This is a genomic window from Buttiauxella agrestis (assembly GCF_900446255.1).
GTDB classification, from domain to species: domain Bacteria; phylum Pseudomonadota; class Gammaproteobacteria; order Enterobacterales; family Enterobacteriaceae; genus Buttiauxella; species Buttiauxella agrestis.
On the sequence record NZ_UIGI01000001.1, the window covers coordinates 3618358 to 3676028 of the forward strand.

General features: G+C 52.5%; 52 protein-coding genes and 2 pseudogenes (2 of these 54 only partly in view). 26 read left to right on the forward strand and 28 right to left on the reverse strand.

Annotated features, from left to right (window positions below):
• Positions 1-25: the 5' end (the start) of a LacI family DNA-binding transcriptional regulator gene (locus DY231_RS17155; RefSeq protein ID WP_115630237.1), read on the reverse strand. It extends 980 nt beyond the left edge of the window; only the first 25 of its 1005 coding nucleotides appear in the window; it begins with the start codon at positions 23-25; its stop codon lies off the left edge, out of view.
• 155 nt (positions 26-180) lie between these two features.
• Here DY231_RS17155 and DY231_RS17160 point away from each other — a divergent pair, with 155 nt between their 5' ends.
• On the forward strand, positions 181-588 hold the full coding sequence (locus tag DY231_RS17160) for a dTDP-glucose pyrophosphorylase (protein ID WP_115630239.1): 408 nt from the start codon (positions 181-183) through the stop codon (positions 586-588).
• 41 nt (positions 589-629) lie between these two features.
• On the opposite strand, the gene DY231_RS17165 is transcribed toward DY231_RS17160, so the two are convergent.
• Both DY231_RS17165 and DY231_RS17170 read right to left on the reverse strand, forming a co-directional pair.
• Positions 630-2345 carry a flotillin family protein gene (locus DY231_RS17165; protein ID WP_115631875.1) on the reverse strand — a complete coding sequence of 572 codons (1716 nt, stop codon included), beginning with the start codon at positions 2343-2345 and terminating at the stop codon, positions 630-632.
• Positions 2346-2403: 58 nt separating this feature from the next.
• The gene (locus DY231_RS17170; protein ID WP_115630241.1) at positions 2404-3036 is read right to left on the reverse strand and encodes an OB-fold-containig protein; all 633 of its coding nucleotides are present in this window, start codon (positions 3034-3036) and stop codon (positions 2404-2406) included.
• Positions 3037-3342: 306 nt separating this feature from the next.
• On the opposite strand from DY231_RS17170, the gene DY231_RS17175 reads away from it, so the two are divergent.
• Entirely contained in the window at positions 3343-4206 is an 864-nt protein-coding gene (locus DY231_RS17175; RefSeq protein WP_115630243.1) for a MurR/RpiR family transcriptional regulator, read from the forward strand.
• A 1-nt stretch (position 4207) separates the two neighbouring features.
• Here DY231_RS17175 and DY231_RS17180 read toward each other — a convergent pair whose 3' ends face one another.
• The 5 genes from DY231_RS17180 to DY231_RS17200 form a co-directional block, all read right to left on the reverse strand.
• Positions 4208-4810, reverse strand: a complete 603-nt coding sequence (locus DY231_RS17180; protein WP_115630245.1) for a 2-dehydro-3-deoxy-6-phosphogalactonate aldolase — start codon at positions 4808-4810, stop codon at positions 4208-4210.
• The gene (locus tag DY231_RS17185; protein ID WP_115630247.1) at positions 4797-5660 is read right to left on the reverse strand and encodes a 2-dehydro-3-deoxygalactonokinase; all 864 of its coding nucleotides are present in this window, start codon (positions 5658-5660) and stop codon (positions 4797-4799) included. The genes DY231_RS17180 and DY231_RS17185 overlap by 14 nt, the downstream gene beginning before the upstream one ends.
• Complete coding sequence (locus DY231_RS17190; protein ID WP_115630249.1) at positions 5657-7147, reverse strand: sodium:solute symporter family protein; 1491 nt, start codon at positions 7145-7147, stop codon at positions 5657-5659. The genes DY231_RS17185 and DY231_RS17190 overlap by 4 nt, the downstream gene beginning before the upstream one ends.
• A 175-nt stretch (positions 7148-7322) precedes the next feature.
• Positions 7323-7712: a RidA family protein gene (locus tag DY231_RS17195; RefSeq protein WP_034493914.1), complete on the reverse strand. Its 390-nt coding sequence runs from the start codon at positions 7710-7712 to the stop codon at positions 7323-7325.
• Positions 7713-7729: 17 nt separating this feature from the next.
• Positions 7730-9160 (reverse strand): N-acyl-D-amino-acid deacylase family protein, encoded by a 1431-nt coding sequence (locus DY231_RS17200; protein ID WP_115630251.1) that lies wholly within the window; start codon positions 9158-9160, stop codon positions 7730-7732.
• Between the two features lie 31 nt (positions 9161-9191).
• Between DY231_RS17200 and DY231_RS25430 the strand changes: the two are divergent.
• Both DY231_RS25430 and DY231_RS17205 read left to right on the forward strand, forming a co-directional pair.
• Positions 9192-9299: pseudogene (locus DY231_RS25430) on the forward strand (hypothetical protein); the annotation flags it as partial.
• A 63-nt stretch (positions 9300-9362) separates the two neighbouring features.
• Complete coding sequence (locus DY231_RS17205; protein WP_115630253.1) at positions 9363-10583, forward strand: amino acid deaminase; 1221 nt, start codon at positions 9363-9365, stop codon at positions 10581-10583.
• Positions 10584-10666: 83 nt separating this feature from the next.
• Here the strand turns inward: DY231_RS17205 and DY231_RS17210 are convergent, their stop codons facing one another.
• A complete protein-coding gene (locus DY231_RS17210; protein ID WP_115630255.1) occupies positions 10667-11752 on the reverse strand; it encodes a MurR/RpiR family transcriptional regulator in 1086 nt (361 codons plus the stop codon).
• Between the two features lie 273 nt (positions 11753-12025).
• Here DY231_RS17210 and DY231_RS17215 point away from each other — a divergent pair, with 273 nt between their 5' ends.
• The 3 genes from DY231_RS17215 to celB all read left to right on the forward strand — a co-directional run bounded on the left by DY231_RS17215 (position 12026) and on the right by celB (position 15079).
• Positions 12026-12331 carry a PTS sugar transporter subunit IIB gene (locus DY231_RS17215; protein ID WP_034493908.1) on the forward strand — a complete coding sequence of 102 codons (306 nt, stop codon included), beginning with the start codon at positions 12026-12028 and terminating at the stop codon, positions 12329-12331.
• A gap of 17 nt (positions 12332-12348) precedes the next feature.
• Positions 12349-13650: a 6-phospho-beta-glucosidase gene (locus DY231_RS17220; RefSeq protein WP_115630257.1), complete on the forward strand. Its 1302-nt coding sequence runs from the start codon at positions 12349-12351 to the stop codon at positions 13648-13650.
• 70 nt (positions 13651-13720) lie between these two features.
• On the forward strand, positions 13721-15079 hold the full coding sequence (gene celB, locus DY231_RS17225) for a PTS cellobiose transporter subunit IIC (RefSeq protein ID WP_115631876.1): 1359 nt from the start codon (positions 13721-13723) through the stop codon (positions 15077-15079).
• Positions 15080-15131: 52 nt separating this feature from the next.
• On the opposite strand, the gene DY231_RS17230 is transcribed toward celB, so the two are convergent.
• The 9 genes from DY231_RS17230 to DY231_RS17270 form a co-directional block, all read right to left on the reverse strand.
• Positions 15132-15491, reverse strand: a complete 360-nt coding sequence (locus DY231_RS17230; protein ID WP_115630259.1) for an HVO_A0114 family putative DNA-binding protein — start codon at positions 15489-15491, stop codon at positions 15132-15134.
• A gap of 2 nt (positions 15492-15493) precedes the next feature.
• Positions 15494-15775 carry a toxin-antitoxin system TumE family protein gene (locus tag DY231_RS17235; protein WP_115630261.1) on the reverse strand — a complete coding sequence of 94 codons (282 nt, stop codon included), beginning with the start codon at positions 15773-15775 and terminating at the stop codon, positions 15494-15496.
• 100 nt (positions 15776-15875) lie between these two features.
• On the reverse strand, positions 15876-17468 hold the full coding sequence (locus tag DY231_RS17240) for an FAD-NAD(P)-binding protein (RefSeq protein WP_115630263.1): 1593 nt from the start codon (positions 17466-17468) through the stop codon (positions 15876-15878).
• Between the two features lie 40 nt (positions 17469-17508).
• The gene (locus DY231_RS17245; RefSeq protein WP_115630265.1) at positions 17509-18096 is read right to left on the reverse strand and encodes a sugar O-acetyltransferase; all 588 of its coding nucleotides are present in this window, start codon (positions 18094-18096) and stop codon (positions 17509-17511) included.
• A gap of 128 nt (positions 18097-18224) precedes the next feature.
• On the reverse strand, positions 18225-18650 hold the full coding sequence (locus tag DY231_RS17250) for an ion channel (protein WP_034493902.1): 426 nt from the start codon (positions 18648-18650) through the stop codon (positions 18225-18227).
• Between the two features lies 1 nt (position 18651).
• Positions 18652-19674, reverse strand: a complete 1023-nt coding sequence (locus tag DY231_RS17255; protein WP_115630267.1) for a DUF2955 domain-containing protein — start codon at positions 19672-19674, stop codon at positions 18652-18654.
• A gap of 8 nt (positions 19675-19682) precedes the next feature.
• Entirely contained in the window at positions 19683-20777 is a 1095-nt protein-coding gene (locus DY231_RS17260; protein ID WP_115630269.1) for an HlyD family secretion protein, read from the reverse strand.
• Positions 20774-22327, reverse strand: a complete 1554-nt coding sequence (locus DY231_RS17265; RefSeq protein WP_115630271.1) for an efflux transporter outer membrane subunit — start codon at positions 22325-22327, stop codon at positions 20774-20776. The genes DY231_RS17260 and DY231_RS17265 overlap by 4 nt, the downstream gene beginning before the upstream one ends.
• The gene (locus DY231_RS17270) at positions 22317-23429 is read right to left on the reverse strand and encodes an AI-2E family transporter (protein ID WP_115630273.1); all 1113 of its coding nucleotides are present in this window, start codon (positions 23427-23429) and stop codon (positions 22317-22319) included. The genes DY231_RS17265 and DY231_RS17270 overlap by 11 nt, the downstream gene beginning before the upstream one ends.
• 495 nt (positions 23430-23924) lie before the next feature.
• Between DY231_RS17270 and yahO the strand changes: the two genes are divergently transcribed.
• The 5 genes from yahO (at position 23925) to DY231_RS17295 (ending at position 30816) form a co-directional block, all read left to right on the forward strand.
• The gene (gene yahO, locus DY231_RS17275; protein WP_034494561.1) at positions 23925-24203 is read left to right on the forward strand and encodes a DUF1471 family periplasmic protein YahO; all 279 of its coding nucleotides are present in this window, start codon (positions 23925-23927) and stop codon (positions 24201-24203) included.
• A gap of 154 nt (positions 24204-24357) precedes the next feature.
• The gene (locus DY231_RS17280) at positions 24358-25818 is read left to right on the forward strand and encodes a TrkH family potassium uptake protein (RefSeq protein WP_115630275.1); all 1461 of its coding nucleotides are present in this window, start codon (positions 24358-24360) and stop codon (positions 25816-25818) included.
• Between the two features lie 200 nt (positions 25819-26018).
• On the forward strand, positions 26019-27383 hold the full coding sequence (locus DY231_RS17285) for an MFS transporter (RefSeq protein ID WP_115630277.1): 1365 nt from the start codon (positions 26019-26021) through the stop codon (positions 27381-27383).
• Positions 27384-27400: 17 nt separating this feature from the next.
• Positions 27401-29749 (forward strand): beta-glucosidase family protein, encoded by a 2349-nt coding sequence (locus tag DY231_RS17290; RefSeq protein ID WP_115630279.1) that lies wholly within the window; start codon positions 27401-27403, stop codon positions 29747-29749.
• A gap of 77 nt (positions 29750-29826) precedes the next feature.
• Complete coding sequence (locus tag DY231_RS17295) at positions 29827-30816, forward strand: helix-turn-helix transcriptional regulator (protein WP_115630281.1); 990 nt, start codon at positions 29827-29829, stop codon at positions 30814-30816.
• Here DY231_RS17295 and DY231_RS17300 read toward each other — a convergent pair.
• The 7 genes from DY231_RS17300 to DY231_RS17330 all read right to left on the reverse strand — a co-directional run bounded on the left by DY231_RS17300 (position 30806) and on the right by DY231_RS17330 (position 39287).
• Positions 30806-32194 carry an amidohydrolase family protein gene (locus tag DY231_RS17300; RefSeq protein ID WP_115630283.1) on the reverse strand — a complete coding sequence of 463 codons (1389 nt, stop codon included), beginning with the start codon at positions 32192-32194 and terminating at the stop codon, positions 30806-30808. The two genes, DY231_RS17295 and DY231_RS17300, sit on opposite strands and share 11 nt — an antisense overlap.
• A gap of 15 nt (positions 32195-32209) precedes the next feature.
• Positions 32210-33160 (reverse strand): carbamate kinase family protein, encoded by a 951-nt coding sequence (locus DY231_RS17305; RefSeq protein WP_115630285.1) that lies wholly within the window; start codon positions 33158-33160, stop codon positions 32210-32212.
• Positions 33161-33256: 96 nt separating this feature from the next.
• Positions 33257-34795, reverse strand: a complete 1539-nt coding sequence (locus tag DY231_RS17310; RefSeq protein ID WP_115630287.1) for a xanthine permease — start codon at positions 34793-34795, stop codon at positions 33257-33259.
• A gap of 11 nt (positions 34796-34806) precedes the next feature.
• Positions 34807-36219 (reverse strand): YlbE family protein, encoded by a 1413-nt coding sequence (locus DY231_RS17315; RefSeq protein ID WP_115630289.1) that lies wholly within the window; start codon positions 36217-36219, stop codon positions 34807-34809.
• Positions 36216-37766 (reverse strand): acyl-CoA synthetase FdrA, encoded by a 1551-nt coding sequence (gene fdrA / locus DY231_RS17320; RefSeq protein WP_115630291.1) that lies wholly within the window; start codon positions 37764-37766, stop codon positions 36216-36218. Before fdrA ends, DY231_RS17315 begins: the two co-directional genes overlap by 4 nt.
• Positions 37744-38664 (reverse strand): oxamate carbamoyltransferase subunit AllH family protein, encoded by a 921-nt coding sequence (locus tag DY231_RS17325; protein ID WP_502305912.1) that lies wholly within the window; start codon positions 38662-38664, stop codon positions 37744-37746. The genes fdrA and DY231_RS17325 overlap by 23 nt, the downstream gene beginning before the upstream one ends.
• Positions 38665-38681: 17 nt before the next feature.
• Entirely contained in the window at positions 38682-39287 is a 606-nt protein-coding gene (locus DY231_RS17330) for an ankyrin repeat domain-containing protein (RefSeq protein WP_034493879.1), read from the reverse strand.
• A 385-nt stretch (positions 39288-39672) separates the two neighbouring features.
• Here DY231_RS17330 and DY231_RS17335 point away from each other — a divergent pair, with 385 nt between their 5' ends.
• Positions 39673-40602, forward strand: a complete 930-nt coding sequence (locus DY231_RS17335) for a LysR substrate-binding domain-containing protein (RefSeq protein WP_115630295.1) — start codon at positions 39673-39675, stop codon at positions 40600-40602.
• Here the strand turns inward: DY231_RS17335 and DY231_RS17340 are convergent.
• The gene (locus DY231_RS17340; protein ID WP_115630297.1) at positions 40599-41249 is read right to left on the reverse strand and encodes a DsbA family protein; all 651 of its coding nucleotides are present in this window, start codon (positions 41247-41249) and stop codon (positions 40599-40601) included. The genes DY231_RS17335 and DY231_RS17340 overlap by 4 nt on opposite strands.
• Positions 41250-41261: 12 nt before the next feature.
• Complete coding sequence (locus tag DY231_RS17345; RefSeq protein ID WP_115630299.1) at positions 41262-42128, reverse strand: MBL fold metallo-hydrolase; 867 nt, start codon at positions 42126-42128, stop codon at positions 41262-41264.
• Positions 42129-42233: 105 nt separating this feature from the next.
• Here DY231_RS17345 and DY231_RS17350 point away from each other — a divergent pair, with 105 nt between their 5' ends.
• The 5 genes from DY231_RS17350 to DY231_RS17375 all read left to right on the forward strand — a co-directional run bounded on the left by DY231_RS17350 (position 42234) and on the right by DY231_RS17375 (position 48264).
• Positions 42234-43142, forward strand: coding sequence for a LysR family transcriptional regulator (locus DY231_RS17350; protein ID WP_115630301.1), 909 nt, complete (start codon positions 42234-42236; stop codon positions 43140-43142).
• A gap of 164 nt (positions 43143-43306) precedes the next feature.
• Complete coding sequence (gene fdnG, locus DY231_RS17360; RefSeq protein ID WP_147295651.1) at positions 43307-46354, forward strand: formate dehydrogenase-N subunit alpha; 3048 nt, start codon at positions 43307-43309, stop codon at positions 46352-46354.
• 11 nt (positions 46355-46365) lie between these two features.
• Positions 46366-47250: a formate dehydrogenase subunit beta gene (gene fdxH, locus DY231_RS17365; protein ID WP_115630306.1), complete on the forward strand. Its 885-nt coding sequence runs from the start codon at positions 46366-46368 to the stop codon at positions 47248-47250.
• Positions 47243-47899: a formate dehydrogenase-N subunit gamma gene (fdnI, locus tag DY231_RS17370; RefSeq protein ID WP_370511335.1), complete on the forward strand. Its 657-nt coding sequence runs from the start codon at positions 47243-47245 to the stop codon at positions 47897-47899. The genes fdxH and fdnI overlap by 8 nt, the downstream gene beginning before the upstream one ends.
• Positions 47900-48012: 113 nt before the next feature.
• Positions 48013-48264 carry a DUF1158 domain-containing protein gene (locus DY231_RS17375; protein WP_115630310.1) on the forward strand — a complete coding sequence of 84 codons (252 nt, stop codon included), beginning with the start codon at positions 48013-48015 and terminating at the stop codon, positions 48262-48264.
• Between the two features lie 39 nt (positions 48265-48303).
• Here the strand turns inward: DY231_RS17375 and DY231_RS17380 are convergent, their stop codons facing one another.
• Positions 48304-49551 (reverse strand): mechanosensitive ion channel family protein, encoded by a 1248-nt coding sequence (locus tag DY231_RS17380; protein ID WP_115630312.1) that lies wholly within the window; start codon positions 49549-49551, stop codon positions 48304-48306.
• A 226-nt stretch (positions 49552-49777) separates the two neighbouring features.
• Here DY231_RS17380 and DY231_RS17385 point away from each other — a divergent pair, with 226 nt between their 5' ends.
• The 8 genes and pseudogenes from DY231_RS17385 to lldR form a co-directional block, all read left to right on the forward strand.
• Positions 49778-50896, forward strand: coding sequence for a YbdK family carboxylate-amine ligase (locus DY231_RS17385; RefSeq protein ID WP_115630314.1), 1119 nt, complete (start codon positions 49778-49780; stop codon positions 50894-50896).
• 227 nt (positions 50897-51123) lie between these two features.
• Positions 51124-51681: a helix-turn-helix transcriptional regulator gene (locus tag DY231_RS17390; RefSeq protein ID WP_172588705.1), complete on the forward strand. Its 558-nt coding sequence runs from the start codon at positions 51124-51126 to the stop codon at positions 51679-51681.
• A gap of 227 nt (positions 51682-51908) precedes the next feature.
• Positions 51909-52331, forward strand: coding sequence for a (R)-mandelonitrile lyase (locus DY231_RS17395; RefSeq protein WP_034493866.1), 423 nt, complete (start codon positions 51909-51911; stop codon positions 52329-52331).
• A 132-nt stretch (positions 52332-52463) separates the two neighbouring features.
• On the forward strand, positions 52464-53519 hold the full coding sequence (locus tag DY231_RS17400) for an NAD(P)-dependent alcohol dehydrogenase (RefSeq protein ID WP_115630318.1): 1056 nt from the start codon (positions 52464-52466) through the stop codon (positions 53517-53519).
• Between the two features lie 97 nt (positions 53520-53616).
• The gene (locus DY231_RS17405; RefSeq protein WP_256682676.1) at positions 53617-54042 is read left to right on the forward strand and encodes a DUF2946 domain-containing protein; all 426 of its coding nucleotides are present in this window, start codon (positions 53617-53619) and stop codon (positions 54040-54042) included.
• A gap of 31 nt (positions 54043-54073) precedes the next feature.
• A pseudogene (locus DY231_RS17410) lies at positions 54074-55426 on the forward strand (PepSY-associated TM helix domain-containing protein); the annotation flags it as partial.
• 306 nt (positions 55427-55732) lie between these two features.
• Positions 55733-57388, forward strand: coding sequence for an L-lactate permease (gene lldP / locus DY231_RS17415; protein WP_115630322.1), 1656 nt, complete (start codon positions 55733-55735; stop codon positions 57386-57388).
• Positions 57388-57671, forward strand: partial view of a transcriptional regulator LldR gene (gene lldR / locus DY231_RS17420; protein WP_115630324.1) — the 5' portion only. It continues 502 nt past the right edge of the window; the window shows 284 of its 786 coding nt (coding positions 1-284); its start codon is at positions 57388-57390; its stop codon lies beyond the right edge, outside the window. Before lldP ends, lldR begins: the two co-directional genes overlap by 1 nt.

Here is a 57671-nt window from a genome sequence, read left to right on the forward strand (position 1 = left end):
GCGCCACCTCTTTCATTGTCGCCATATATTCACTGTATTGAGATGAGGAACGTAAATTCTTCGTGAACAACAACCCAGAACCACGCCGAGCATATCACTAAACTGGACTACCTTTATCAGATGTACCAGGGCAGAACGTGGGCGATTTCGCTGAGTTTCCCTTTTAATGGATGATGAAAAATGACTGATTCACTCCACCTTCCTCAAACATTCCCGATGCCTGAGATCCCAGGCGTGACCGTCCCACATGGTGGACTGCATTTTCTGCAACCTGAGTTACTGCTGGATTTTATCAGCGTCTCTGATAAGCCACTGGCCTCCGTTACGCCGGTCGCGGTGCTCTACTCAACTGTTGGCGTGCGTCAGTGCATTGAGCTGAGAAAAATCCCTATCGCTATCAAAGGACGCACGGTTTATCCCATCAGTTCTTTGACTCTGCCGAGCCTGCGCGCACGGCTGATTATTAACGGGCCATTTAAGAAGCTGAAATTCCAGGGAACGTTGATTGCGGCAACTGGAGAACCTTCGGTGCAAAATATGACGTTATTGGGTTTGTCACTGGAATTCACGACGGTACAGAAAGGATAAATCCCGGAATACGGCCAAACCGCATCCGGGATAGTTGCAGATTAAACTGCGGACTCAATGGTGGATTGAGAGGTTTCTTTAGCAATGAACGTCGTATTTTCCGGCTTTGCCATTTCAATGCCATTTGCCATGTGTTCCGGCAATGCTGCGGTCAATGCATTTAACGAGCCGCCGGAAAGTCCCACTTCCTGCAATAATGAATCAAGAATCGGGGCATGAGTGCGGTAAGAAAGCGCTGCCGATAAAGCCTGTTCGGCAAGATTGCCACCCGTAGCTGCACTGCCTGCACCAGTGGAATTACCCGCGCCACCACGGTTCAAGCCATCTATCTGAACAATTTTAATCCCTTCGATGGCCTTCATAGGTTCCACTGATTTTTCAATAATGGCTGGCAAGGCCTGAAGTAGTGCCAGTTTGAACTTAAGGCTGGTTTGATCGCTGGAGAGCATATTGACCGCGTCATTAAACGCGCGCTGAGCTTCCGCTTCGGCAAGGCCTTTTTTGCGAGTTGCCTCGGCTAATTCAATAATGGCTGCCGCCTGAAGTTCTGCGGCATCCTTTTCCGCCTGCGCGTTCAACGTCAGCTGGACCGCTTTAGTCTCCGCTTCCTGGCTTGCCACAATCAACGCAACTTGCTTTGCACGATCCGCTTCAGCTGTTTCACGCGTGGTCACCACATTTTGCTCGGCTTTAACCGCTTCTGACAAAGCGATGTTGGCCTGAGCTTGCGCATGGGATTGCTGCTCAGATTTTGCCGCAATCGCAATCGCTTTATCCTGCTGAGCAATTTCCGTCACACGGGTTTGCTCGATTTCTTTAACCTGAATCTCGCGGCTGGCTTCTACTTCGCAAGTTTTCAGTACCAGCTTACTTTCTATCTCGGCTTCCTGAATCTGGCGTTCCGCCATAATTCGACTTTCCTCAGCTTCACGGCGGCGCTCGGCTTCAAAAGTCGCAATTTTGGAATTTTGCTCGGCGGTGCGCGTCTTGATTTGCTGCTCTTGCTCTAAAGACATGAAGGATTCTTGCTGTTCGATTTCCAGCTTACGCGAAAGAGCATCACGGTTCTTTTCACGAACAGCCACTTCAACATCTTGCTCAACTTCATTACGTTCGCGACGACGGCGCTCTGTTTCCTGCGTCAGCTTGGTTAAACCTTCGGCATCAAACGCGTTGTTAGGGTCGAAATACTCTTTTGATGTCTGGTTAAAGTTAGTTAATGAAACACTTTCCAGCTCGAGTCCGTTCTTGGTCAGATCTTCGGCTACCGTATTTTGCACACCCTGCACAAACTTCTCGCGGGTATCCTGCAAATCTTGCATCGTCATTTGAGAAGCCGTTGAGCGCAGCGCATCGACAAACTTATCTTCCACCAGAATGCGCAAATCTTCCGGGGATAACGTGCGTTGCCCCAGGGTCTGCGCCGCAGTAGAAATCCCTTCAACCGTGGGTTTTACTCGCACAAAAAAAGCCACCACAACATCAACGCGCATGCGGTCTTTGGTAATCAAACTGTCTTTTGAAGAACGGCTGACTTCCAGCTTTAAGGTATTCATGTTGATAAGGATAATTTCATGAAATACCGGGAGCACCAACGAACCACCACTTAATACGACCTTTAACCCCCCAAGCCCCGTTCGAACAAAAGATTGTTCAGCCGATGCTTTTTGATAAAGCCTTGAGAATATAAGTCCGATAATGAACAAAACAATTAAGGTCGCCCCTGCTATTACGCCCCAAAAATACAAACCATCCATTTCATTAAAAACGTTCACTATTCAGTCCTTGTAATAAATTATGCTAAGTAATATTTCGCTATAGATGCGCGGGCCACGGATTATGCACCGCGATAAATACGCTTGAAGAAACGCGTGTTGTTATCAGGACTTTATCTCCTGGATTAAAAACTTCATCAGCACTTTCTGGTTGAACGAGTAAGTAATGCGTTTGGTTATACTTATCCACGAATCTGCATTGCGCAGGTGAATTAACCCGTCCTTCACCGCCGGTAATAATGGCCATGCAGCCTATAAATTCTCCTTCGGAAATAGCGCTGCTTTCATGCTGCGGTATGACCTTCGCAATAAAAAGGGTGCAACGCTTAACCAGGAACACTGTGAAAATCAATACTGGAACCGCAATTACTGCCGAAGGAAAAGGGGATTTCACCAGGACCACAACAAGCCATTGAATAACAAACCCCGAGAGTGAAAAGCACGACAAAAATAAAACCAGCAGAATAAGAAAAGGAACCTTCCCTCTGTTTAACCAATCAAGACCTTGTGCAAAAAGAGAATCACCGCCATCAATATGCGAAGATAAAAAATCATCTGCATGAATGAATAAACTCATACCAAAAATCATCGCTAATAATTCAATCAAACCAATAGCCACAACCAGAAAAAAACTCACAAGGAAAATAATATTTTCCGGAATAAAGAAAAACATGGGTTATTTCCTATTTCGATTTTTGAGGTTTTATTTGCAGCGGATAGTATTTCAAGGTTCTGACAGGACAATACCAATCATGTAAACGAATGTAACCAACCCTGTAAAATAGTCCGCAAACCCTTCTTAAATCAGGCTATCCTCCTTTTTCCGAAAATGAACTCTCTACTTCTATTCCCACCCGACATCATTATGAAAAATAAACAATGACAAATCATTCACTCAAAAAATAATTCAGAACCTCACAAACCCAGGTTTTTATGGTACAAAGTACCAGCTATTTTTTATCATTTTCAGGGACGCGCTATGGCTGTTTCCATCGACATTATTTCCTGTATCACTGACCGTTTTGTGGAGCTGACCGCCACAGAAAAACGTATCGCGCAGTTTATTCTCGATGATGTGCAATCCGCCGCGACGCTGCCGATTGCAGAAATGGCGCGGCTTACCGATACCAGCCAGGCATCAATCACCCGCTTTGCACGCGCGATTGGCTGTAAAGATGTGCGCGAGCTGAAGGTGAAACTTGCCCAGTCATTAGCGGTTGGGCAACGCTTTATTCTTGATGTGCCAGACCTCGAAGGCGTGCAGGGAATTTACGAAACTATCATTAATGTGCTGGATATTAATCGCCGCGCACTCAATCCTGAATCGTTGAAAAAAGCGGTGGAATGGTTGAGCAACTCCCGGCAAATCCTCGCTATTGGCATGGGCGGTGGGTCAACGATTTGCGCCCAGGAAGTCCAGTATCGCCTGTTCCGCCTCGGCCTGCCGGTAGTCAGTCAGAGCGATGGGTTGTTGGTCAGAATGATGTGTTCGTCAGTCGCACCGGGTGACGTGGTACTGGCGCTGTCGTTAGGCGGGTTTACCCCGGAGATCATCGAAAGTGCGGCCATTGCCCATCAATACGGCGCGAAAGTTATCGCCATCACGCCTGATGAAACGCCGCTCGCACAAATCGCCGACATCGTGCTGCCGCTGATTGTGCGGGAAAATGACTACATCTTTAAGCCGAGCACTTCACGCTACGCCATGTTAGCGATGATTGATGTGCTGGCGACTGAGCTGGCAATGGCGAATAAAAGCCAGGCAAAAGACCGCCTGCGTCGTATCAAGCTGGCACTTGATAGCCACCGGGGTGGCGCTGACAGGCAACCTTTAGGTGATTAAGTTACAGCATAAACGCCGCCATAAATCGTTTCGCCTGAACGCGTGTGGTTTCAACACTTTGCCCGGCGCGGTATAAATCTCCGCCCAGCCCTGCCCCAGCGCAACCGGCCTGTAAATATTCCCCAATATTTTCTGGCGTCACGCCGCCAACCGCCAGCACCGGCACGGTTGGCGGCAACACGGCTTTTAACGCCGAAATATAAGCGGGGCCAAATGCCGATGACGGGAATATTTTCAGGCACTGAGCGCCCGCGTCCAGCGCGCTAAACGCTTCACTTGCCGTGGCGCAACCAGCGCACACCAGCATTCCGGTATCGACTGCCCGGCGTATCACCGTCGGGTTGGTATTCGGCGTAACCACCAGTTTGGCTCCCGCTTGCGCCAGGAAATCGACCTGCTCCACATTCAGCACCGTTCCCGCGCCGATACAGGCTTGTTCGCCATAAAGGCTGACCATTTGCGGAATGCTCTGTTGCCAGTCGGGTGAGTTAAGTGGGATTTCGATATAGCAAAACCCTTCTTCAATCAGCGCGCCAACGTGGGCGCTGGCTTCATACGGGTGAATTCCCCGTAAAATGGCGACCAAAAGTTTAGCGTCTTGCATCGATAATGCTCCTTATTCCTTGCTGGAAGGCGGCATCGCCCGCAATTTCCTGGCTGGCAATATTTGCTTTTGCCAGCGCCTGGCGATAACGGCGACACAGCGATTCGTTGCCGACCAACGTGACATGTTTAACGGCGAGTTCATGGCTCATCGCGGCGACTTCCGCGCCGATCAGCAAACCCGAAAGCCATTCACTCACGCACTCTGGCGGCAAATCGCCCAGGACGCGCGACGCGCGGGCCTCGAATAAACGACTCACCAGCGATGGCGAATCCAGCCCGCTTTGCAGGCCAGTATTAAACGCAGCGTCATTATCATGCTGTTCTGGCAGGCCTTTGCCGATAAGCGAATGATTCATCAGCAGATGATGTAATTCCCCGGTCATCGCCGTGGTAAAACCGCTCACTGAACCTTCGTGAATCTGCACCCATTTGCTGTGCGTGCCAGGCATCACGTAACAATCAGCGGGAGCGAGTTGCATGGCTCCGATAAGCTGCGTCTCCTCGCCGCGCATCACGCTGCGCGCCGTTTTCAGCCCCGGCACAATCCACACCTGCGGTGCGATTTCAAAGAGTTGAGCGCCAATCTCATGCAGCGTGACCGGGCAAGGCAGGTATGGCACGGTATGCCACCCCGCATCGCTGCCAATCATTCCCGCCATAATCACAGGAATATCCTGCGCATCGCGCCACGGCTGAATGTACTTTTCAAACACCTGGCGCGGCGTTTGCTCGGTTAACCGGCTCACACCAAGCGGCTGTTGCAGGCTGTCCACGCATTGCCCATCGCGATACAACCAGGCGCGCAAATGCGTGGAGCCCCAATCAATAGCGATATAACCGGCATTCATCGTGCGTTCCCCGTTGCACGTTTGCCCAACGGAACAGGTACGGCTTCCGGTTGGTTTTCGCGTTCACGCGTGATCATCTCCAGTGCTTCTTCGCGGCTCATTTTGCTGGCGGGAGTCAGCAGCGTCACCACTACGGAAAGCACCAGACTGGTCAACACTGACGGCACACAAGGGTTGCCCCAGTAGGCCATCCAGCTGTCATTGGTCAGCAGCACCATCGAGGTTCCCGCACCGCCTAGCAGCGCTGCCAGCGCACCTTGCCAGTTAAAGCGCGTCCAGAAGCGGCCCAGAATCGAGCAGATAAACATGCCGGACATGATCATGGAGATCATTTTGGTGATGTAGCTAATGATGTCGTTCGAGGTCAGTGCGAACAGCAGCGCCAGGCCAATCACCAGCACCAGGAAAATACGTGACATACGAATCGCTTTTTCAGGCGCAGGCATATGGCCGGTAATTAAGGTGTACAAATCGCGCAGCACGATGGACACCGCAGCAATCGCATCCGAGCTGCCCGAGGACATGTTCGCCGACATCCCGGCAATCAATACCAGCATCGCCAGCATGGGCGGCAGGACTTGCGTCGCAAACAAGAAAGCAAAACCGCTGTTCTCAAGCGCCGGGTTCATGGTGTACGCCGCCATGCCAATGATCGCGGGCAGGAAAGAGAAACCAAGATACAACAGGCCAGTAATGACAAACGATTTACGCACCGTGCCGACCGATTTAGCGGAGTAAATCCGCTGGCGATAAGAAGGCGTTGCCAGCACGCCGACACCAATCACCATCGCCAACGAGAACGCAGGTAATACACCTAATTTATCCACGGCAAACAGACTTTGCGCCGCCGGGTCTACAGCCTCCTGAATATGGCTCCAGCCCCCGACATGGTGAACCGCCAATACTGCCATCAGGATAAACCCGCCAAAAAGAATCAATGACTGAACGGTATCAATCCACACCACAGCGGAATATCCACCGATGCCGACATAAACAATAAAGGCCGCAGCAATAATAATTTTCGCCGTATTAATATCTATGCCACTGGCCCAGGCGAGATATAAACCGCCACCCAGAATATGCGCACCGAGCCAGCCGATAGAAGCGATGAATATTAATATCGCCACCACGTTCTTAATAATTTTACTACCACCGGTATAATAAGATATTTCTTCGCTCATGGTCATAAAGCGCATTTTACGCACCGGCGCAAATAACCAGGCAACCAGCAAAATACCCACTGCGCCACCAAGGCCATATAGCATACCCGCCCAACCGTTGGTGTAGCCAAAACCCACCGCACCCACGCTTGAACCGGTGCCTACCATGGTGCCAACGGTTGAACCCAGCGTTAAAATCAATGGCATTGAACGGCCACCTAATAAAAAGTCATCGCCATTTTTTTGGTGGCGGGAGACATACCAGCCGAGAACAATCATCGCGCAGGCATATATCGCAAACCAAATCAGAAAAGACATATTATTCATGGCTCACTTCCAGGTTAATTATAAAGATGAAATTAGCCGCCTGAAAAAAGATACAGGAAACCCGTTGGCACGTTCCTGAGAAGTGCCGCATTATTTTTAATTTAATTTTTGTCGAGGAATTATCGCCCTCACCCTAACCCTCTACCTGAAGGAGAGGGCCGGGTTGAGGGTTGTTTTAGCGATCCGCCCGATAACAGGTCAAATCCACTTCCACTTTGCAGTCCACCACCAAATCCGCCACGCAGCACACACGTGCTGGCGGATGGTCAGAAAAGAATTCAGCGAACACTTTGTTAAACGACTGGAAGTAACGCGCATCGGTGAGGAAAACTTTTACGTGCACCACATCAGCCAGGGTGTAACCCGCGTCCTGCATGATGTCCACACAGTTCTGAATCGCCAGACGCGACTGCTCGATAATCCCGCCTTCGACAACCTCGCCATCTTTCATCGGCGTCTGGCCGGAAACATACAGCCACCCGCCCGCCTCTACAGCCTTCGCGAAAGGCAGTTTCTGCCCGCCCGTCCCGGTGCTGCCGCCGACGCCATAACGTTTAATGCTCATTGTTGCTCCTTAATTGTTTACCGACGTAAAAAACGCCCGGCACGCCCAATCACTTTCTTATCCCGACCATAGCTCATGACACCGTTAACCATCACGGCTTCAATACCGGCTGCTGGCTGCTGCGGATGGCTAAAGCTCGCCACATCACGCACTGTTTCAGGGTCAAACATCACCAAATCAGCATAATAGCCGCATTTTACCAGGCCGCGCTCGGCAAGCTGGAAACGTGCCGCCGACATGCCCGTCATCTTATGCACCGCCACCGTCAATGGGAATAATTTCTCGTCACGGCTGTAATGGCCGAGCACGCGAGGGAATGCACCCCACAAGCGCGGATGCGGCATCGGATCGTTTGGCAATCCGTCGGAGCCGACCATTGTCACCGGGTAACTCAACACGCGTCGCACGTCCTGCTCGTCCATGTTGTAGTAAATCGCCCCGGCGGGCATCAGCCGCTTTCCTGCCTCAACCAGCGTCATCGCCCAGCTTTCCGCAATTTGCTTAAGCGACTGTCCGGCGACTTCGGGATGCGGCTGCGACCAGGTAATGATGATGTCGAAATCTTCGGTAATTTGTTTCACATCCAGCGTCGAAGAGCTGGCGGAATACGGGTAACAATCGCAGGAAACATCCTGCTGCTGGCGAACTTTATCGAATAATTTCAGCGTTTCGACAGTCCGTCCCCAGTTCTTCGCCCCGGCACATTTATGGTGCGAAACCACCACTGGCACTTTCCCGTGGCGGCCAATGCGGAATGCCTCATCAAGCGCCTCGAGAATCGGTTCAAATTCAGAGCGCAAGTGAGTGGTGTAGATGCCGTTGCCCGCGGCCAGTTCTTCCGCCAGCGCCATCACTTCTTCGGTGGTGGAATGGAATGCGCTGGCGTAGGCAAGCCCGGTACTCAACCCAAGGCCGCCTTGTTGCAAGGCCAGACGGAGCTGTTCTCGCATCGCGCTAATTTCCTCACGCGTGGCTTCGCGGAACAAATCGTCCATATGATTATTGCGCAGTGCGGTATGACCAATCAGCGTGCCGACGTTCACAGCGGGTTTCGCCTGCTCCACCGCCTCGGCGTAGGCGGCAACCGTGGGGTAAATAAACTGTTCCGCGTCACCGAGTAAGTTCATCGGGTCCGGCACGTTGCCTTTCATGGTCGCCGTCGCCGCGCTGATTCCGCAGTTGCCGACAATCACCGTGGTGATGCCCTGGCTGATCTTCGGCAAATATTCCGGCATACGAATCACGTTAATGTCATCGTGGGTGTGCACGTCGATAAAACCCGGAGCCAGCACGCGGCCTGTACCGTCGATTTCATGATGTGCAGATTCGCTAATCGACGGTGCGATTTGCGCAATCCTTTCGCCCTGCACCGCCACATCAGCGCGATACTCCGCGCCCCCGCTTCCGTCGATGACCGTGACATTTTTAAACAAATAGTCGAACTGCATGGCTTCCTGACCCCCGTTATGTTCTGGGCTAAAGTTAACCATTTACAAGCGTAAAAAACAGTGGAAGACTACGCAAAATACATATGAAATTATGATACTTTTATTCAAAACAAAGATTACACAAAGTAATTTCTCATAATTATCAATAAATTAAAACTGATACCCAGTCTGAAAGAAAAGCCACCCCCAAAGGAATAATGTTATGAAATACCAGAAAAGTTACCTCGTCCCACACAAGTCCGCCACGTTATTCACCCCGGCAAATATCCTGAATGAAGACGTTTGCCTGCCTGCGGCGATTGTCAAAAAAACGGCTCTTGAGAACAATATTCAGTGGATGCAGCGTTACGCTGATACCCGTGGTGTGTCGTTGGCCCCGCACGGAAAAACAACCATGACGCCGTGGATTTTCCAGCAGCAACAGCAAGCGGGAGCCTGGGCAATTGGCGTCGGTAGCGCCTGGCAAGCCAGCATCGCGATGGTCAGCGGTATCAAGCGCGTATTGATGGTCAACCAATTGGTTGGCAAGGCGAATATGCAGTTGGTTTCGCAGCTCAAAGCACACTATCCCGACGTCGATTATCTGTGTTGTGTCGATAGCATTGAGAACGCAAAAACGCTTTCCGCCTTCTTTGCCGCACAAAGCCAACAGCTCGATATTTTGCTGGAGCTGGGCGTGCCCGGTGGTCGCTGCGGTTGCCGCACTGCCGAGCAAGCGCTGGCGTTAGCCGAAGAAACATCATCACTTCCGGCGCTGCGTTTACGCGGGCTGGAGCTTTATGAAGGCGTGCTGCATGGCGAAAACCCGCAGCCGAAAGTCGAAGCATTACTGCGTGATGCCGCAGCGCTCGCCTGCAAACTGGAGCGTTACGTCGACGGGGAATTTATCCTCACCGGCGCGGGTTCCGTCTGGTATGACGTGGTCTGCAATGTCTGGCTTGAAGCGAAGAAGCCAGCGAACTGCCGCGTGGTGATTCGCCCCGGTTGTTACATCACGCATGATGCGGGGATTTATCAGGAAGCGCAGGACGAATTAATGGCACGCGACAAAACGGCCTGTGATCTAGGGGGGGATTTAACCTCCGCGCTGGAACTGGTTGCGATGGTGCAATCGGTGCCGGAGAGCGACCGCGCGATTGTGAATTTCGGCAAGCGCGACAGCGCCTTTGATGCCGGATTACCGCAGCCCATCGCCCATTATCGTGCCGGTAAAGCGCTGGAAAATGCGGCTGACACTATCGAAACCACCGGAATTATGGACCAGCACGCGATGCTGAAACTCAAACCAGGTGCCGATGTGCAGGTGGGGGATATTCTGGTCTTCAGCACCTCGCATCCGTGTCTGACATTCGACAAATGGAAAGCGCTGTATCTGGTGGATGATGGCTATCAGGTTCTGGAAACCCTAGAAACCGCGTTCTAACCCATTAGAATAAATGTCGGATGGCGCGAGCTAATCCGACCTACAATCCCATTGATTTTGTAGGTCGGATTAGCACCAATAACTCAGCTATCAATCCCTTCGCACAGCAAATCAATCACTAACAACGCGCCGTAACGCGTGTCTTTAAGTGGCAGATGAATATCTTCGCGATGGATAAACGCGCCCACTTCCTGGCCGATAATCACTAACTCAGCCCCCAGCCGACGCGCCTGATGCGACGCCGCAATCAGCGAGTTTTCTGGCGCACTTCCGGCGAAAATCACCAACACCTGCCCTTTCCCCAGCATCGAAGCAGTGATACTCATCAGCGCTCCATCCTGGCAAATATTGGCCGGATAACCCTGAGTCAGCAGGCGATATTGCAACAGACTGGCAAAGGGCGTATCGGCCGCGCTGGCGCTAAAAATATGCACCGCCTTCGCCTGTTTTAACCGTGCAATCGCCTGGTTCATCGCGGAGGGCAGCAGTTCGCACAACTGGGAATTTAACGCATGTTGCACATTGCCCAGTTTTTCGCGCCACGGAGCAGGCATATCGCCCGCAGAAACCGGCGTGCTGGCCTGCGCCAGCTTCATGCGTAAATCACGAATATCGTCGCAGCCAGCCGCGCGAGCAAAACGGGTGATGGTAGCCGGGCTGACGCCTGCCGCCGTCGCGAGTTGATCGATGGTTGCAGAAGCCGCAAAGGAGACATCTTCAAGAATGGTCTGCGCGACGCGCGATTCCTGCTGGCTGAAGTCATTCAGGCGGTTGCGGATCTGGCCGAGAATATCGCTGCTACTTTCGCGCCCGATGGAGTGCGAAAAGCGCTCGAGTATTTCGCTACCCACTCCGGCATTTTTAGCCAGTGCTTGCAGAGTGCCGGGGTCCATCCAGGCCGCATCACCCAGCATCGGCGCGGCTGGCGTTTGCTGGCTGCTCTCCTGCTGTTGGTGGCGCACCTGGCCGATAAAATCATTGATATCGTCACAACCAATGCTCCGGGCGAAGTGTTGTAATGTTGCCGGGCTGACACCCGCTTTGGCCGCCAGCTCTTCCATCGTCGCGTCTGGGATCTGCGCAAAATTGTCGAGGAAAAAGCGCGCAAGGCGTGATTCTTGCGCGGGCAGACCCGATAACCCATGCACCAGTTGGTAAACAATATCCATAACAGGAGGTGTCCTAATGTCGGCATTTTCTGCTCGTTAAAGGCATCATAAATTATTGAAATTATTTTTCAATCCATCCAGCCAGATGAGCTTCTTTTCATCGTTTTAATTATCAGTGAGTTCCATTTTTCTTATACAGATCACACTTTCGCCTTGTTGTGCCTTGCCTGAGCAATTATCCAACTGCGATCACACTCATGAAAATAATTTTCATACATGCTAATTAAAACGGCTAATGTATGAAATATGTTTTCAAACGAGAGGATTGTTGTAATGAAAAAAATCATGTTGTGTTGCGCTGCGGGAATGTCCACCAGCATGCTGGTACAGAAAATGCGTGCCGAAGCGGCAAAGCGTTCAATGGACGTAGAAATTGAAGCGTTCCCGGTGGCAGAAATTGAAAACCAACTTCACCACGCCGATGTGGTGCTGCTTGGCCCACAAGTGCAGTTTGAATTACAACGTCTGACCGAACTTTCCACTCCGCGAGGCTTGCCTGTCGCGGTGATAGACATGATGGATTACGGCACCATGCGCGGCGACCGCGTGCTGGATAAAGCCATTCAACTGATGGCCTGAGGCCCGCGGAGAACAGCATGAAAATTACCGTTGTTGGTGGGGGAAGCAGTTACACCCCGGAATTGATTGAAGGTTTGATTGAGCGCCACGCTTCACTGCCAATGGCGGAACTGGCACTGGTGGATGTCGAAGCCGGTCGCCAGAAAGTTGATATTATCGCCGCCCTCGCCCGCCGCATGCTCGATCGCAATGGCCTGGAAGCGGTAAAAGTCTCGGTGCATTTTGATGCCGACGAGGCGATAAAAGGCTCCAGTTTTGTCTTAACGCAATTGCGCGTCGGGCAACTTCCCGCGCGCGCCGCCGATGAACGTCTCGGTTTAAGCCACAAGCTGCTCGGTCAGGAAACCACGGGTGTGGGCGGTTTTGCCAAAGCGCTGCGCACCATTCCGGTGATGATGGATATTGCGAAACGCGTGGAGCGCCTGGCTCCCGACGCATGGATTATCAACTTCACCAATCCGGCTGGCATTGTGACTGAAGCGGTTTCGCGCTACAGCAAGGCCAAGATTATCGGCCTGTGTAATGTGCCCGTCACCATGCATCACATGATTGCCGATATGCTGAAACTGCCTCATGACAAAGTTTCGCTACGTTTTGCGGGCCTGAATCATATGGTTTGGGTACATAAAGTGCTGGCCGACGGACGCGATGCCACCGACGAAGTGATCGAAATGCTGTGCGACGGCGAGCAGCTTTCCATGAACAACATTAAAGCGATTCCGTGGCCTGCGGATTTGCTGCGCGCCCTGCGTGCGATTCCCTGCCCCTATCACCGCTATTTCTGGCAAACCCGCACCATGCTCGAAGACGAACTGGCAGACGCAGACACCAAAGGCACGCGTGCTGAGCTGGTGATGAAGGTGGAAGAGTCGCTGTTTAAGCTGTACGCCGACCCGAATCTGGATAAAAAGCCAGCAGAACTCAGCCAGCGCGGCGGATCGTTCTATTCCGAAGTCGCGGTGCAATTGATCAATGCGCTACACAACAATCTCGGCGTTGAAATGGTGGTCAACACCGCCAATAACGGGGCGATTCAGGGCTTGCCGGACGATGCAGTCATCGAAACCAATTGCCTGATTGATGCCCTGGGCGCGCATCCGCTGGCCTTTGGCAAATTGCCGCTGCTGATGAATGGCCTGACACAACAAGTGAAAGATTTTGAACGCCTGACCATAGAAGCCGCGGTTCACGGCGATAAGCAAAAAGCGTTGCTGGCGTTGGTGGCAAACCCGCTGGTGGCTGATGTCAATCTGGCTCAAACGTTGGTCGAAGAAGTATTAAGCATTAACAAAGCGTGGTTACCGCAGTTCAATCAGTAATGGCTTTTCACCAAATATAAAAACAATACCCGGCGCTAAATCCTGCGCCGGAAAGGGGGTGTCTGTGTCTGTGAGTAAATCTATTATCGAAAAATACGTGCTGCCAACCGCGCTTAAAATCGCCGGGCAAAAGCATGTTCTGTCGGTGCGTGACGGTATCATTCTGAATATGCCGTTTATGCTTATCGGCTCGTTTTTCCTGATTTTTGCCTATCTTCCGGTGCCTGGATACGGGCAGATGATGACCAACCTGTTCGGCCCTACGTGGCAGGAAAAGGTGCTCTACCCGGTTAAAGCGACCTACGACATCATGGCGCTTATCTCCGCCTTTGGTATCGCGTATCGCCTGGCAGAAAAATATCGCACTATCGACCCGCTAACGGCAGGCGCGGTGTCGCTGGTGGCGTTTGTGATGACCATTCCGCAGCATATTATGTTTACTCCGGCTGCGGGTGGCGCGGCGCAACTGGTGAAAGGCGTGATGCCTATGGGCCAGATTGGCAGCCAGGGGCTGTTCGTCGCGATTATTATCGCCCTGCTCTCCACCGAAATTTATCGTTTTATTCACAACCGCAATCTGGTTATCCGTATGCCGGAAGGCGTGCCGCCTGCGGTGGCAAAATCATTCCTGGCACTGATTCCTGGCTTCTGCGTTTTGGCGGTGGTTCTGGCGCTGCGCCTGTTGGTTGAAGCCACCCCGTTTGGCGACATCAACACCATGATTACCGATCTGGTTGGCATTCCGATGAGCCATGTTGGCGGCTCCTTGCCAGGCATGATTATCTCGGTATTGCTGATTGGGATTTTGTGGATGCTGGGCCTGCACGGCGACACTATCGTGCTGGTGTTTATCCGTCCGGTCTGGTTGAGCAATATGTCTGAAAACCTGGAAGCGTTCCAGAATGGCCTGCCGATTCCGCACATTATCACCCAGCAATTTTACGACTTGTGGATTGCCCCTGGCGGCACCGGCGCGTTGTTAGGTCTGGTGATATTTATGCTTATCCGCAGCCGCAGTGCGCAGATGAAACAGCTCGGTAAAATCGCCGCTCCAGGCAGCCTGTTTAACATCAGCGAACCGATGGTGTTCGGTATTCCAATCGTCATGAACCCGTATCTGGTGGTGCCGTTTATTCTGACGCCAGTGGTATTGGTGATTGTTTCTTACATCGCGATGACCACTGGACTGGTGGCAAAACCTGCGGGGATCGCCCTGCCGTTTACCACGCCAATTGTGGTCAGCGGATACCTTGCAACCGGCGGGCATATTTCAGGTTCGATACTGCAAATTGTGAACCTCGGGATTTCGCTGGTGATGTATTACCCGTTCTTCCGCATCTGGGATAACCTGAAATACCGCGAAGAGCAGGCGAGTAAATCACAGAAAGAAGCGGCGGTTACGCCGGTTACTGAGCAGATTACTTCTTAGTAAATTGATCAATCGCCGGATAAGAAATCACAACTTTTATCCGGCGAGAGATTTAAGCCACCGCGTCATCTGAATTAAATTCGATGTGGATCCGCTCATAGGGCAGCGAAATTTTCTCTCCACTTTTATAAATCACCCCACCACTCAGCAACGCCTGAACATCGTTATAAACGCCGCGAAAATCACGATTCACCACACGCGCTAACTCTCGAATCGAAACAGGTTCAGCCCCTTCCATGTTTTTAATTATTTGCCAACGATTTGGTGCGAGCATGGTTTTTGCGAGTTGTTCGACGGTAGGAAATATCAGTTCCGCACTGACAATGCTCCCGGACATTGCCCGCGCAGCCTCTATTTTTGCCAACTGAAAGGCCTCATTTATTGTCATCACCCGAACGGTTAACGTTCTCATTTTTACCTCCTCAGAAGGTTAATTTCAGCCTGAAAACTGTCGATAAGATTTTCAATGGTAGTAAAAGTCACCGGAAATTCTTGTCCGCTGAAATGCTTGTGGTCGCCTTTGCCCCGCTCGTTGTCGTAACGCAAAACGCACTCATCGTTAACGATGTAAGCCAAACTGTATTTGTACTGATGAGCGCTGCCTAATATCGAGGGGTCGACCAACAGTATCCGCAGCATGGCAAAAGCATTTTCAGCAATATGTATCCTTAAATGCAGCAATTCAGTTGCTGGCATACTTCTGTCCTTAGCGATGTAAACCATAACATCAATCTTTGAGTGATGAAAAGGATTACATCATAGGGCAGGATTTATTTTGTACGACGCTGCTGTAGCACTAATGCGAGGAGGGTTCCTGATTTTTGCTTAATATTGCCATCGCCATCGCCTCCCCCATTTCTGCGGATACCGTCAGCCCCTGAACGAAAGGCTTGTCGTGCATTAGATAAGGCAACGCGCCAAACGCTATGCGCCCCCGCACACTGGCAGGTTCCAGTAACGTGTAGTCATCCCCGACCTCAGGAATATCATCGCCAGTGGTTTCGAGTTGCTTACGCAGCGAGGGAAACGCCAGGTCTTTGGTTTTTAATGCTTTCTGCCCGCGCGCGTCGATAAAAACGTCAAACTCATACACATTTTCATCGGTCGAAATCACCGTCTGGCGCTCTTGAATGTCCAGCTTATAATCCTGCCCGAGGGCGAGAATGCTGATAATCCCGGCTTCGCGCAATGCCAGTAATCGGCGAATAGATTGCGAGGGGATCGCCGCATAATTATCGATAAACACGCGCGCCAGCCCGGCATTAAACCTTTCGCTGTCCTGCTCAGTAAGATGCGGCACAATTTCCTGAACGGCTTCGTGCAAACGCAGGATGGCGTACCGCCAGGGCACGGTCTTGCGGTCGCGTTTGTTGCGTTCAACTTCTTGCAGGTTGGACTCCGCCCAGCGAAACGGGCCGTTCTCATGGCGATCGGCAAACCAGGCCTCGGTAAAACTATCCGCATCGAGCGTTTCCAGCGAAATATGCGCACTCCAGGCCGGGTCGGCGTGTTCAATTTCCTTCTTCACCAACTCAAAAACCCGGTCGAGCAGGCCATTTTCGCCGTTGGCAATCTCTTGTTTAATCGCCTGTTCAGTCACAATAGTCAGCGGTTCATAAGGAATCGGGCAGTAGAAATCAGCCTCCGGCAGAATGCCCGAGCGCGACATCAATACAATCTTAAGCCCCTCGCATCCCTGGTCTGGCCTGAATTCAATCTGTTCGCCGTCGGTTTCGATGAAATCACCATGCTGAATCACCACCGCCATTGCCGCATCAATGCCGCTAAGGGAGGTACCCATAATGCCCACTTTGCACGCCGGGATTTTGGCTTCCATCAGCCCGGACCACGGACTGGGGAAGAAAGTACGCACCGTCGGGTCTTCTTCAGGCCAGACGTGGCCAGTGGCAATCACGGCATGTTCAAAGAGTGCTGATTCGGGGCTGTTTTGCGCCCAAATTCTGACGCCATCTGCCATCACTTTCAGATCTGTGACCTGGCAAGACTCATGCACCTGGATATCAAAACCCTGCTTTCTGGCTTGCTCGACCAACTGCAAAAACTGGTCGCGGAAATATTCCCCCAGCAAAATACGCGGCAGAAATTGCCGGATATGCAGGGAGGAATGCTCCACGCCATATCGAGCCAGATAGCTTTCACTTCGGCTTCTGAGCCAGTCAATGTAGGTCGAAAAAATGGGCGGGATTTCGATACTGGCGATATTAGCCAGCATCATTCGCGAGTTCTCTTCGTCGCTGTAAGGCATGCCCACACCTGCTTCGCGGGCCTGTTCGTAGACAGCAATAGACAGCGGTTCGTTATGTTTAAGAAGGGAGTAAAAGGTATAAATCCCCGTTGGCCCTGCACCGATAATGGCAACCTTTCTCATCAAGCCTCACCCTTTTATCCCACAAATTCCTACTTTGAGATTAGGTTGACTCGATGATTTCTGGCAACTTATCGGCGACACAAAGTCGTTTTACCTGGCATGGATTCCCTGCCGCGATGACGCCCGCGGGAACATCATGCTTCACCACGCTGCCCGCACCAATCGTTGAGCCATCGCCAATGGTCACGCCGGGCAAAATAATGCAGCCCCCGCCAATCCAGACATCATTCCCAATCGTGACCGGTCGGGCGCTGCCGATATGTCGATTGCGGGTTTCAGGGTCAAGTGGATGCTGCGCGGTATAAACCTGAACATCCGGGCCAATAAAGACGTTATTACCAATGCTGACGCGCGCGCAGTCGAGTAAGACAAAATTGAAATTGATAAACACGTTATTGCCGATATGCGTGTTGCATCCGTAATCAATGCGCATCCCTTTTTCGAAATGCACGTTTTCGCCGACACGGCCAAATATCGTGCGTACCAGGCGATCTTTTTCCGTTACGTCGCGAGCGCTCAATGCATTGAATTCATCCACGTTATCGCGGGTGCGGTGGCGAATTTCAATTAATTCCGGGTCATTAATGTTATAGCTTTCACCGCTGACCATGTTGTTAAATGCGCGCATCAAAAATTCCTCACAGGTTAGTGAGGTTGTTAAATCACATTTAGAGAAATAATGAAATTACCGCGCCCGATAAATGACGTTGTCAGCACAAACGTCAATATATTCAGTTGGTTCGCACCGGGAAAATATTAATTTATTTTGCCAACCTGTTTACGAATATGGTGCTGTAACACCGCCAGCATACTCGCCCCGGATAAACCAATCATCAGCGCACCGTTTACGGCTTCGAGCGGGCCAAGCAGTTTCCATTTCGCGCTCATCACGATATCGCCGTAACCCAGCGTGGCAAAGTTAACGCCCGAGTGATAAACCGCCTCTTGCAGATTAGAAAATTCACCCAGCCACAGGAACAATATTCCCCAGAGCATGATTTGCAGCAGATTGCCCATCAACACGATAATGATAATTCCGAAGAGCGCCAATACCCCCACCAGCATGCCTTCGCGCTGGTGAAAGTGTTTGATATAAAAACGAATACACCAAACTGACACCAACGATTGCAGCAGCATATTGCACAGAATGACCGGCATTCCCGTGAGCAAAACCAGTAACATTTTATTCTCCAGACCAGGTTTCGACGGCTGGACGACCACTCCGGTGCCAGCGTTCAAGAACCACCACACACGCCCAACCGTAGAGGGCAACCGCAATGTATAAAGAGCAACGCATCGCCGACGCCAGCCAGACATCCTTGCCCGAAGCGCTATCCTGAATGGCGGGGCCAAACAGAATCAGGCAGGTAATCCAGGCGTTACTCCAGAAAGAAGGTGTAAATCGACTGATAACCAGTCGCACCAGGCGCCGCGCCACCCACAGAGTCATCAGCGCCGTCAGTAATACCAGCATTAATAGCGAAGGCCAGATACTCAGCGCCAGCCAGAGCACCGCCGCGAGTAACGCGCCCATCACCGTCGAAAATACTAATTCTCGCCCGACTTGTTTTGCCACCAGCGTGTTGGCCTGTTGAGCCAGCATCACGGTTTTCATCACCGCCGGGATATAAAACGCCGGGTTACTGAGTGCCAGCAGCCACACCGGCAGCACAATAACCACCGCGCGCAGGGCTAACCTGTGCGGCGACTCAGGCGCAAGAGCCACTTTCGCGCCCCCGGCAGGCGTGGCTTGCGGCGGGAATAACACCAGTGCCAGGCGATTAACGACGGAGCCGATAATAATTCCCAGCCCCATCATTTGGGCGATGCCTATCGCCAGCGACTGCTCGATAAGCCCGGCAATCGGAATAATGGTCACGGCGACAATCAAAAGCATGGCCTGAGTGGACTTCCCACGCAGCCCCATCAGCATCAGCCAATAGAGCAGCAGCGCCGTAAACAACATTGCGGGTAACGGGTAATGAGTCAGCAGCGGCACCATCAATACCCCGCCAATCATGGTCGCCATCAGCATTAAGCCGACGACCACCCCTTTTTTAATGGGTAACGGTTTGCCCTGGCAAAGCACAATCCACGCCATGATGCAGCCCAGATGAGGCATGGGCAGAGCGAGGCCGTAACACGCAAACGTGGTGACGCCGATGCCAAACCCAATTCTCAGTACCGCACGGTCTGCGTTATGCATGGCTCACCTCAGTAGATATACGAGAACCAGCTCATTAACCGTATGTAAATGCTACCGAAGAAGCTCATCAAACCGCCGCCGTTGGCGTAAACCAGCACATCAGCCTGTCCGCCGACGCGTAGATTTTTGACCGGAGGGAAATCGTCTTTCACAAAGGCAATCTTGACCGGGAAACGCTGGGCCTGACGCAGCCAGTCGCGGTTATTATCCACCGTCGGCAAAACGCCTGCGGGCTGGCCGGGAGCCGTACTCACGCCATAGCCGATACTGCGCACCTGCCCTTTGAAAATGTGACCAGGCAGGCTGTCGAGCAAAATCGCCACTTCATCACCGGCATTAATATTGCCGATGTTATTCTCCGTCATATCCGCGCTAATCCAGACATCGCTCATCGCAACCAGCGTCATCACTGGCGCTCCCGCCCCGAGGAACTGGCCGATATCGGTGTTTAAATCCGTGACCAGGCCGCGGTTGGTCGCCACCACGAGGGTATTTTTGCGGTCGAGTTCCGCTTTATGTACCGCAGAACGCGCACTCAGCAACTGCGAGTTATTGTCCCCGGCAACGCCCGCCGCTTCGGTCGCCCGACGCACATCGGCCGCTGCCGCCGCCATTTGGCTGCGTGCGGTTTCGCGTGTCGCTTGCGCCACCTCGAGGCGACGAACGGAAATGGTGCCGGGATCTTCACGATACAAACGCTCCTGGCGTTCAGCATCTTTCGCGGCGTTTTGGTAGGCGGCAGTGGCGGCCTGTAACCCGGCTTTAGACGCAGTAATGGTTTCTTTATTCGCGTTGACGGAACTGAGCACCGTTTCATAATCCGACCGCGCTTTTGCCAGCGCGATGTCGTACGGCTCCGGGTCGAGTTCAAACAGCGGGTCGCCCGGGGCGACTTCCTGATTATCAACCACATAAACCTTCTGAATTTGCCCCGCCACTTCAGCAGAAATCGGGATGACAAACGCCTGGACTCTGGCCTGCGAAGTGTAGGGCGTGAGCCGGTCCGCCGCTAAATACCAGCAGAACAACACCACAATCGCCACCAGCAGAGTGATCACGCCACGACGGCTCGCTTGCCCTGCCGGGGATGAGGATTCGGTCATTGCTGTTTACCTTCTGTAGGCATGGTTTTTGGGGGATACGTTTCTGGTGGACGCGGTGCGGGCGGCAAAGGTTCGTCCAGCAAAGGCACCCAGTCGTCTCGCTGGCGTAAATGAGCCTCGGTTTGCGGATCAACCAGCGGGCGCTCGCGCCCTTTCTCCCAGCCGCCGCCGAGGGCTTTGTAGAGAGTGATCAAATCGCGCATCAACGCGCCCTGACTGTTAACCAGCCTTTCCTGTTGGTTAAACAAAGCCCTTTGTGAGTCCAGCACGCGCTGGAAATCGGCCATACCTTCGCGATATTGCGTGTTGGCAATCTCAAGTGAGCGGCTCGCGGCCTCGCCGGTTTGCGTCAGCAGTTCGATTTCCTGTTTATCATTGGCATAAGCGACGGCGGCGTCATCAACATCGCGAGCGGCCTGAAACACCGTATCCCGATAGCGTTCATGCAGTTGCAGGAAACGCGCATCCTGCACTAACACCTGGTTCCCAAGACGCCCCTGGTCGAGCAAATTCCAGCTAAACGTTGGCCCTGCAACCCAGGACAACGTGCTGCTGTCACCGTTGCGCCCGCTGATACCAACGCTGCCAATAAGTGAGATCGAAGGATAAAGCTCACTTTCCGCCACGCCGATCAGCGCTGACTGAGCCGCCAGTTGCCGCTCGGCGACCCGCACATCAGGTCGACGGCGTAGCAAATCCGCGGGCAATTCAGACACCAGGGCGAGATTCGCTTTCGGCAACACGCCGGTATTGCCTGCCATTTCTGGCAATGGGCCTGGCTTTCGCGCCAGAATCACGCTAAGTGCGTTTTGGTTTTGCCGCAGCGTGGTTTCGAGCTGTGGAATACTGGAAAGGGTTGAAAGATATTGTGTTTTCGCCTGCTGCACATCCAGCTCCGCGCTGTTGCCACTCAGGAACAGGCGTTCCGTGATTTGCAGGCTCCGGCGCTGGATTTTGGCGTTGCTGTCGGTGATCGCCAGCCGGGCTTCCAGGGTGCGGATGTTCATATAAATTTGCGCGACCTGTGCCGCCATCAACACCTGGATATCGTCGTACTGGGCAAGCGTTGCGAAATAGCTCGCATCTGCCGACTCCACGCCGCGCTCGAATTTACCCCAGAAATCGATTTCCCAGCCCAGATTGAAACCCGCGCCATAAGTGGTGCTGGCGATATATTTGCCGTTGCGCTGCTGCCCGCCGGTGAGCACTTCGCCGTCCCCGATGGTGGCCTGCGGGCTGCGTAAACTCTCGGCAATGCCTAATTGCGCCCGTGACTCCAGCAGGCGCAATCCGGCAATTTTGACGTCGGGATTTTTGCGCAAGGCTTCATTGATCAGCATCGTTAATGTCGGATCGTTAAGTTGCCTCCACCACTGGTCATAATTTTGCGCAGAAACCTGGGCAGACATGGTTTTCGTCGTCGGCTGCCATTGAGTGATTTCAGGAACTTGCGGTGTTTTATAGTCTGGCCCCAGAGTAGTACAAGCGGTTAAAACCAGACTGGCGCCTCCTGTTAACAGAAGACGCCTGATTCTCTCCTCACAGAGCATCTTGTCCGCTCAACGTTGGGCCGGATGGACCCTGATTGACCCAGGCCATGAAGATTCGATAACCGATCGAAAGCAGCGTCGCACCGATAAACATACCGAGAATGCCGTTGGTCGCCATACCGCCCAGCGCACCCAGCAGCACCACAGGCATGGGCACATCCACGCCGCGTCCGAGCAGCAGCGGCTTGAGCACGTTGTCCGCCATACCCGCGATAACCAGCAAAATGGTGAAGACGATGTTCATCGCCGTTCCGTGGTCGCCCGTCATCCACATAATAACGATAGCTGGCCCCGTCACCAGAATGACCGGCACCTGGGCAATCCCCAGAATCAGCGCGAGGACGAAGAAAATCCCCACCGCAGGAATGCCGGCAATCGCCATCACGATACCCGCTAACAATGCCTGAATGAACGCAACACCGATTACGCCCATCGCCACCGCCCGAATCGTATTGGTGCACAGGCGAGTTAACGCCGGGCCTTTTCTTTCATCGGTAATACGCGTGGCGATATTGGTAGCACTCACCGCACCGGCAGCGCCCCAGGCCATCATGATTCCCGCCACAATGAACGAGAACACAAAGCCAATCAGGCCGCCGCTCATACTGGCGAGAATGGTCAGCACGTGGCGAGTGATTTCCCCTAATTGCGGGCCGTAGCTTTTCACCAGGCCCGGCAAATCCGTCGAGGCTTTCATCCACACGACGTATATTTTTTCACCGACAACGGGAATAACCATCACGCGATTTGAAGGCGGTGGAATCACCAGACTATCGCTGCTCACCCGGGTAATCAGCGCGCTCACGCTATCTCCCAGCGAGGTGATCATAGCGATGGTCGGGACTACGATAAGAAGCACGCCCAGCAGAACCAGCACGGTAGCCGCCCAGCCTTGTTTATTCCCCATGCGGGAAGCAAAACGTTGATGCAATGGATATAACGTTACCGCCAGAATAAGCGCCCACAACAGCATATTCATAAAAGGTGAGATGACGGTAAAACAGAAAGATCCCAGGGCGAGGATTAATCCAAACTTGATGAACATGTCGAGAAATCGGGCAACCAACCTTTTCTCGGCATTCGAGGTATCATTAATTTCCATGATGACGTTATTCCAGGTGATGGTGACAATCGCAAGTATTCGTGGGCAGCATAAATACTAAGCCCGCGAATTAACTCGTACTCCATTAGAATAAGTTTCAACAACTTCAGTAATATAAAAGCATGAGATGTTTATTGAATGCCATCCGTTATTTGAGGATAGAATAAACAAGAGTTATTGCAATACACGCGACTTACGGCAACAACGATCAACAGTTAAATATTCACCATAAAGCTAAAAAACCGATCCAATAAAAGGATTCCAGCAGAAATCGCAGCGCATATTCCATGCGTAGCCTATATCAACGCAATTTATTTTTTATTTATTAAAAAACATAAATTTTATATACCCACGCCGCTTCGTTGTTTGTGACTGATTAATGACAAAAAAAAGCACAAATGGTCCCTTCCCTAAAGTGGCAAGAAACAGTTCTTTGAACCATAGTCTATGGGTAAGGAAAACATTTATCTTCCATAATCAAAGATGAGGTTCGTCATGAAGATAGTTAAGGGCATGTTGGTAGCATTAACGTTGGGTGCAGTATCGTTTGGTGCGTTCTCTGCTGAGCTGTTGACGAAGGAAGCTTACAACGACCACAAAGATGAATATGTGAAAGTCGGCACTATCACCACCAGTGGCGAAACGTCACCGAGTGATGCCAAAGAAGAACTCTCTAAGAAAGCCGATGAGCTTGGCGGCAAGTTTTACGTTGTCACCTCTGCTGATACCGAGAATAAAATTCACGGCACCGCAGATGTCTACAACAAGAAATAAGCGGCACATCAGTTAATCAAAAATGGGCAACCTGTGCGTTGCCCATTCTGCCCTCTTCCCACCCTTCCCATGTTCTGATAGGCATAAATACCCTATACTTTGTCGTCCTGGGTGATTGATAACCCTGAATAACGCAGGTATCTGGGTACCTCTGATGTATATATCAACACGATTCCGAATTGTTCTTCACCTTTGTTCGTTTCTGGTCGTTCTGTACAGTTTGACCATGATCCCGCCAATGTTGTTGGCTTTAGTCGAAAAAGAACGCAGCCTGTTTGGATTTCTTTATACCTTTATCATCACTTTTACTCTCGGAAGCCTGTGCTGGGTTTTAACCGGGCGGTCGAATATTCAGCTCGAAACGCGCGATGGTTTTATCATCATCGTATTGTTTTGGTTGCTTTTTTCAGTGATCAGCGCCATGCCGCTGTGGCTTGATGACAGCTACAACGTCTCTTTAGCTGATGCGATATTTGAAGGCGTTTCAGGGATTACCACCACTGGAGCGACCGTTTTCAATGATGTTTCCCTTCTCCCCAAGTCGATACTTTATTACCGGGCGCAGCTAAATTTCGTCGGCGGTCTCGGTGTCATCGTGCTCGCGGTTGCCGTGCTCCCACTGCTCGGTATTGGGGGGATGAAACTTTATCAGTCCGAAATGCCTGGGCCTTTTAAAGAAGAGAGGCTCACCCCGCGCCTTGCGGATACCGCCAAAAGCCTGTGGTTAACTTATTTACTGCTGGGCGGCGCATGTACTCTTGCGTACAAGCTCGCAGGAATGCCATTTTTCGACGCGCTGTGCCACGGCCTTTCTACCGTGTCATTGGGTGGATTTTCGACGCGCACAGAAAGCATCGGCTTTTATGATAGCTACGCGATAGAGCTGGTTGCGGGGGCATTCTCCTTGCTCTCAGCCATTAACTTCACGCTCTATTTTGTCGCCCTCGCACGCCGCAGCCTTAAACCTTTCCTCAAAAGTGCCGAGCTGCGATTCTTCCTGCTGGTCGCAAGTGTAGTGATTTTAATCATCACTCTCGAAGTCTGGCGAGCCGGAATGTACGCCCTTCCGGCCTCGTTCGTGCATGCCTTTTTCCTGACCAGCTCAATGATTACCGACAACGGGCTTTCTCCCGGCGATTACGCCTCCTGGCCGGTTCACACCATCGTACTGCTGCTTTCAGCCAGCTTCTTTGGCGGCTGCGTAGGTTCAACCTGTGGTGGGATCAAAGCGCTGCGTTTCCTGGTGTTATTTAAGCAGACGCGTCATGAAGTACACCAGCTCGCCCACCCCCGCGCGGTGATGAGTATTCGCGTCGGAAACTCGCCGATAAACGACAGAGTGCTGCGCTCGGTGTGGAGTTTCTTCTTTCTCTACGTGGTGTGCACCTGCTTCTTTATCTGGATGCTCAACTTGCAGGGTTATGACTTATTAACCTCTTTCGCCACCGTTGCAGCCTGTATTAACAATATGGGATTAGGTTTTGGCGAGACTGCGGCAGGTTTTGGCACGTTAAATGATAGCGCTAAATATTTGATGTGCGCCGCGATGTTATTGGGGCGACTTGAGATATATCCGGTGCTGATTTTATTCTCGAGGACGTTCTGGAGGAGTTAAGGGGCGGCGCCTGTGAGGGTTTGTGGTTTTCCACAACCCCTCATGAGGGTATAACTGCTCTCCCGTGACTCACCTCACACTTCCTCCTCAAACTCCGAAAACAACAAAAAACAGCAATTCACCAGACAAATAACGGAAAGTGATAAAAAAACGGCCAACGTATACTGGACTGACATTAGTCAATCAAGATGGTAATAATAATGACAACTGTACCTACACCGCTTTCGGACAGTTACGTAAAAATAGGCGCTAAAGAAAAGATATGTTATGGCTTTGGCGACTTCGCCTCTAACTTATCCTTTGGATTTGTCTCGCTTTTCTTACTCTATTTTTATACCAACATCTATGGTATTTCCGCCGCACAAGCCAGTTTGATTTTTGTTATTGCACGCGTCACCGATGCTATTTTTAATATTTTCATCGGCTATGCGGTGGATAAAACTCGCAGCCGTTACGGGAAACTCAGACCTTATTTATTATACGGTTCCATTCCGCTGGGCCTGCTGACGGTATTGTGTTTCCTGACCGTCGAAGGCGATTTTAAATTCTTGTACGCCCTGCTCTCTTATACGCTTTATTGCCTGGCCTACACCGCCGTCAACACGCCTTACTCCGCGCTCACCAATCGCCTGACCCAACACGAAGGCTCGCGCGCGTCGCTGTCGGTTTATCGCTTCGTGCTGGCGATTTTTGGTTATCTTCTGGTTTCGACCACCGCCGATAGTTTGATTTCACGCTTTACCGATAACCATATGGGATATGTCTTTGTGGTGTCGTGCTTTGCGCTGTTGGCGACTTTCTTCTTTTTGGCCTGTTTTGCCACCACCAAAGAGCGCGTAACAGACGACGATGATCAAGCCGCACCCACGCTGAAAGAAATGTTATCGGCGGTTGCCAGCAACACCCCGTTAATTAATTTATCGGCGTATACCGTATTTGTTTATATCGCCTACACCGTGTGGATGGCGATTGCGATTTATTTCATTAAATACATTATTCATGACGAAAACTTTACCGCGCAGTTCTTTGCTATTCAGTCTGCCGCTTATATTGCGGGCACCATCGTCACCGAAAAACTTATCGCCTGGATGGGCAAAAAGAGCACCACCATGCTGGCGATGATGGTGGGAATTGTCGGGTTGCTGCTGCAATACTTTGTCGCGGGAGACAATATCTGGCTCATTATGGGCGGCGTTAGCCTGTATAGCATCACGTTGGGTATGGGCTTTGTCACCATGTGGTCAATGATTGCCGACACCGTGGAATATGCCGAATGGAAACACGGTGTGCGCACCGAAGGGGCTATTTATGGCTTCTTCAATTTCATCACCAAAATAGCCATGGCCATTGGCGGAGGTTGCGCGGGGTGGGTGCTCGATTATTTCGATTACAACGCCGCCAGTATTAGCCCAAGTGCGCTTAAAGGAATCAACATTATGATGACGTTATTCCCCGGAGCCATGTTCGCCATCGCCGCCGTGTTTATGGTTTTCTATTCTCTGGATGAAAAAACCTATCGCGACATCATTATTAAAATTTCGCAGCGCAAACAGCACGCCGTTTAATGCCGAGGATGACGAAAATGACCACTCAATTTAATGCCCTTATTGCTGCCATGACCGCTGAAGAAAAAGTGGCTCTCCTGACCGGAAAAGGATTATGGCGCACAGCATCTTTGCCGCAACACGGCATTGAAGATATCGTCATGACCGACGGCACATACGGCGTGCGTTACAGCACCAGCCAGATAGAACAGGGCGAAAAATGGAGCATGGATGACTTTATCTCCGTGATTTCCCAAAGCGCGGGTGATGCATCCAATAACGAAAACCAACCGCGCGGCGGCAGCGAATCGTTGTTCAGCCAGTCCAAACCCGCCACCTGCTTCCCGAATGGTTCGACACTCGCCTGTAGCTGGGACACCGATCTTATTTACCAGATGGGTCAGGCCCTGGGGCGCGAATGCCAGGAAATGGGCGTCGGGATTTTGCTCGGGCCGGGCATTAATATCCGCCGCACGCCCCTTGCCGGGCGCAGTTATGAATACTATTCCGAGGACCCGGTTGTCAGCGGCGATATCGCCGCCGCGCTGATTAACGGCTTGCAGGATGAAGGCGTCGGCGCAAGCCTGAAACACTTCGCCTGCAATAACTCCGAGTTCCGCCGCACCGAAATGGACTCGATAGTAGACGAACGGGCGCTGCGCGAAATCTACCTCGCAGGCTTCAAACGGGCGATTGATAAATCCCAGCCGTGGACGGTCATGTCCTCCTACAACCGTTTGAACGGCGTGCAGACCTCGCAAGACTCATTCTTGTTAAGCCAGGTTTTGCGCGACGAATGGCAATACAACGGGCTGGTGATGTCCGACTGGTACGGGATTAAAGACCGCCCCGCGTCTTTACTGGCAGGCAACGATCTGGCCATGCCAGAAACTCCGCGCGACAAACAGGAATTGCTGGCAGCCATTGAGCGCGATGAAATTCCCGCTGAAATCCTCGACCGCGCTTGTCTGCGTATGCTTGAGCTGCTCGATAAAGTGCAGCGCAACCGCCGTCCGGGTTATCGCGCCGACTTTAACCAGCACCACCGTCTTGCCCAAAAACTGGCGGCGGAGTCCATCGTATTGCTGAAAAACGAACACGATTTGCTGCCTTTGACGCCTGGGTCGATGCGCAATATCGCCATTCTGGGTAAACCTGCGCAAGAGCCAGTGATTCAGGGTTCAGGCTGCGCGACCACCGTTCCCTGGTTGCTCGACAGACCGCTCGATGAAATCTTTGAAGTCGCCGGGGATAATTTTAATATCCGTTACTCCGTTGGCACGCCGGACGATAACACCCTCGATCAGCAAGCCATGGAAAACGCCGTAGAAACCGCGCGTACCGCCGATGTCGCGATCATCTTCGTCAGCACCGCAATTGGTGAAGACGGCGAAAACGGCGATCGCCAGGATCTGAATATTTTGCCTTCTCACGAGGCGTTAATTCTTGCCGTTGCGCAAGTGCAGCCCAATGTCGTCGTGGTTTTAGCCAATAGCGATGCGGTCGTCATGCCCTGGCTTTCAAGCTGTAGCGCCCTGCTGGAAACCTTTTTCGCCGGGCAAGGCATGGGTCGCGCCGTGGCCGATATTCTGTTTGGCAACACAAACCCTTGCGGCAAACTCACCACCACGCTGCCAAACTCGCTGGAGGAAACCCCCGCCTGGCTGAGTTATCCGGGTGAAAACCTGCGTCACCATTACAGCGAAGGGTTATTTGTCGGCTACCGTTATTACGATAAGCGCCGCATCACGCCACTCTTCCCGTTCGGGTTTGGTTTGAGCTACACCCGTTTTGATTACACCAACCTGCAAATTTCCGAGCCAGACTGGCAGTCAGAAAACCCGCTTCAAATTAACGTCGATATCACTAACAGCGGCAAACGGGCGGGCAAAGAGATTGTGCAGCTGTATCTGAGTGCGCCACAGGGCGAACTGCAACGTGAAACCCAGGCGCTTAAAACCTTCGCCAAAGTGGCACTGGAAGCGGGAGAAACGCGAACCGTCACGCTGCCATTAAACCGCGAGGATTTGGCTTACTACAATCCGGCGATTAACCGCTGGGTGATTGATAGCGGGCTATATCAAATTAAAGTGGGGAAATCATCGCGGGATATCGCGCTGGAAATGGAAATTAACGTCACCAGCGAGCCGGTTTACTTACCGATTCGCAGCGACAACTCGGTGCTGTTACTTATCCAGAACCCGCCTGCTTTCGCCCGCGTCGCAAAATTGATTGCCAGCAAAAATGGGCAAACTCCAGAAGCGGTGCAGGAAAAACTGACTGTTATGGCACCCGATTTTATCTTCGGCCTGTTCGTCACACTGACAGACTTTTTGGGGCTGGATATCAGCCGCCAGGAGCTGGACGCGGCATTGTCCGAAATCTGATATTCTCAATTTGCCCATGGAATGGGCTTTGCCATTTTAGCTCGGAGCAAAGCCCAAATAAATCTGGAGCAAAACGTATGTTTCCCTTCTCAGTCACACGCAAACTGGTCTCCTCCCCGCAGCCGCCGGCCTCCGGGCAATCGGGCTGCGAACTGATTGCGTTCGATGCAGAACAGCTAAACGTTTTCTCCGCCGAAGTCCGTTATTGTGAACCGCACTGGCACCCGGCTCCCGAGTTGATTCTGGTGTTATCGGGTTCATTTTCGATGGCGGTAAGCGAAGAAACCCACCCGCTTGCGGCGGGTGAAATGTTGTATATCAACGCCGAAGAAGTCCATTCGCTCGAAGCTCGCGAACCGGCGAGCAGCCTGCTGACCGTACAATTTTCGCCGCATCTTTTTGATAAAACGCACCGCACGCCACGGCTGGAATTTCGCACAACGCATGAAACGTTAAGCGAAAGCGACCGCCGAATTTACCGTGCACTGGCATCACTGATTGAAAACTTAATCCGTCAGGCGAGTGCCTTTAGCCGCATCGCCGCCGTTTATCTGCTGCTGGATGCGCTGGAAAAAGGCGCTTCACCGGCCCTGAAAAGCCAGATACACGCCCGCGATATTGTGCTTATCAAGGAGAGCATTGAGTTTATTAATCAGCATTTTGACGAGGATTTAACGTTGGGGCAGATTGCTGAACAGGCCGGAGTCAGTTATCACCATTTCTCCCGAACCTTCAAGAAAGTCAGCAATCACAACTTCAAAGAGTATTTGACGTTAATCAGAACCAACAAAGCGCGGCAGTTATTAAAAGACACCCAAATTCCGATTACTGAAATCAGCCAGATATGCGGTTTTCGTGAACATAAACATCTGATTTTCGCCTTTAACAAATACTGTTCTATGACGCCAACCGAATTCCGCAAACGCTATTTAAGCAGCCTGAATATTCCACAATCTGAGATTGAAATGGCAGAAGATTGCCGCTGTCTGCCGTTAAATGAACCCTTGCTTAATCAGCTTGTTGCGTTAGCGGAGCATCCTTGCCCGCAAACCGTCACTACACGCTAAGCGCACCCCACACCAAATTGCCTTTATGGAACGTGGCGGTACGAGGCGAAATACGCGCCACCGCTTCGGCAGAACATGACGCATCCACCAGCACAAAGCTCGCGTCATCCTGCGCTTTTGGCCATACGCGCTCGCCTTTGTCGTTCAGCGGCAGCACGTTGCCGGTGGCAATCGCAAGGGATCGTGAAAGATTCAGCTCGCTCACCCGCATATAAAGTTGCGCATACAAGTTAGCTTTTTCCAGCATGTCGCCCAGGCCATATGGCGACCAGTGGTCGATCACGCTGTCGGTACCGGTCATCACAAACACACCCTTGTCTTGTAACTGCTTGAGCGGCATATGCAGGGTGCCAATCGGCACCGTGGAGGCGATGGTGATTTGCTGTGCCGCCATGCGCGTAGCGATGGCATCCACTTCTTGTTCGTTCATCATCGCCAGCGCAAACGCGTGGCTGATGGTGACTTTGCCTTTCAGTTCCGGGGTTTTCTCCACCGTTTCTACCATGTAGTTCACCGCCGCGATCCCGGCTGGGCTGGTTTCATGCAGATGAATATCAACGCCTTTTTTGTAGTCGATGGCTATCTGGAACATGGTATCTAAGGATTTTTCCATCGCGCCATCGACGTTCGTCGGGTCAAGCCCGCCGACGTAGTGAGCGCCCGCTTGCATCGCATCGCGCATCAACGCAACGGAGTTCGAGTGCAGCAAACCGTGCTGCGGAAACGCAACGATTTCACAGCTAAAACCAGACTTACGGCGTTCCAGAACTGCTTGCAGATTCTCGAGGTTTTTCAGGCCGGAAACCGGCTCCACGTTGCAATGGCTGCGGGCGATGGTCGAGCCTTTCGATTGAATCAAATCAATCAGCTTTTCGGCACGTTCCTGCGTGACCGGTTGCAGCTCAGGCAGCAGTTTTTGCTCCAGGGCAATCATATCCAGAATGGTGGTTCCCGCCGGGCGGTTGTGTACGCGCCATGGGCCGCCGTAGAAGGTTTTATCGAGGTGAATGTGCATATCGCGCATCGCTGGCAGCAACAGTTTTCCTGACGCATCGTAATGGGCGAGCGTGGCGTCCGGGTGTTGTTTATTTGCGAGCAATGCCGCAATTTTGCCGTCTTTAATTTCCAGCGTTTTCAGCTCGGTTTGCGTACCGACAATCGTCTGCCCGTCGCGTGCAAAACCGGCTTCTAGCAACACGTTGTCGAGATAGTAATGGGATTCTTTGATGGCGCTCATACGATTGTCCGTTTCACAGGCGATGGAAGCTGGTTTAGCAGCATACGCCATCGAACCGGTCGCGCCAAAGAGCGCACAAGCCGCCGCCACTTTGCCACCGCCGCTCAGAAATTCACGGCGGCTTTTTTCTGCATTATTCATCGAGTTCTCCCACTCTTAATCATTCACAATATGCGTGCCAGTTTCGCCGCGCAGTGCGGCAGGTAATTTTTCAGGGGTGGTGATAATCACGCGTTTGCCGCCGTTGCGCAGGAACGCCAGGCTGGCGGTGATTTTCGGCAGCATGCTTCCCGGCGGGAAATGCCCTTCTTCGCTAAAACGCGCCATTTGTTCGACGGTGACTTCATCGAGCGCACGTTGCTCAGGCTTGCCAAAGTGAATACACACTTTCTCCACACCAGTGCTAATCACCAGAATGTCAGCATTCACTTCGCGAGCCAGCAGCGCGGTGGAAAGATCTTTGTCGATAACCGCATCGACACTTTGGTAGTCGCCCTGCTCGCTGCGAACTACCGGAATCCCGCCGCCGCCCGCGCCAATCACCACAAAACCTTGTTTGATTAGCGCGCTGATGGCGTCCGCTTCGACAATACGTTTCGGTTCTGGCGAGGCCACAACCCGACGGTATCCACGCCCGGAATCTTCAACAAATCGCCAGTCCGGATGGGCGAGTTTCAGCGCTTCGCACTGCTGCGTGCTAAAGAACGCGCCAATCGGTTTGGTCGGATGGGTAAAGTTAGGATCGTTTTTACCCACTTCCACCTGAGTAATTACGGTCACGGCTTTTTTATCGCCGCATTTTCCGAGGCGGTTATTGAGCGCCTGCTGAATCAGATAGCCGATGCCGCCCTGGGTATCTGCCACGCAATTTGCCAGCGGCGTGAGCGGCAGGCCCTCTTTCTCATGGGCGATTTCCGCCCGGCGTAAATCAAGGCCGACCTGCGGGCCGTTACCGTGAGTCAGCACGATGTCGTAGTCCGACGAGAGCATTTCCAGCACCGTTTCGGCGACTTCTTTTACCGCGATTTGCTGATGTTCAACTGACTGGCTGGCGTTATCTTTGATGATGCTGTTGCCGCCAATCGCCACAACCACGAGCTGTTTCATTGTTTTTATCCTTGTAGGGCAAGGGCCGGTGGATGACGCGTACTTATCCACCCTACAAAACCGTAGGGCGGATAAGTACGCGTCATCCGCCATTTTTTATACCGAAGTCACAACCTCTGATGCCGCTTCACGACGGTCGAGCACATGCTTCACCACAAACATCGCGCCCATCATCAAATAAGCGGTGACAAACATCAGCGAACTGCCCTGCGCAAAGCCGACCATCGGCGCGTGAATCACGCCAAACAGCGCCAGCAATGCACCGACCACCGCCGCCACCGCGCCGCGTAACGGCTTGTTGATAATCGCGAAAATAGCCACGCAACCCCACAACATACTGGCGAGCGGTGCGCCGTTCCCCAGATGCACCAGGCCCTGATAAAACACGCCTTTATGCGCCAGCGCTTCCGGACCGATTTTCGCCGCCGTTGTGCCCGCTGCGGCCATCACGCTGTTCACCATGGTCAGCGCCCAGTTGGCTATCCACGGGAACAGGCAGATGAAGATTACCGGCACCTCTATTTTCGGCGTTTCGCGCACCACCTGGTTTGCCGTCACCACGCCGATAAACACCAGAATCGGCACAATCGCGGTCATCGGAATAATGGCGAGCATGAACGCCCCAAGGCCAAACAACGGCACGATAAACATGGTGACGCCAGACGCCAGCGTGTAACCGATACTCGCGCCCATCGCCTTCCAACCCGCATGACCGACGTACACCGTGACCGGGAACGGGTTCCCCATCAGGCAACCGAGCGTGGAGGCCAGCCCGTTGGTCAGCATCACTTTACGCGTGTTGTATTCATCACCCGCTGCGTGGGCGCTTTCGATGTTTTCCAGGTCAAAAATGTAGTTCGCCAACCCCAACGGAACCGCCGATGCCAGGTACGGCAGCGCGTGCGGCAAGCCTTGCAGGAAGCTATCGACATGAATCGATGGCGGGTTAAAACCGAACGAGGACATCGATGCTTTGATGGCTTCCGGGCTTTGCAGGCCAGAAATCCACGCCAGCGCCGTACCCGCAACCAGCAGCAATAAGCCGGTTGGAATGCGCGCAAACATCGGTTTTTTACCAAACCAGTTAATGAAAATCAGCAGCAGAACGATGAAGGAAACCGTCGGCGCTTCAAATGCCTGAAGCATCGGGTTCATCGCCAACAGCAACAAACCTAAGCCCGACAAACACGACAGCAGCACGGTACGCGGGATCATCTTGCGAATGGTTTCGCCGAGGAACGAACCGCCCACCAGAATCATCGCTTCAACAAAACACCACACCAGGCCAATCTGAATCGCAAACTCTGCGTCGCCGGTTTGCTGGTAGACCGGCATCAATACCAAAAACGTCACGGTAAAGATGGACGGCGCACTTGGCCCGGAAGGCAGCGCGGTCACATCTTTGCGCCCTGTCTCTTTTGCCAGTTGCAAGCCGAACCACGCGTAGCAAATGCTCGCCACCAGCACCGCCAGCCCGAAGGCTGGCGCAATGCGCCCGTAAACAATCTCAGTCGGAATACCCACCACAAAAATGAGTAACCCCATCATGGTCAGCAAGTTAGTCAGGTTGTTGGTCATCAACCCGAAATATGCCGCCCAGTCACCGCGTTTCCACTCAAGCTTAACGTTTGTCATCGGGGTATCCCTCAGAAAGAGTAACGCTCACCAAAGGCGAGCAGAGCCTTCTCAAAACATTCAAACGGCGGATGGACAATCCCGGCGCCAATCATGCCGATACCCGCGTCTTTGTGGGCAATGGCGGTATTGATCACCGGCAAAATGCCGCTATCGCCGACGCGCGTGATGTCGATGGCGGTCGGGATCCCCATAAACGACAGCAGCGGAATGGTGACGTTCGGGTTTTCACCGAGCGTGATTTCGCGCATCTGGCGTGAGAAATCAATCGCTTCGTCCACGGTGCCGCCCACCAGCGCCACAATCGCCGGAGCCGTTGCCATCGCAAAACCACCGATGCCGTAGGTTTCCGTAATCGCGCTGTCGCCAATGTCGAGACCAGAATCAGCCGGTTTGTAACCCGCAAACATCGGGCCGATGACCTGCTGTGCCGGGCCGGTGAACCAGTGTCCCGGCAGGCCGCTAACGCGCAGGCCAAACTCCACGCCGTTACGCGCCATGGTGGTGACGACGGTGCTGTATTCGATGCCGTGCGCCGCATCCATTGCCGCTTTGCACATCGCCATCCACGTTGGGCCGGAGAAGTAGTCACTGCTGGCGACAAAATCGAACACTTCTTTTTGCTGCGCAACGGTGAAGTGGGTCTGAATAATCCACGGCGTCAGCGCCTGAATCAGTAACGTGGTGCCTGCGTTGTTGCGGTTGTGGCACTCGTCGCCCATATGCAGCGCCTGCGCCAGCATCAAACGTAAATCGATTTCGCCTGCGAGCTTCATCGCATCGCGCAGCATTGGGCCGAGCACGTCGCGCATCCAGACAAGGCGGTCGATCACGCTCTGGTCGTTAGCGCCCATGCGCAAGATCTTCGCCATCTGCTCGCTGAGGTTGGTATAGGCGCGGTTGCCGTAGGTTTTGTTTTCGACGATATGCATAAACATCGAGGCCGATGTCACGCCCGCCATCGACCCTACACAGTCGTGTTCGTGGCATGGCGAGAAGATGATTTCGCCGGAAGCGGCAAGCTGCGCGGCCTCATCAATATTCGCCGCCAGCCCTTCAAACACCAGCGCCCCGGTGACGGCACCTTTCATCGCGCCGCACATATTTTCCCAGGCCACAGGCGGCCCGGCGTGCAAAATGGTGTTACGGGTCATGCCCGGAACCACGTTAATCGCCTGGTCGTAACCCACCAGAACAGGCTGTGACTGGATGATGCGCTCAACGGCCAGTTTATTGGCGGCGGCGACTTTTTCGGCAAGCCCTGGGGCGGCAATCGCATCCAGTGCGTTCACCACGGCCAGATTGCCCTGCCCCGGTGGCGTCCAGTCCAGTTGCGTAACGGGAACGCTCTGCTTTTTCAAATCATCGCTAAACATCGCAATGCCGACGTTAATCACATTCAGCGGTTGGTTAAACAGACTCATTGTGCTTTCTCCTTGCAGACAAACTCACGCGCCAGCAGCCCGGTGTTGGTGCTGCTGCTTGCCCAAATCACCCCGGCATCGGTCAACATCTGGCACTGCGCTTCAAGCGAGGGTGTGTCCAAATCGGTGCCGAGCACGTAGCCCAGAATTTCCAGGTTGCGCGAGTTGCGGGCGGCAATCGCTTTGGCTTCTTTGATGGCGTCGAGCATCACGCCAACCGGGTTTTCGTGCGAGCCGTAGCCGAGCACAAAATCCATCGCGATCACGCCGACTTCTGGGTCACGCGCTTCCTGCAACAGGCGGCTGATGCGGTTGGTCGGGTCAATCATTGGGTGCGGTTTGCCGTTGGTAAAATCGTCGTCGCCGAAATCGAGGAAGGTGTGTGCGATGCTGACATTCACGTCTTTGAGGCGGTATTCAGGATTCGGCTGGATATTGCTGTAGACGTCCGGGTACTTTTCCAGCGCTGCAAACATCGCTTCATCGCAAAGGGTGCCGCCACAGAACAGCGCACGAATGTACTTCTGCTCAGGCTTCAGGCGCGCACGCACTTCTTCAATCAGCGGCCAGTTGAGCGGATGTAAATCCAGCGACTCTTTTTTGATGCCGGTCAGCAGCACGGCTTTCAGCGCCGCTTCTTTAGTGGCACGGGCAAACTGCAAACCCGGTTCGTCGGCATGTGTTTCGCCGTTACCGAGGAAGCAAACCACGACGGGTTTGCGGCACGCCTGCGCTCGTTCCAGCACTTTACGCGCCACGATGTCAGCAGGCGGTTTAGATACCAGCACAATCACTTCGGTTTGTGCGTCATCTTCCAGCATCTGGATTGCATCGAGCATCATGATGCCGCCGATTTTCTCGCTTAAATCACGCCCGCCAGTCCCGATAAGCTGGGAAATACCGCCGCCGAATTCGTGAATGCGCACGCTTAATTCCTGGCTGCCAGTGCCGGATGCGCCAACAATGCCGATGGAGCCACGGCGTACTTCATTGGCAAAACACAACCCTGCACCGTTGATAATCGCGGTGCCGCAGTCCGGTCCCATCATCAGCAACCCTTTGCTGTGGGCGAGTTGCTTGAGCGCAAGTTCGTCATCAAGAGAAACGTTGTCGGAAAACAGCATCACGTTCAGGTCGTTTTCCAGCGCCTGACGCGCTTCACGGGCCGCAAAAGCGCCGTTGACGGAAATCACCGCAAGGTTAGTTTCCGGGACATTGTTATGTGCGCTGGCAAGGGTTGCGTAACGCGCTTCGTGGCGTGAATTGCCGCTGTCTTTGCGGGTGAACAGACCTTCAATAGCTTCAAGCGTGGCGTCGTTCGCCGTATCGCTCGCGCCTTTGATAACAATCATCAGGTCGCCATTTTTCGCCTGTTCCAGTTCGTCATTTAACAAGCCGAGGTTTTTTAACACCCCTTTGTTCATTTCGGTCGCCATCGCGACAAACGCCTGTTCAACGCCGTCAAGCTGGTTAGCTTTGGTTGAAATGGACATCAGTGAGACCGAATCAAAATAGGTGTTCTTTTTAATTACAATCCTGGTCGACATAATTTCCTCCGTTAATTTTGGTCAAAGCGAAGGCGTCCGCCATGCCGCAAAGCATGTCGCAACCCGAACTTGACCCTATTTTTTTAATTTCATTTATAAATGGATGAATATTTTCTAAATCACCCATCAGTATCTGATGAATAAAATCATAAATACTTTCGCGATAACGCTGATCAATCGCTTCGCGCAGCGTAATTGCACTTAATAGTGTGGTTTTATGCTTACCCGCTTCCAGCGTAGATTTAAATATTTCGCGATACTTCCCTGCCGGATGCCCGGCTATAAATAAAACCGCACTTAACCCGGCGAGATAATCATCCCCGGTAGGGGTTAAGCCAATGCCTAAACCCAATAAACCGTTAATTTCATTTTTAATCGCGCTGCCGTTCCCTGCGCGTAATGCTGAAATTAGCTCCCGGCGATGGTGTTGAAGCTGGCGACTCATTTCCTGGTAAAAAATATTGTCACCGCAAAAATAAAATAATGACGAACTTTGCTCGACCGACGCCAGGATAATTCGGGCCAGGCTTTGCCAGTCAGTCTGGTTTATTTGTTGTTGCGTGATAAACAGCGCATCAGGTTGCCAGCGAATGCAACGCGAGAAATCAATACGTTTATCGGTGCCAATTTCGATGCCACTGTGTTTAAAACTCACCTGTTCACCAGGCTTAAAAATAGTCAGGCAATGCTCAAGTGCTAGACGGCAGCTGTTGGGTGCGTTATCACAGTCAGCACTGAGCAGGGTTAAAATCTGTTCTTTTTCAGGGAGGTGAATATTCACCGCTCTGGAAAACACCTGCTCGATATAACCGACTGTATCGACTTGTAATTCTGGCGCATAAAACGCGCTGTCTGCCGTTTTTGCCAGGAGGCACTGCCGCAGCTGATATCCGGCGATAGTGCATCTCCTGTGTTTTAAGCTCCGGCTTTGACCAGCAGCTCGGCAATCTCGTGATACCCTTTTTCGCGGGCCAGCGTCAGCGGTGATTTACCGTATTTATCGGTCATGTGCGGGTTAGCACCGTGGTCGAGCAGCAGTTTGACAATCTCCTGCTGTTTCGCCCCGCCGTCGTTCAACACGATGGCTTCGAGTAGCGGCGTCCAGCCAACGAAATTGGTGTGGTTGACGTTAATATCGGTCTGCGTCACCAATTCGCGAACAATTTCGACATGGCCTTTTTCGCTCGCCGGAGTAATACCCACGCCACCAAAACGGGATAAACAATTTAGATCCGGATTGGCCGGTAATATCAGGCGTAATAATGTCAGGTCGTTATTCAGGCAACTGAGCAAGAAAGGGTTAAAACAGGTTTGATCTTGCTTATTAACGTCGGCTCCAGCCTTAATTAAATATTCCACGCAGTCATATTTTTTGTGCAGGCTGGCGAGTGTAATTGCCGTGCGACCCTGGCGATTGGTGGCGTTAATATCCGCGCCATCACTGAGGCATTGTTTTAGATTTTCCAGATGCCCAAGTTCTGCTGCATTTAGAAATTCCGCAATGAGTTCTTTCTGAGACATATCCATACTCCCATACTTTGCTATTTCCGATGAATTGAGAATAGCAACACTGTCGACGCTTTAACATCCGTTTAAAAATCATTCATCGTTAATGACAGCATTGTTGAATAGTATTCAACAATGTGAGAAAAATGTGGGTCAGCGCAATATTTTGCCTATGATAGAACCGCTTTCAGCAGACTTTAGTACCCACTGGCGAGTATGCCACGAGGCCTTGCCGAACGCGGGGAAAATGGGATTCAAGAAGTGTGATACTCTTCAAATCACTTGTAACGGCAGTGTTAAATATGGTTCAAGACCAGAGCGTGGATCATAAGGAATACAAATACATTCAACAATGGCGTGGGATAGCGTCATCCAACGAAAGGACTGACGGGAGAGGCACATGAATTCTATTTTTACCGAAGAGAACCTGCTGGCCTTCACCACCACGGCGCGGCTTTCAAGTTTTAGTAAGGCTGCTGTCGAACTGGGGATCACCACCTCTGCCATCAGCTACACCATTAAGAGAATCGAGACGTACCTCGATGTGGTGCTGTTTGTGCGCAACACGCGCAGCATTGAATTGACCGAATCTGGCTACTACTTCTATCGCAAAGCGACCGAACTGCTGAACGACTTCCATGCCATTAAACGCGGCGTGGATACCATCTCGCAAGGCATTGAAGTCAAGGTACGCATCTGTATCAATCAGCTGCTTTACACGCCGCGCCATACCGCAAAGCTCCTGCAAATCCTCAAAAAACAGTTCCCCACCTGCCTGATAACCGTCACCACCGAGGTGTATAACGGCGTGTGGGACGCCATTATTAATAACCAGGCCAATATCGCGATTGGTGCGCCGGATACGCTGCTCGACGGCGGCGGTATTGATTACACCGAAATTGGCGCGATTCGCTGGGAATTTGCCATCGCCCCGACGCACCCGCTGGCGTTTATGCCGGAGCCGATTTCCGAGAGCCAGCTGCGCCTGTATCCCAACATCATGGTGGAAGACACGGCGCTGACGCTGAATAAAAAAGTGGGATGGTTGCTGCACGGGCAGGAAGCGATTCTGGTGCCGGATTTCAACACCAAATGTCAGTGTCAGATTTTGGGTGAAGGCGTCGGTTTTTTGCCGGATTACATGGTGCGCGAGGCCCAGGAAAGCGGCCTGCTGGTGACGCGCCAGATTAACAACCCGCGCCAGGATTCGCGCATGCTGTTAGCAACCCAACACGCCGCCACCGGGCAAGTCACGCAGTGGATTAAAAAACAGTTCGCCACGGGGGGATTGCTGGCTGAGATTTATGGGGATTTGCTGGTTCGGGATTAAGCGCCCGCCACACTGCGCAGCAGCATCTCCTGCCAGGTTGGGACATCGCCCAGGTATCGCCCGGCATCCAGCACCTGTAACTGCCCGGCGTTATTGCGAAGCGCAAAAGTGGGGAAACCACGGCCACCAAGCTGAGCCAGTAGCGCCCGGCTTTCGGCAATATGCTGATTGAGAATTTCACCGTCGATGGCCTGCATTTCTGCGCTAAAAGCCGGGGCCGATAAGCCAAGTTCCTGGGCCAACGCTTCCAGAACCGGTAAATCTGCCACACGCTTGCCATGCTGGTAGTGCGCCACCTGAATAAGATGGAGCATATCCAGCCCGCGCCCGGCCAGCTTTTGCGCCGCAAGAATCGCGCAGGTGGGCGGGGCCGAGTCCATCACTGCCCTGGTATCCAACAACAAGCCATTGATATACGCATCACCGAACGGCTGCCCGGTCATGGCGGCAATCCGCGCATCATGCTCGATAACATGCCCGCGCCACTGCGCATCTATGGTGCGACGGTGGTTGCCAACCATCATGCCGCCGCCATGCAGAGCAATGGAAAGTCCTTTGACCGCACGCGCCGCCTTCACAAGGGGTGCCGCACCGTAGCACCAGCCACATAGCGGGTCGAAAATGTAATACAGAGTGTGAGTTGTCATTTTACCTCCTGGTTACTGCGGCCAGTTCATCTCACCTTTCAGCACTTTCGCACTGAGATCCAGGCTCGACTCATCTTTTAAGCCCGGATACTGCTTCTTCATCGCCGCAATCAGTTGAGCTGAATCTTTGGCTTTCGGCAACGCGTTTTCCAGCGTCGTCAGGTAGTTTTGCGTAAAGCTTACCGACTCAAGCGTTTGCGGTGCGCCCGGCAGGAAATGGCCTGGAACCACGACTTCTGGTTTCAGGGCTTTGATGCTTTCCAGCGTTTGCAGCCAGTCGGCACGCGATTGCGGCGTTTGAGTATCAGCCACCCACAGATGAATATTATTGCCCGCTACTGGCACCCCGCCCACCACCGCTTTTAGCGCGGGGATCCACACGTAGGTGCTGTCTGGCGTTGGGCCTTTTACTTCGATTTTCTGGCCGTCAACCATGAAGCTGTTGCCCTGAAGCGGCTGCGGCACCACCACCGAGTGTGGCGCGTTCTCTTTAAGAATCGGTCCCCAGTAAGCCAGTTTACCGTCCTTTGAGGCATTAATCGCCGCAATGGTTTCCGGCGTGGCGACGATTTTTGCCTGGGGGAATGCGGCCTTAATTTTGTCCAGACCGAAGTAGAAGTCCGGGTCAGAATGGCTGATGTAAACGGTCGTCAGCGTTTTGCCGGTCGCTTTGATCTTCTGAATCAGCTGCTCGGCGTCGTTACCCTGAAACTGCGCGTCAATCAGCACCACTTCTTTCTCGCCACTGACTATCTCGGATGACACCGGGAACACGCTTTTCTCACCAGGATTGTAAACTTCCATCGTTAACGGGCTGGCGGCGTGTGCCAGAGTCGTAAAGCTGGCGAGAGTCAGAGTAAGTACAGATTTTTTAAACATAGCAGATGCCCTAAATTGTCTTGATGTTGGGCACATCTTACGTTGCATAAATTGATACAAAAACCGGATAATGAGCAACTATTCATTGCATAAATCGGACGAATAATGGATCGCATTACCGCCGCACGGGTGTTTGTCACCATTGTCGATCTGGGCAGTATGATTGCCGCCGCAGACCATCTTGAGATGTCGCGAGCCATGGTGACACGTTATCTGGCGCAGATGGAAGAGTGGACGGGCGCACGCCTGCTGCACCGCACCACGCGCAAACTGAGCCTGACCGATGTGGGTGAAAGAACCCTGAGCCTGTCGCGCAAAATGCTCGCTGTCGCCGAAGCTATCGATCTGGTCGAGGATAATCAGACCGAGGAAATACGCGGCCTGCTGCGCATCACCTGCTCCCAGTCGCTGGGGCAAACCGCGCTGGCAGGCGCCGTAACGCAGTTTCTGAAACGCCACCCTCAGGTGAGCGTCGATCTGCAAATGAACAACCGGACGGTAAATCTGGTGGTAGAACGGATCGATCTGGCACTGCGCATCACCAATGAACTGGACCCGAATTTGATTGCCCGCCCGCTTTCCACCTGCGCCTCGGTGGTGTGCGCCACTCCGACTTATCTGGCGGCAAACGGCACTCCGAATCATCCTGAAGATCTCGCCAGCCATAATTGCCTGACTTACAACTGGTTCGGCAAAAGCCTGTGGCATTTTGACCGTGCAGGGGAAAAATCTGCCGTGGCGGTGAGCGGCAATCTCAGCGCCAATGAATCGGTGGTGCTGCTGGCCGGGACGCTGCAGGGCGCGGGGATTTCGCTCCAGCCGTACTATTCTGCCGCCCCGCTACTGGAAAAAGGTGAACTTGTAGAACTATTGCCAGGCTACCAACCGCAGGCGATGGGCATCTACGGCATTTACACCACCCGCAAACAGATGCCCGCTACGCTGCGCGCGATGCTGGATTATCTGGTGGAATGGTTTGCCACGAACGAACAGTGGCGAGCCACTCTGCGTTAAATCTCGCCAATCATTATCTCGTTATGGTTAATCCCCCGCCATTACCCCTACTCATGAAGGGGTAACTGGCTACCCAATGCCTGGCGACTTGATTTTGCTCAATAACCAACCGGTAAATGTGGGTATTTTCGCGACCATTCATACGTCATAACAATGAGGTTACGATGGACGTCAGTCGCAGAAAATTTTTCAAGATCTGTGCCGGCGGGATGGCAGGGACTACCGCCGCAGTTCTGGGATTTTCTCCCAAAGCGGCACTTGCCGAGGTACGCAACTTTAAGCTTTTGCGTGCCAAAGAAACCCGCAATACCTGTACATACTGCTCAGTAGGCTGTGGTTTGTTGATGTACAGCCTGGGCGATGGCTCGAAAAACGCGAAATCCAGTATTTTCCATATTGAAGGCGACCCGGATCACCCGGTAAACCGTGGGGCGCTATGCCCGAAAGGCGCGGGTCTGCTGGATTATATCCACAGCGAAAGCCGCCTGCGTTACCCGGAATACCGCGCGCCAGGCTCCGATAAATGGCAGCGCATCAGTTGGGAAGATGCGTTCGCGCGTATTTCTCGCCTGATGAAAGATGACCGCGATGCCAATTTCGTTGAGAAGAATGAGCAAAACGTCACGGTAAACCGTTGGCTCTCCACCGGCATGTTATGTGCGTCGGCGGCCAGCAACGAAACCGGGATGCTGACACAGAAATTTGTCCGCTCGCTGGGCATGTTAGCGGTAGATAACCAGGCGCGCGTCTGACACGGACCAACGGTAGCAAGTCTTGCTCCAACATTTGGTCGCGGTGCGATGACCAACCACTGGGTTGATATCAAAAACGCCAACGTTGTGATGGTGATGGGCGGCAACGCCGCTGAAGCGCATCCGGTGGGTTTCCGCTGGGCGATGGAAGCCAAAAACAACAACGACGCCACCCTGATTGTGGTCGATCCGCGCTTTACCCGCACCGCTTCGGTGGCGGATATTTATGCGCCAATCCGCTCCGGCACCGACATTACTTTCCTGTCGGGCGTTCTGCTGTACCTGATTTCCAATAACAAAATCAACGCCGAATACGTAAAGCATTACACCAATGCCAGCCTTTTGGTGCGTGACGATTTTAGCTTCGATGATGGCCTGTTTAGCGGCTATGACGAAGCCAAACGCCAGTACGACAAAACCAGCTGGAACTATCAGTTCGACGAAAACGGTTATGCGAAACGCGACGACACGCTCACCGACCCGCGCTGCGTGTGGAACCTGCTCAAAGAGCACGTTTCCCGTTATACGCCGGAAATGGTCGAGCATATTTGCGGCACGCCGCAGGCCGATTTCCTGAAAGTGTGTGAAGTGCTGGCCTCAACCAGTGCTGCCGATCGCACTACTACCTTCCTGTACGCGCTGGGCTGGACGCAACACACCGTGGGCGCACAAAACATTCGCACCATGGCGATGATCCAGTTATTGCTCGGCAATATGGGCATGGCGGGTGGCGGCGTGAACGCCTTGCGCGGGCACTCCAATATTCAGGGTTTGACCGATCTCGGCCTGCTGTCCACCAGCCTGCCGGGTTATCTGACGCTGCCTTCTGAAAAGCAAACCGACCTGCAAACTTATCTGACGGCAAACACGCCGAAAGCCACGCTGCCAGGCCAGGTGAACTATTGGGGCAACTATCCGAAGTTCTTCGTTAGCCTGATGAAAGCATTCTATGGCGATGATGCGCGTAAAGATAACAACTGGGGCTTTGACTGGCTGCCGAAGTGGGACCAGGCGTACGACGTGCTGAAGTATTTCGACATGATGGACCGCAACAAAGTCACGGGTTACATCTGCCAGGGCTTTAACCCGGTGGCGTCGTTCCCGGATAAAAACAAAATTGTCGCCAGCCTTAGCAAGCTGAAATATCTGGTGATTATCGACCCGCTCGTCACCGAAACATCTAACTTCTGGCAGAACCACGGCGAGATGAATGACGTGAACCCGGCGGCGATTCAGACCGAAGTGTTCCGCCTGCCATCCACCTGTTTTGCCGAAGAAGACGGTTCGATTGCCAACTCCGGGCGCTGGTTGCAGTGGCACTGGAAAGGGGCTGACGCACCGGGAGAAGCGCGTAACGACGGAGAAATTCTGGCCGGGATTTACCATCAAATCCGCCAGCTTTATCGCTCAGAAGGCGGTAAAGGTGCAGAATCGTTGCTGAAAATGAGCTGGCATTACGAGCAGCCAGACAGCCCAGAGTCCGAAGAAGTCGCCAAAGAGAACAACGGCTACGCGCTGGAAGATCTCTACGATCCGGCTGGGAATTTGCTGGCGAAGAAAGGCCAGCTTCTGGACTCGTTTGCGCTGTTACGTGACGACGGCACCACCGCGTCTGCCTGCTGGATTTATACCGGCAGCTGGACGGCGAAAGGCAACCAGATGGCGAACCGCGATAACGCCGATCCGTCCGGTCTGGGTAACACGCTCGGCTGGGCCTGGGCGTGGCCGCTCAACCGCCGCATTATCTACAACCGCGCGTCTGCCGATCCACAGGGCAAACCGTGGGACCCGAAACGCATGTTGATTCAATGGAACGGCGCGAAGTGGGTCGGGAACGATATCCCGGACTACAACACTGCCGCACCGGGCAGCGGCGTCGGGCCGTTTATCATGCAGCCGGAAGGTTTAGGCCGCCTGTTTGCCATCGACAAAATGGCGGAAGGCCCATTCCCTGAGCATTACGAGCCGTTTGAAACGCCGCTGGGCACCAACCCGCTGCATCCAAATGTGGTGTCGAACCCGGCGGCTCGCCTGTATGAAGCTGACGCTAAACGCATGGGCAAACGCCACGAGTTCCCGTATGTCGGCACCACGTATCGCCTGACCGAACATTTCCATACCTGGACTAAACACTCGCGGCTTAACGCGATTGCGCAGCCCGAGCAGTTTGTGGAAATCAGCGAAAAGCTGGCGAAAGCCAAAGGCATTGCCAACGGCGACCACGTGAAAGTCAGCAGCAAACGCGGATTTATTCGCGCCGTTGCGGTCGTCACCCAGCGCCTGCAAACGCTGAACGCGGGCGGGCAGGAAGTGGAAACCGTGGGTATTCCGCTGCACTGGGGCTTTGAAGGCACGGCGCGTAAAGGCTATCTCGCCAACACGCTCACGCCGTCCGTCGGTGACGCTAACTCGCAAACGCCAGAGTACAAGGCGTTTCTGGTCAACATTGAGAAGGCGTAAGGAGCGAACTCATGTCCATGCAATCTCAGGATATTATCAAGCGCTCGGCTACTAACGCCATGACGCCACCGCCGCAGGCTCGTGACTTCAAAGAAGAAGTCGCCAAGCTGATTGACGTCTCAAGCTGTATTGGCTGCAAAGCCTGCCAGGTCGCCTGTTCGGAGTGGAACGACATCCGCGATGAAGTCGGTCATTGCGTCGGGGTTTACGATAACCCCGCCGATTTGAGCGCCAAATCCTGGACGTTAATGCGCTTTAGCGAAACCACGCAAAACGGCAAGCTGGAGTGGCTTATCCGCAAGGATGGCTGCATGCACTGTGAAGATCCGGGCTGCCTGAAGGCCTGCCCGTCTGCGGGTGCCATCATTCAGTACGCAAACGGGATCGTCGATTTTCAGTCGGAACATTGTATTGGCTGCGGGTATTGCATCGCCGGGTGCCCGTTCAATATTCCGCGCCTGAATAAAGACGATAACCGCGTCTACAAATGCACGCTGTGTGTCGATCGCGTCAGCGTCGGCCAGGAGCCTGCCTGCGTGAAAACCTGCCCGACGGGTGCCATTCATTTTGGCACCAAAAAGGAGATGTTAGACGTGGCCGACGAACGCGTGGCGAAACTGCAAAAACGCGGCTATCCGCACGCAGGGCTTTACAATCCGCAGGCTGTGGGCGGCACGCACGTGATGTATGTGCTGCATCATGCCGATCAGCCGGAGCTGTATCACAATCTGCCGAAAGATCCGCAAATCGACACGCCAATCAACCTGTGGAAAGGGATCCTCAAACCGCTGTCGGCGGCAGGTTTTATCGCCACCTTCGCCGGGCTGATTTTCCATTACATTGGCGTCGGGCCGAATGAAGAGGTGGATGAAGACGAGGAGGAACATCATGATTAAGCAGAGAAAATCGATTGTCAGGACGAAATTTATCGACCGCGCTTGCCACTGGACGGTAGTGATTTGCTTCTTCCTGGTGTCACTTTCCGGTATTGCGCTGTTCTTCCCGACGCTACAATGGCTGACGGAAACCTTCGGCACACCGCAAATGGGCCGTATTCTGCACCCGTTCTTTGGGGTGCTGATTTTCGTGGCGCTGATGTTTATGTTTGCGCGTTTCGTGCATCACAATATCCCGGAAAAGCAGGACTGGCCGTGGGTAAAAAATATTGTTGAAGTGCTGAAAGGCAACGAGCATAAAGTGGCGGATGTCGGCAAATATAACGCCGGGCAGAAGATGATGTTCTGGACCATTATGAGCATGATTTTCGTGCTGCTGGTGACGGGCGTGATTATCTGGCGGCCTTATTTTGCCTCGTACTTTCCCATCAAACTGGTGCGCTACAGCCTGCTGATTCATGCGACTGTCGCCATTATTTTGATCCACGCCATCCTGATTCATATGTATATGGCGTTCTGGGTGAAAGGTTCGATTAAAGGCATGATCGTCGGCAAAGTGAGCCGCCGCTGGGCGCAGAAGCACCATCCGCGTTGGTATCGGGCGATTCTGGCCAAAGAAGCGAAGAAAGAGAGTACTGAAGGGTTGTAGTGATTGGCCCTGATTTCCCCGGCGAATGTTTGCCGGGGATTTGTATCAGCCGTAATTTTCCCGGACAATACCCTTTTTGGCTATTTTCACCTGACTTCCGGCGTAACAATGACATGAAACACCCTCTCGAAACCCTGATGAGCGCTGGCGGAATTTTGCTGCTGGCCCTTTTCTCCTGCCTGCTGCTTCCCGCCCCGGCGCTGACGATTGAACTGGCGCAAAAGCTCATCACGATGTTTCACCTGCTGGATATGAACCAGCTCTACACCATTATTTTCTGCCTGTGGTTCCTGGCGTTGGGTGCAATTGAATACTTCGTGATTCGCTTTATCTGGAAGCGTTGGTTTTCGATTGACCGTTATTGATAAGGTTATTGGTGTCGGTTGACGCAGTACTTAACCGACCTACAAAACCTTCTGCAACACAATCGAACGAATATCGTTCCCGGTTGGCGCCTGGTGAATACGCAAACCAAACTCGTCAACGACCGCGAAAATATGCTCGAAAATATCAGCCTGAATGGCTTCATATTCCAGCCATGCCACGGTATTGGTAAAGGCATAAATCTCTATCGGTAAACCTTCAGCACCTGGCGCTAGCTGGCGAACCATTAAGGTCATGTCTTTGCGAATACGCGGATGGTTTTGCAGATATTCAGTCAGATAAACGCGGAACGTGCCAACATTCGTCATTCTGCGTCCGTTAAGCACTGAAGTCCCGTCGCTATTATGCGTGCGGTTATAGTCTTCAATTTCTTTACTGCGCGAATCTATATACGGTTTTAATAAACGCGCATGGGTTAAACGCTGTATTTCATCCTCTGAGAGAAAATGAATACTGGTGGTATCAATATTAATGCTGCGCTTAATACGACGGCCGCCAGATTGCGACATCCCGCTCCAGTTTTTAAAGGCATCTGAAACCAGCGCGTAGGTCGGGATAGTGGTGATAGTGTTGTCCCAGTTGCGGACTTTAACGGTGGTCAGGCCGATATCGGTAACGGCACCATCTGCGCCGAACTTTGGCATTTCCAGCCAGTCGCCCAGCTTTAACATGCGGTTTGCCGAAAGCTGAATTCCCGCCACCAGCCCCAGAATAGGGTCTTTAAATACCAACATTAATACCGCCGCCATCGCGCCCAGGCCGCTGATAAGAATCGCTGGCGACTGGCCGATGACTCTCGAAATCATCATGATACCAATGATTATCGAGCTGATTAATTTCACCCCCTGGAATATGCCTTTGAGCGGGATATTCGAGGCAACGGTAAATTTCTGTGAGAAGTTATAAATAACATCCAACAAGGAAAATAACGACAGCAAGGAATAGAGCATAATCCATAGCTGCGCGCAGATAATCAGAATCGTGCTGACATCCGTCCCCTTCTGCAACCACAGGACTGCCTGAACATTAACGATGATACCTTGCAGCGCTAACGCAACCCGATGAAATAACTTGTTTTCCGTAATAATTTGCAACCACAAATGCTGGCTGGAATTTGCACGCTTTTCAAAGGTACGCAGAACAACTTTGTGCAGAATAAAATGGACTATTAATGAAAATACAAAAATAATACACAGAACCACAAATATGGAAGTTGTCTGGTCAATGACAATTCCAAATTTGCTAAAAAGTGAAACCAAATCTTTCATAACATCTCCTTCCGAATCAGCGCATATAATGATGGCTGATGAATTCATGTGCAACTATTAAGGCACTTTTAATATCCTGAATATTCTTTACAATATTTTCATTGCAATAATAGGTATTGGATAATTCCTAACAAGAATAATGAGATAAAATCAGCTAATACCACAAACATTTCTCCTGACGCTGGCTATACTGAATTCACGTAGGGTTCAGTTGCGAGAAGACAGCATGCCTTTAGGAGAATTTGTTCATTCCGACCCATACACCCTCGGGGTGGAACTGGAATTGCAGATCATCAATCCGCCGGGAAACGATCTCAGCCAGGATTCTTCCTTGCTGATTAGTTCGCTCAAAAAGGCGGTGACTGAGGGTGAAGTCAAACATGACATCACGGAAAGCATGCTCGAAATTGCCACCGGAGTGTGCGGCGATATTACCGAGGCTTATTCCCAACTTTCCGAGTTACGCACGCAGGTTTTGCAGTCAGCAAGCCAACATCATCTGGCTATTTGCGGTGGTGGCACTCACCCCTTCCAGAAATGGCAGCGTCAGGAAGTTTGCCAGAGTGAACGATATAACCAGACTCTGGAGCTTTACGGTTATTTAATGAAGCAGGCGACCGTGTTTGGTCAGCATGTGCATATCGGCTGTGAAAACGAAGAAGATGCCATTTATTTGCTGCACGGGTTGTCGCGGTTTGTGCCACACGTGATTGCGCTGTCCGCTTCATCGCCCTACATCCAGGGGGCAGACACCACTTATGCTTCGTCACGCCTGAATATCTTCTCCGCTTTCCCGGATAACGGCCCCGCTCCATTTGTGAGTGACTGGAACGAATTCAAATGGATGTATCAACGCCTTGAGTCCAGCAGCATTGTGCAATCTATGAAAGACCTGCACTGGGATATTCGCCCCAGCCCAAAATTTGGCACGGTTGAGGTACGCGTCATGGATACGCCCCTGACCATCACTCGCGCGGTCAATATTGCCGGTTTTCTTCAGGCACTGGCTCACTGGTTGTTAACCGAACGTCCATTCGTGCCACGTTCAGAAGATTACCTGCTCTACCGTTTCAATCGTTTTCAAGCCTGCCGTTTTGGGTTTGAAGGCGTGCTGACGGATGTGCGCACCGGTGAACAACGCACGATGGCGGAAGATATTTTACCGCTGCTTGATACCCTTGCACCGTACGCCACGCAGCTTCAGGGTTTTTCGGCATTAGAGGCTATTGAGCGCTATGTGCGTAGTAACGAGAGTGATACCCGACGCATTCGGCAGTTTATCGCCGGGGGAGGACTTTTAACTGAGCTAATGCGGGAGCATTCTGAAATATGGGCGAATGAATAAATTCAATTGTCCAGAATAAGAGTTTGAATATTCTTGCACTCGTCAAAGCCTCTGACTTATCAATATATTTAGTTTTGCTAAATATCTCATTAATTATAACTAACGAAGCCAGCCATTTATTAAAATTAAAAACATGATACAGTGGCTGGTAACATTTTATTTCAGCCACAAGCAATACTCTCATCTAACTTTAACCATTAATACATCTTATTAAAAGGATTTATATTGTGACTGTATTATCAAACAAGGTTATTTATATTCTTAGCGACAACCGCTTTTTGTTGCCGGGTGTCGAAAAAGTTCTTTCTAATTTTCATGCCCCGAATGCTGTGCTCACGGTCAGGCACATCCCGAACAGCCAGCTTCTCGGCCTGTTAACCCAGCTTAACGATCAGAAAAACGACCCTCACACGTTTAACTACTTTATTGCTGAACGGCATGTTTTTTATATTTTAAAATCACACAATCTTTCGCCGCGTGGAGTCCTCATTCCTCCTACCGTTTCCCTAAATGAGTTGCAGTCCATTTTATTAAAACCCAACCGAATCTCAAATGAACTCAACTCAGATTTTTATTATCGTAATACGCATTCTCATCGCGAAGTAGAAATCGTTTCGTTGCTGCTCGAAGGAATGCCCCATAAAAGCATTGCCGATAAGTTAGGTATTTCGATTAAAACTGTCAGCCATCATAAGCAAGTCGCGATCAGAAAAAGCGGCTTTTCAAATTTTAACGAATATTACATGCGCAATCTTTCGATTCACCCGCTGATCCAAAGCCACTAACAACTTGTTTCCTCTTGCAAAAGAGGAAACAAAACCCTCCTTTCGACTCAATTCCCATTCATGAATTCAGCTCATAGCCCCTGCCGTATCAGGTGATCTAATCCCCTCGCTGGCGCGGTGATAGAGTTTCATTTTCGGATAACACGGCAAGCCTAGGTGAGTTTCCTATACTTCAGAGTCACTGTTGTCCATCTAACTCCGACTATAAACGTCGAATCGAGGAAAAAATGGAAGAAAAAATGAAAATTATCCAGGCGGGATCTCAGCCATCTCAATCGGGTCCGGAAAGTTACTTCACAGGTAGAGTCCGTATTGATGCACCTTTCCAGACCACGCCACCCGCCCGCACCGGCGGCGCCACCGTCACTTTTGAGCCTGGCGCACGCACCGCATGGCATACACATCCGTTAGGGCAAACGCTAATTATCACTCATGGTCATGGCTGGTTGCAGGAATGGGGAGGTGCCATTCGTGAAATGAATCAAGGCGATATTGTCTGGATCCCCGAGGGCGTGAAGCATTGGCATGGTGCGACACCCGACAACGCGATGACACATATCGCCATTGCTGAATCACTCAACGGCAGCCCGGTCGAGTGGATGGAACACGTCAGCGACGATCAATACAAAAAAGATACCCTTCATTCTTGAAGTTGCTTCTGCGTTGGCTGCACTCACTCACCCCAGTCACTTACTTGAGTAAGCTCCCGGGGATTCTCGAGTTTGCCGCCTTGAAGCAAATTCAATTATTTTGGGTATAGCCTCTCAATCCGGAGAACAAACATGACGATGAAAGTGCTCGGTTATGCGGCTCAGTCCGCAGAAGTTCCACTTGCTCCCTTCGAGTTTATGCGACGCGAACCGCGTCCGGATGACGTAGTGATTGAAGTGATGTACTGCGGAGTTTGCCACTCAGACCTGCACCAGGCACGTAACGACTGGGGTTTCAGCCAGTATCCTGTGGTGCCAGGCCATGAAGTTGTGGGGCGCGTGGCCTCCGTGGGTAGCAACGTCACAAAATTCAAACCGGGCGATTATGCAGGCATAGGATGCATGGTCGACTCGTGTCGCATCTGTCATCCGTGTCAAGAAGGGTTGGAACAGTATTGCGAAGAAGGCAACATCCAGACTTATAACGGTGTGGACCGCCACGATCACCAACCCACTTACGGTGGCTATTCCCAGGCTATTGTCGCCTCAGAAGATTTCGTGCTGAAAATGCCTGATGGAATGGACTTGAAGGGTGCCGCACCACTGCTTTGCGCGGGTATCACAACCTGGTCTCCACTGCGCCACTGGAACGTGGGTAAAGGCAGTAAAGTGGCGGTTGTCGGCCTGGGAGGCCTGGGCCACATGGCGCTAAAACTGGCTAACGCGATGGGTGCCGAAGTCACGCTATTCACCCGTTCCGCCAGCAAAGAAGAAGATGCCCGCCGTTTAGGTGCGCATCACATCGTACTTTCAACCGATGAAGCGCAAATGGCGTCGGTCGCCAACCAGTTCGATTTAATTATCGACACCGTACCTTATGACCATGACATTAACCCGTATATGCCAACCCTCACGTTGAATGGCACGCTGGTGTACGTGGGTTTATTGGGCAAAATTGAGCCGCCAGTCAGCACGCTGCCATTGATTCTGGGTCGTCGTTCCGTTGCCGGTTCCTGCATTGGCGGTATCAAAGAGACCCAGGAAATGCTGGATTTCTGTGGTGAGCACGGAATTGTTTCCGATATCGAGATGATCAATATGCCGGATATCAACGAAGCCTACGAACGGATGCTGAAAAGCGATGTGAAGTACCGCTTCGTGATCGATATGGCGACGCTGAAAGCCTGATTCTTTTCCCCCTCTCTGCAAACTGGGAGGGTTTTAACATTCCCCATCAATCCGTGTACAATCGCGCAACAAAACGGTTGTACTACGGATAGCCCGGTTGCCATCACTTTTCTCTTTATCTCGCCATAAACTGCCTACAGCACTCGCCATACTGGCGATGCTGATGCTTTTTATCGCCCCGGTGATCTCAAAATCACTGGAGCACCGGCGCGTTGCGATGAATGGCGAGCATCATATGATGAGCCACTCAGGCGGCATGATGATGGAAATGGCTGGCGAGAAAATGCCCTCGCCTTCGCATCTGATGCCGGGCATCGGCGCATCATTGATGGATGATATCGCCTGCGGTTATTGCCAGTTGCTGCTGCATATTCCGTTGATTGTCTGGCTATTTATTCCGTTTATCTGGTTAATCTGGCGCATTTCTCGTATTCCTCCGCCACCCGTTATTGCCCCACTTCTTGCCCAACATGATGACGCCGAAGCGCTGCCACGCGCCCCTCCTGTCGCCCTGCTTCGTTAATACACACTTCTTTTAACGACAGAGGATTATCATGTCTGTGAATCAATCTCAGCTCGCCTGCCGTGGCGCGCTGCTGACGCTTTTGCGTCGCCTGCATTTCTATATTGGCCTGTTTGTCGGCCCGTTTATTTTCGTCGCGGCCCTGACCGGCACGTTATACGTTTTAACGCCGCAAATTGAGAACGCGCTTTATCATGACGCGCTCCACACTCAGGACTCAGATCAAAACCACCCGCTTTCGCAGCAAATAGCGGCAGCTCGTCACTATATTGGCGAAGAAGCAACTATTTACGCGATACGCCCCGCACCTGAACCCGGAGACACCACCCGCGTGCAATTTGCCGATTCTGCTTTGGGAGAATCTGAGTCCAGAGCCATTTTTATCTCTCCTTCCACACTGGCCATTCAGGGCGATATGACGGTGTACGGCACCAGCGGCGTGCTGCCGTTGCGCACCTGGATTGACCAATTCCACCGTGGGTTATTGCTCGGAGACATTGGGCGAATTTACAGCGAACTGGCGGCATCCTGGCTGTGGGTTGCCGCCCTGGGTGGCGTGGTGCTGTGGCTGACCTCACGTCCGAAACGAAAGCTAAAAGTGCGACAAACCCCGCAGCGCAAAGCACGCCACTGGCACATCACCCTCGGCGCAACGCTACTGCTTGGCCTGTTATTTTTCTCAGCGACCGGGCTGACCTGGTCGCAGTGGGCAGGTGGCAATATCGACAAAATGCGCAGTTCGCTGGGCTGGATGACGCCGCAGGTGAATACGTCCCTGGCACCGCAAACCGGGCATCAACACCACGATCCCCATGCTGAACATCACGCCATGATGCCGGGAATGGTGATGCCCGCCGCCGATGACAGCTGGGATCGCGTTCTGCTTGCCGCTCGCGCAGCCGGAATTGAGTCGCACAAAACAGAAATTCGCCCTCCTCGTGCCGCCGATAAAGCCTGGACGGTGACTGAAATTGACCGCGCCTGGCCAACGCATGTCGATACCGCAGCGGTCGATCCCAACAGTTTTAAAGTCATCGACCGAACGTTTTTCGCCGATTTCCCCCTGGTTGCAAAACTCACGCGCTGGGGAATTGATGCGCATATGGGCGTGCTGTTTGGCCTGGCAAACCAGCTAATACTCGCCGCCTTCGGCTTTGGCCTGTGCGCGATGATTCTTCTCGGATACCGGATGTGGTGGTTAAAACGTCCGGCGATTTCTGCGAGCAATCCCGCGCAAACGCTGAGCGAGTCGTGGCTGGCGCTGCCTGGCTTCTGGCGTGCCGCCTCGGTGTTGATCGCGGCGGTATTGGGCTATTGCTTGCCCGTCATGGGCGTGAGTCTGCTGCTGTTTATTGCTGCGGATGTCGTGCGCTGGCGCAAGAGCACATTGAGATTGCAGGTTTCGTAGTTTTCCCCCTCACCCTAACCCTCTCCCTAAGGGAGAGGGGATTGTCCGGTTTTCCCCCTCTCCCACAGGAGAGGGCCGGGGTGAGGGTTCCCTTCAAATATTGGTCCTACCAATCCCTTCCAAAACGTGACCCCCTCACGCTTACTAACAAAATGCACAACACAACCATTGCCAATGATTAACAAAAGATTAACCTTTACGCATTAACTACCCTACATTGCCGTATTGGTCCTACCAATCAGGCAAAAAATAATAAGCACATCACGTTCTGGAGAGTCCTGCATGCAAGCCTGGCAACAAGTCTATGACCCCGCAGGTAACATTTGGCTATCAAGTCTCATCGCTGCAATTCCGATTATTTTCTTCTTCTTCGCACTGATAAAACTGCGCATGAAGGGCTACACCGCCGCCACGATCACCGTGGGCCTGGCGTTACTCGTGGCACTCCTTTTCTATCGCATGCCGGTTGACCGCGCATTGTCGTCAGTGGTGTACGGCTTCTTCTACGGCTTATGGCCGATTGCGTGGATTATTATCGCCGCGGTATTCGTCTACAAAATTTCGGTGAAGACCGGGCAATTCGACATTATCCGCTCGTCGATTCTCTCCATTACGCCAGACCAGCGCCTGCAAATGCTGATTGTCGGTTTCTCGTTTGGCGCGTTTCTGGAAGGCGCTGCGGGATTTGGCGCTCCAGTCGCCATCACCGCCGCCTTGCTGGTTGGGCTGGGTTTTAACCCGCTGTACGCAGCCGGATTATGCCTGATCGTCAACACCGCGCCCGTCGCATTTGGCGCGATGGGGATCCCGATTATTGTGGCAGGCCAGGTGACCGGGCTGGACAGTTTTGAAATCGGACAGATGGTTGGCCGTCAGCTCCCGTTCCTGACGATGATCGTGCTGTTCTGGATTATGGCTATCATGGATGGCTGGCGCGGCGTGAAAGAAACCTGGCCTGCGGTTATCGTGGCGGGCGGCTCGTTTGCCATCGCGCAATTTCTCAGCTCCAACTTCTTAGGCCCGGAACTGCCGGATATCATCTCTTCACTGGTTTCTTTGGTTTGCTTGACGGCTTTCTTGCGCGTCTGGAAGCCGGTTCGCATCTTCCGCTTTGGCGATGTCGGCGCGTCAGTTACAGACCAGACGCTGGCTCGCAAAAATTACACCGCAGGCCAGGTGGTTCGCGCCTGGATGCCGTTTATCTTCCTGACGGCGACCGTAACGCTGTGGAGCATTCCGCCGTTTAAAGCGCTGTTCGCACCGGGCGGTGCGATGGCCGATTGGGTATTTAACGTCTCGGTGCCCTTCCTCGACAAAATGGTCGCCAAAATGCCACCGGTTGTCGCCGAAAGCATGGCCTACGCGGCGGTGTATAAATTTGACTGGTTCTCCGCAACCGGCACCGCGATTCTGGTTGCCGCCCTGATTTCCATCGTTTACCTGCGCATGAAACCGAAAGCGGCTATCGAAACCTTCGGTGAAACGCTCAAAGAATTAGCGCTGCCGATTTACTCCATCGGCATGGTGTTGGCCTTCGCCTTTATCTCGAACTATTCCGGGCTTTCGGCAACGCTTGCGCTGGCACTGGCGCACACCGGCCACGCATTCACCTTCTTCTCCCCCTTCCTGGGTTGGCTGGGCGTATTCCTGACCGGGTCCGATACCTCGTCAAACGCGTTATTCGCCGCCTTACAGGCCACAACGGCACAACAAATTGGCGTCTCAGATTTATTGCTGGTTGCCGCTAACACCACCGGGGGCGTAACCGGGAAGATGATTTCGCCGCAGTCGATTGCGATTGCCTGCGCGGCGGTAGGTTTAGTGGGTCGGGAATCGGACTTGTTCCGCTTTACCGTTAAACACAGCCTGATTTTCACCTGCATGGTCGGCGTGATCACCACGCTTCAGGCCTATGTCTTAACCTGGATGATCCCTTAATGACGACGCAACCGCGCCTGGCTGACCATTTAGTTGAGCGCGTAAAAGCCTTAATTAGCGAACGTAAACTGGAGGCGGGCATGCGGTTGCCCGCCGAACGCCAGCTTGCCAGCGAGATGGGCGTTTCGCGCTCCTCTCTTCGCGAGGCGATTCAAAAACTGATCAGCGAAGGCATTCTGATTAGCCGTCGCGGCGGCGGGACTTTTGTACGTTACGAAGTTCAGGCCTGGTCCGAACAACGCATTGTTCAGCCGCTCAAAACGTTGGTTGAGAACGATCCGAA

What these genes read in the sequence shown, in the direction of transcription:
- DY231_RS17160 (WP_115630239.1), top strand. Translation starts at nt 181, where the DNA reads ATGACTGATTCACTCCACCTTCCTCAAACATTCCCGATGCCTGAGATC.
- DY231_RS17165 (WP_115631875.1), bottom strand. Translation starts at nt 2,345, where the DNA reads ATGGATGGTTTGTATTTTTGGGGCGTAATAGCAGGGGCGACCTTAATT.
- DY231_RS17170 (WP_115630241.1), bottom strand. Translation starts at nt 3,036, where the DNA reads ATGTTTTTCTTTATTCCGGAAAATATTATTTTCCTTGTGAGTTTTTTT.
- DY231_RS17175 (WP_115630243.1), top strand. Translation starts at nt 3,343, where the DNA reads ATGGCTGTTTCCATCGACATTATTTCCTGTATCACTGACCGTTTTGTG.
- DY231_RS17180 (WP_115630245.1), bottom strand. Translation starts at nt 4,810, where the DNA reads ATGCAAGACGCTAAACTTTTGGTCGCCATTTTACGGGGAATTCACCCG.
- DY231_RS17185 (WP_115630247.1), bottom strand. Translation starts at nt 5,660, where the DNA reads ATGAATGCCGGTTATATCGCTATTGATTGGGGCTCCACGCATTTGCGC.
- DY231_RS17190 (WP_115630249.1), bottom strand. Translation starts at nt 7,147, where the DNA reads ATGAATAATATGTCTTTTCTGATTTGGTTTGCGATATATGCCTGCGCG.
- DY231_RS17195 (WP_034493914.1), bottom strand. Translation starts at nt 7,712, where the DNA reads ATGAGCATTAAACGTTATGGCGTCGGCGGCAGCACCGGGACGGGCGGG.
- DY231_RS17200 (WP_115630251.1), bottom strand. Translation starts at nt 9,160, where the DNA reads ATGCAGTTCGACTATTTGTTTAAAAATGTCACGGTCATCGACGGAAGC.
- DY231_RS17205 (WP_115630253.1), top strand. Translation starts at nt 9,363, where the DNA reads ATGAAATACCAGAAAAGTTACCTCGTCCCACACAAGTCCGCCACGTTA.
- DY231_RS17210 (WP_115630255.1), bottom strand. Translation starts at nt 11,752, where the DNA reads ATGGATATTGTTTACCAACTGGTGCATGGGTTATCGGGTCTGCCCGCG.
- DY231_RS17215 (WP_034493908.1), top strand. Translation starts at nt 12,026, where the DNA reads ATGAAAAAAATCATGTTGTGTTGCGCTGCGGGAATGTCCACCAGCATG.
- DY231_RS17220 (WP_115630257.1), top strand. Translation starts at nt 12,349, where the DNA reads ATGAAAATTACCGTTGTTGGTGGGGGAAGCAGTTACACCCCGGAATTG.
- DY231_RS17230 (WP_115630259.1), bottom strand. Translation starts at nt 15,491, where the DNA reads ATGAGAACGTTAACCGTTCGGGTGATGACAATAAATGAGGCCTTTCAG.
- DY231_RS17235 (WP_115630261.1), bottom strand. Translation starts at nt 15,775, where the DNA reads ATGCCAGCAACTGAATTGCTGCATTTAAGGATACATATTGCTGAAAAT.
- DY231_RS17240 (WP_115630263.1), bottom strand. Translation starts at nt 17,468, where the DNA reads ATGAGAAAGGTTGCCATTATCGGTGCAGGGCCAACGGGGATTTATACC.
- DY231_RS17245 (WP_115630265.1), bottom strand. Translation starts at nt 18,096, where the DNA reads ATGCGCGCATTTAACAACATGGTCAGCGGTGAAAGCTATAACATTAAT.
- DY231_RS17250 (WP_034493902.1), bottom strand. Translation starts at nt 18,650, where the DNA reads ATGTTACTGGTTTTGCTCACGGGAATGCCGGTCATTCTGTGCAATATG.
- DY231_RS17255 (WP_115630267.1), bottom strand. Translation starts at nt 19,674, where the DNA reads ATGCATAACGCAGACCGTGCGGTACTGAGAATTGGGTTTGGCATCGGC.
- DY231_RS17260 (WP_115630269.1), bottom strand. Translation starts at nt 20,777, where the DNA reads ATGACCGAATCCTCATCCCCGGCAGGGCAAGCGAGCCGTCGTGGCGTG.
- DY231_RS17265 (WP_115630271.1), bottom strand. Translation starts at nt 22,327, where the DNA reads ATGCTCTGTGAGGAGAGAATCAGGCGTCTTCTGTTAACAGGAGGCGCC.
- DY231_RS17270 (WP_115630273.1), bottom strand. Translation starts at nt 23,429, where the DNA reads ATGGAAATTAATGATACCTCGAATGCCGAGAAAAGGTTGGTTGCCCGA.
- yahO (WP_034494561.1), top strand. Translation starts at nt 23,925, where the DNA reads ATGAAGATAGTTAAGGGCATGTTGGTAGCATTAACGTTGGGTGCAGTA.
- DY231_RS17280 (WP_115630275.1), top strand. Translation starts at nt 24,358, where the DNA reads ATGTATATATCAACACGATTCCGAATTGTTCTTCACCTTTGTTCGTTT.
- DY231_RS17285 (WP_115630277.1), top strand. Translation starts at nt 26,019, where the DNA reads ATGACAACTGTACCTACACCGCTTTCGGACAGTTACGTAAAAATAGGC.
- DY231_RS17290 (WP_115630279.1), top strand. Translation starts at nt 27,401, where the DNA reads ATGACCACTCAATTTAATGCCCTTATTGCTGCCATGACCGCTGAAGAA.
- DY231_RS17295 (WP_115630281.1), top strand. Translation starts at nt 29,827, where the DNA reads ATGTTTCCCTTCTCAGTCACACGCAAACTGGTCTCCTCCCCGCAGCCG.
- DY231_RS17300 (WP_115630283.1), bottom strand. Translation starts at nt 32,194, where the DNA reads ATGAATAATGCAGAAAAAAGCCGCCGTGAATTTCTGAGCGGCGGTGGC.
- DY231_RS17305 (WP_115630285.1), bottom strand. Translation starts at nt 33,160, where the DNA reads ATGAAACAGCTCGTGGTTGTGGCGATTGGCGGCAACAGCATCATCAAA.
- DY231_RS17310 (WP_115630287.1), bottom strand. Translation starts at nt 34,795, where the DNA reads ATGACAAACGTTAAGCTTGAGTGGAAACGCGGTGACTGGGCGGCATAT.
- DY231_RS17315 (WP_115630289.1), bottom strand. Translation starts at nt 36,219, where the DNA reads ATGAGTCTGTTTAACCAACCGCTGAATGTGATTAACGTCGGCATTGCG.
- fdrA (WP_115630291.1), bottom strand. Translation starts at nt 37,766, where the DNA reads ATGTCGACCAGGATTGTAATTAAAAAGAACACCTATTTTGATTCGGTC.
- DY231_RS17330 (WP_034493879.1), bottom strand. Translation starts at nt 39,287, where the DNA reads ATGTCTCAGAAAGAACTCATTGCGGAATTTCTAAATGCAGCAGAACTT.
- DY231_RS17335 (WP_115630295.1), top strand. Translation starts at nt 39,673, where the DNA reads ATGAATTCTATTTTTACCGAAGAGAACCTGCTGGCCTTCACCACCACG.
- DY231_RS17340 (WP_115630297.1), bottom strand. Translation starts at nt 41,249, where the DNA reads ATGACAACTCACACTCTGTATTACATTTTCGACCCGCTATGTGGCTGG.
- DY231_RS17345 (WP_115630299.1), bottom strand. Translation starts at nt 42,128, where the DNA reads ATGTTTAAAAAATCTGTACTTACTCTGACTCTCGCCAGCTTTACGACT.
- DY231_RS17350 (WP_115630301.1), top strand. Translation starts at nt 42,234, where the DNA reads ATGGATCGCATTACCGCCGCACGGGTGTTTGTCACCATTGTCGATCTG.
- fdxH (WP_115630306.1), top strand. Translation starts at nt 46,366, where the DNA reads ATGTCCATGCAATCTCAGGATATTATCAAGCGCTCGGCTACTAACGCC.
- fdnI (WP_370511335.1), top strand. Translation starts at nt 47,243, where the DNA reads ATGATTAAGCAGAGAAAATCGATTGTCAGGACGAAATTTATCGACCGC.
- DY231_RS17375 (WP_115630310.1), top strand. Translation starts at nt 48,013, where the DNA reads ATGAAACACCCTCTCGAAACCCTGATGAGCGCTGGCGGAATTTTGCTG.
- DY231_RS17380 (WP_115630312.1), bottom strand. Translation starts at nt 49,551, where the DNA reads ATGAAAGATTTGGTTTCACTTTTTAGCAAATTTGGAATTGTCATTGAC.
- DY231_RS17385 (WP_115630314.1), top strand. Translation starts at nt 49,778, where the DNA reads ATGCCTTTAGGAGAATTTGTTCATTCCGACCCATACACCCTCGGGGTG.
- DY231_RS17395 (WP_034493866.1), top strand. Translation starts at nt 51,909, where the DNA reads ATGGAAGAAAAAATGAAAATTATCCAGGCGGGATCTCAGCCATCTCAA.
- DY231_RS17400 (WP_115630318.1), top strand. Translation starts at nt 52,464, where the DNA reads ATGACGATGAAAGTGCTCGGTTATGCGGCTCAGTCCGCAGAAGTTCCA.
- lldP (WP_115630322.1), top strand. Translation starts at nt 55,733, where the DNA reads ATGCAAGCCTGGCAACAAGTCTATGACCCCGCAGGTAACATTTGGCTA.